Source organism: Paenibacillus sp. N3/727 (assembly GCF_022637315.1).
Classification (GTDB): Bacteria; Bacillota; Bacilli; order Paenibacillales; family Paenibacillaceae; genus Paenibacillus_AQ; species Paenibacillus_AQ uliginis.
Genome location: NZ_CP093336.1, coordinates 3,413,272 through 3,470,942 on the forward strand (window position 1 = coordinate 3,413,272; position 57,671 = coordinate 3,470,942).

42 protein-coding genes and 3 pseudogenes (1 of these 45 running past the window's edge) are annotated in these 57,671 nt (G+C 44.7%); 5 read left to right on the forward strand and 40 right to left on the reverse strand.

Annotation, left to right across the window (positions count from 1 at the left end; all coding sequences use genetic code 11):
* From MNQ98_RS15595 to MNQ98_RS15630, 8 genes are all read right to left on the reverse strand, one after another.
* A protein-coding gene (locus MNQ98_RS15595) for a type I polyketide synthase (protein WP_241929081.1) crosses the window boundary here: on the reverse strand, positions 1-3,674 show its 5' portion. The gene continues 361 nt to the left of window position 1, outside the view; only the first 3,674 of its 4,035 coding nucleotides appear in the window; it begins with the start codon at positions 3,672-3,674; its stop codon lies off the left edge, out of view.
* A 21-nt stretch (positions 3,675-3,695) separates the two neighbouring features.
* A complete protein-coding gene (fabD, locus tag MNQ98_RS15600) occupies positions 3,696-4,979 on the reverse strand; it encodes an ACP S-malonyltransferase (protein WP_241929082.1) in 1,284 nt (427 codons plus the stop codon).
* Between the two features lie 13 nt (positions 4,980-4,992).
* Positions 4,993-8,817 (reverse strand): non-ribosomal peptide synthetase, encoded by a 3,825-nt coding sequence (locus MNQ98_RS15605; protein WP_241929083.1) that lies wholly within the window; start codon positions 8,815-8,817, stop codon positions 4,993-4,995.
* Positions 8,818-8,864: 47 nt separating this feature from the next.
* Positions 8,865-11,981, reverse strand: a complete 3,117-nt coding sequence (locus tag MNQ98_RS15610; protein WP_241929084.1) for a cyclic peptide export ABC transporter — start codon at positions 11,979-11,981, stop codon at positions 8,865-8,867.
* Entirely contained in the window at positions 11,974-13,218 is a 1,245-nt protein-coding gene (locus tag MNQ98_RS15615) for a macrolide family glycosyltransferase (RefSeq protein ID WP_241929085.1), read from the reverse strand. The genes MNQ98_RS15610 and MNQ98_RS15615 overlap by 8 nt, the downstream gene beginning before the upstream one ends.
* Before the next feature lie 75 nt (positions 13,219-13,293).
* Complete coding sequence (locus MNQ98_RS15620) at positions 13,294-17,820, reverse strand: non-ribosomal peptide synthetase (protein WP_241929086.1); 4,527 nt, start codon at positions 17,818-17,820, stop codon at positions 13,294-13,296.
* A 961-nt stretch (positions 17,821-18,781) separates the two neighbouring features.
* Complete coding sequence (locus tag MNQ98_RS15625; RefSeq protein WP_241929087.1) at positions 18,782-19,465, reverse strand: 4'-phosphopantetheinyl transferase family protein; 684 nt, start codon at positions 19,463-19,465, stop codon at positions 18,782-18,784.
* A gap of 211 nt (positions 19,466-19,676) precedes the next feature.
* The gene (locus MNQ98_RS15630) at positions 19,677-19,844 is read right to left on the reverse strand and encodes a hypothetical protein (RefSeq protein WP_241929088.1); all 168 of its coding nucleotides are present in this window, start codon (positions 19,842-19,844) and stop codon (positions 19,677-19,679) included.
* A gap of 268 nt (positions 19,845-20,112) precedes the next feature.
* Here MNQ98_RS15630 and MNQ98_RS15635 point away from each other — a divergent pair, with 268 nt between their 5' ends.
* Positions 20,113-20,304: a hypothetical protein gene (locus MNQ98_RS15635; RefSeq protein ID WP_241929089.1), complete on the forward strand. Its 192-nt coding sequence runs from the start codon at positions 20,113-20,115 to the stop codon at positions 20,302-20,304.
* 55 nt (positions 20,305-20,359) lie between these two features.
* Here the strand turns inward: MNQ98_RS15635 and MNQ98_RS15640 are convergent, their stop codons facing one another.
* From MNQ98_RS15640 to MNQ98_RS15720, 18 genes and pseudogenes are all read right to left on the reverse strand, one after another.
* A complete protein-coding gene (locus MNQ98_RS15640; protein WP_241929090.1) occupies positions 20,360-22,636 on the reverse strand; it encodes a beta-glucosidase in 2,277 nt (758 codons plus the stop codon).
* Between the two features lie 20 nt (positions 22,637-22,656).
* Entirely contained in the window at positions 22,657-23,898 is a 1,242-nt protein-coding gene (locus MNQ98_RS15645; RefSeq protein WP_241929091.1) for a PTS sugar transporter subunit IIC, read from the reverse strand.
* 199 nt (positions 23,899-24,097) lie between these two features.
* Positions 24,098-26,596 (reverse strand): GH39 family glycosyl hydrolase, encoded by a 2,499-nt coding sequence (locus tag MNQ98_RS15650; RefSeq protein WP_241929092.1) that lies wholly within the window; start codon positions 26,594-26,596, stop codon positions 24,098-24,100.
* 569 nt (positions 26,597-27,165) lie between these two features.
* Positions 27,166-27,291 (reverse strand): YfzA family protein, encoded by a 126-nt coding sequence (locus tag MNQ98_RS29740; protein ID WP_481856771.1) that lies wholly within the window; start codon positions 27,289-27,291, stop codon positions 27,166-27,168.
* A gap of 50 nt (positions 27,292-27,341) precedes the next feature.
* Positions 27,342-28,214 carry a CPBP family intramembrane glutamic endopeptidase gene (locus MNQ98_RS15655; RefSeq protein ID WP_241929093.1) on the reverse strand — a complete coding sequence of 291 codons (873 nt, stop codon included), beginning with the start codon at positions 28,212-28,214 and terminating at the stop codon, positions 27,342-27,344.
* Between the two features lie 38 nt (positions 28,215-28,252).
* A complete protein-coding gene (locus MNQ98_RS15660; RefSeq protein WP_241929094.1) occupies positions 28,253-28,546 on the reverse strand; it encodes a YfzA family protein in 294 nt (97 codons plus the stop codon).
* A gap of 13 nt (positions 28,547-28,559) precedes the next feature.
* A complete protein-coding gene (locus MNQ98_RS15665; RefSeq protein WP_241929095.1) occupies positions 28,560-29,183 on the reverse strand; it encodes an ABC-2 transporter permease in 624 nt (207 codons plus the stop codon).
* Entirely contained in the window at positions 29,176-30,042 is an 867-nt protein-coding gene (locus tag MNQ98_RS15670; protein WP_241929096.1) for an ABC transporter ATP-binding protein, read from the reverse strand. The genes MNQ98_RS15665 and MNQ98_RS15670 overlap by 8 nt, the downstream gene beginning before the upstream one ends.
* Positions 30,039-30,422, reverse strand: coding sequence for a GntR family transcriptional regulator (locus tag MNQ98_RS15675; protein ID WP_241929097.1), 384 nt, complete (start codon positions 30,420-30,422; stop codon positions 30,039-30,041). The genes MNQ98_RS15670 and MNQ98_RS15675 overlap by 4 nt, the downstream gene beginning before the upstream one ends.
* A 779-nt stretch (positions 30,423-31,201) precedes the next feature.
* Positions 31,202-31,792 (reverse strand): sugar O-acetyltransferase, encoded by a 591-nt coding sequence (locus MNQ98_RS15680; protein ID WP_241929098.1) that lies wholly within the window; start codon positions 31,790-31,792, stop codon positions 31,202-31,204.
* A gap of 301 nt (positions 31,793-32,093) precedes the next feature.
* Positions 32,094-32,390: a hypothetical protein gene (locus tag MNQ98_RS15685; RefSeq protein ID WP_241929099.1), complete on the reverse strand. Its 297-nt coding sequence runs from the start codon at positions 32,388-32,390 to the stop codon at positions 32,094-32,096.
* Between the two features lie 191 nt (positions 32,391-32,581).
* Complete coding sequence (locus tag MNQ98_RS15690; RefSeq protein ID WP_241929100.1) at positions 32,582-33,547, reverse strand: ABC transporter ATP-binding protein; 966 nt, start codon at positions 33,545-33,547, stop codon at positions 32,582-32,584.
* Positions 33,544-34,524, reverse strand: coding sequence for an ABC transporter ATP-binding protein (locus MNQ98_RS15695; protein ID WP_241929101.1), 981 nt, complete (start codon positions 34,522-34,524; stop codon positions 33,544-33,546). The genes MNQ98_RS15690 and MNQ98_RS15695 overlap by 4 nt, the downstream gene beginning before the upstream one ends.
* A 7-nt stretch (positions 34,525-34,531) precedes the next feature.
* Positions 34,532-35,464, reverse strand: a complete 933-nt coding sequence (gene opp4C / locus MNQ98_RS15700) for an oligopeptide ABC transporter permease (RefSeq protein ID WP_481856642.1) — start codon at positions 35,462-35,464, stop codon at positions 34,532-34,534.
* 17 nt (positions 35,465-35,481) lie between these two features.
* Complete coding sequence (locus MNQ98_RS15705) at positions 35,482-36,435, reverse strand: ABC transporter permease (protein ID WP_208919777.1); 954 nt, start codon at positions 36,433-36,435, stop codon at positions 35,482-35,484.
* Positions 36,436-36,530: 95 nt separating this feature from the next.
* Complete coding sequence (locus tag MNQ98_RS15710) at positions 36,531-38,279, reverse strand: ABC transporter substrate-binding protein (protein ID WP_241929102.1); 1,749 nt, start codon at positions 38,277-38,279, stop codon at positions 36,531-36,533.
* Positions 38,280-38,861: 582 nt separating this feature from the next.
* Positions 38,862-39,087 (reverse strand): annotated as a pseudogene (locus tag MNQ98_RS15715) (ABC transporter); the annotation flags it as partial.
* A gap of 106 nt (positions 39,088-39,193) precedes the next feature.
* Positions 39,194-40,216, reverse strand: coding sequence for an AraC family transcriptional regulator (locus MNQ98_RS15720; protein WP_241929103.1), 1,023 nt, complete (start codon positions 40,214-40,216; stop codon positions 39,194-39,196).
* A gap of 137 nt (positions 40,217-40,353) precedes the next feature.
* Here MNQ98_RS15720 and MNQ98_RS15725 point away from each other — a divergent pair, with 137 nt between their 5' ends.
* Positions 40,354-40,935 (forward strand): NAD(P)H-dependent oxidoreductase, encoded by a 582-nt coding sequence (locus tag MNQ98_RS15725; RefSeq protein WP_241929104.1) that lies wholly within the window; start codon positions 40,354-40,356, stop codon positions 40,933-40,935.
* A gap of 21 nt (positions 40,936-40,956) precedes the next feature.
* Positions 40,957-41,130: pseudogene (locus MNQ98_RS15730) on the forward strand (short-chain dehydrogenase); the annotation flags it as partial.
* A 280-nt stretch (positions 41,131-41,410) separates the two neighbouring features.
* Here MNQ98_RS15730 and MNQ98_RS15735 read toward each other — a convergent pair.
* Positions 41,411-41,614 carry a GNAT family protein gene (locus MNQ98_RS15735; RefSeq protein ID WP_347272263.1) on the reverse strand — a complete coding sequence of 68 codons (204 nt, stop codon included), beginning with the start codon at positions 41,612-41,614 and terminating at the stop codon, positions 41,411-41,413.
* Between the two features lie 446 nt (positions 41,615-42,060).
* Here MNQ98_RS15735 and MNQ98_RS15740 point away from each other — a divergent pair, with 446 nt between their 5' ends.
* Positions 42,061-42,444: a DUF418 domain-containing protein gene (locus MNQ98_RS15740; protein WP_241929105.1), complete on the forward strand. Its 384-nt coding sequence runs from the start codon at positions 42,061-42,063 to the stop codon at positions 42,442-42,444.
* A 2-nt stretch (positions 42,445-42,446) separates the two neighbouring features.
* Here the strand turns inward: MNQ98_RS15740 and MNQ98_RS15745 are convergent, their stop codons facing one another.
* The 5 genes and pseudogenes from MNQ98_RS15745 to MNQ98_RS15765 form a co-directional block, all read right to left on the reverse strand.
* Entirely contained in the window at positions 42,447-42,632 is a 186-nt protein-coding gene (locus MNQ98_RS15745) for a hypothetical protein (protein ID WP_241929106.1), read from the reverse strand.
* A gap of 310 nt (positions 42,633-42,942) precedes the next feature.
* Positions 42,943-44,388: a TolC family protein gene (locus tag MNQ98_RS15750; RefSeq protein ID WP_241929107.1), complete on the reverse strand. Its 1,446-nt coding sequence runs from the start codon at positions 44,386-44,388 to the stop codon at positions 42,943-42,945.
* Positions 44,389-44,481: 93 nt separating this feature from the next.
* Positions 44,482-47,610: an efflux RND transporter permease subunit gene (locus tag MNQ98_RS15755; protein WP_241929108.1), complete on the reverse strand. Its 3,129-nt coding sequence runs from the start codon at positions 47,608-47,610 to the stop codon at positions 44,482-44,484.
* Positions 47,607-48,953 carry an efflux RND transporter periplasmic adaptor subunit gene (locus tag MNQ98_RS15760; protein ID WP_241929109.1) on the reverse strand — a complete coding sequence of 449 codons (1,347 nt, stop codon included), beginning with the start codon at positions 48,951-48,953 and terminating at the stop codon, positions 47,607-47,609. The genes MNQ98_RS15755 and MNQ98_RS15760 overlap by 4 nt, the downstream gene beginning before the upstream one ends.
* A 316-nt stretch (positions 48,954-49,269) precedes the next feature.
* Positions 49,270-49,392: pseudogene (locus tag MNQ98_RS15765) on the reverse strand (agmatine deiminase family protein); the annotation flags it as partial.
* Between the two features lie 343 nt (positions 49,393-49,735).
* On the opposite strand from MNQ98_RS15765, the gene MNQ98_RS15770 reads away from it, so the two are divergent.
* The gene (locus MNQ98_RS15770) at positions 49,736-50,458 is read left to right on the forward strand and encodes an SDR family NAD(P)-dependent oxidoreductase (RefSeq protein ID WP_241929110.1); all 723 of its coding nucleotides are present in this window, start codon (positions 49,736-49,738) and stop codon (positions 50,456-50,458) included.
* A gap of 151 nt (positions 50,459-50,609) precedes the next feature.
* Here MNQ98_RS15770 and MNQ98_RS15775 read toward each other — a convergent pair whose 3' ends face one another.
* The 8 genes from MNQ98_RS15775 to MNQ98_RS15805 all read right to left on the reverse strand — a co-directional run bounded on the left by MNQ98_RS15775 (position 50,610) and on the right by MNQ98_RS15805 (position 57,394).
* A complete protein-coding gene (locus MNQ98_RS15775; RefSeq protein WP_241929111.1) occupies positions 50,610-51,365 on the reverse strand; it encodes a class I SAM-dependent DNA methyltransferase in 756 nt (251 codons plus the stop codon).
* A gap of 80 nt (positions 51,366-51,445) precedes the next feature.
* Entirely contained in the window at positions 51,446-52,228 is a 783-nt protein-coding gene (locus tag MNQ98_RS15780; protein ID WP_347272213.1) for an MFS transporter, read from the reverse strand.
* Positions 52,228-52,503, reverse strand: coding sequence for an MFS transporter (locus MNQ98_RS29910; protein ID WP_481856643.1), 276 nt, complete (start codon positions 52,501-52,503; stop codon positions 52,228-52,230). The genes MNQ98_RS15780 and MNQ98_RS29910 overlap by 1 nt, the downstream gene beginning before the upstream one ends.
* Before the next feature lie 260 nt (positions 52,504-52,763).
* Entirely contained in the window at positions 52,764-53,081 is a 318-nt protein-coding gene (trxA, locus tag MNQ98_RS15785; protein WP_241929112.1) for a thioredoxin, read from the reverse strand.
* 163 nt (positions 53,082-53,244) lie between these two features.
* Positions 53,245-54,171 (reverse strand): NAD(P)/FAD-dependent oxidoreductase, encoded by a 927-nt coding sequence (locus tag MNQ98_RS15790; protein ID WP_241929113.1) that lies wholly within the window; start codon positions 54,169-54,171, stop codon positions 53,245-53,247.
* Positions 54,172-54,298: 127 nt separating this feature from the next.
* The gene (locus MNQ98_RS15795) at positions 54,299-54,685 is read right to left on the reverse strand and encodes an Rrf2 family transcriptional regulator (RefSeq protein WP_241929114.1); all 387 of its coding nucleotides are present in this window, start codon (positions 54,683-54,685) and stop codon (positions 54,299-54,301) included.
* Positions 54,686-55,124: 439 nt separating this feature from the next.
* Positions 55,125-56,984 (reverse strand): M56 family metallopeptidase, encoded by a 1,860-nt coding sequence (locus MNQ98_RS15800; protein ID WP_241929115.1) that lies wholly within the window; start codon positions 56,982-56,984, stop codon positions 55,125-55,127.
* Positions 56,984-57,394 (reverse strand): BlaI/MecI/CopY family transcriptional regulator, encoded by a 411-nt coding sequence (locus tag MNQ98_RS15805; RefSeq protein WP_241929116.1) that lies wholly within the window; start codon positions 57,392-57,394, stop codon positions 56,984-56,986. Before MNQ98_RS15805 ends, MNQ98_RS15800 begins: the two co-directional genes overlap by 1 nt.
* Positions 57,395-57,671: the final 277 nt, after the last annotated feature.

A 57,671-nucleotide genomic window follows, 5' to 3' on the forward strand; every position in this document is an offset into this window, starting at 1 on the left:
TCTTCTTCGATCTCGCTATGCGTGGTAGGCCATATATTTGAAGCTGCAAAAGTTCCCTGCGCAGTACCTACTGAGTGTCTATGATCTGCCTTCGCATGAGTCTTATCAGTTGGCATGGATCGAGTTAAAGCCTGTTGAACCTGCTCGGATTGACGGAATGGCAGCAGCTCCCCTAATGCAAACAGGTGGCTGCCACGATTCCATCTCCCGACAACGGCCTGTCTTACGTGAGCAGCTTCAGAAGCCTGGAGAAGCTCTTGGAACGCTCGTATTCCATCCTCCTGAGACATGAGACAGAACATCTCCTTCGATTCGTCTACCTCATCTGCCTCATCCTTCTCGGTCTGCTTCCAAGCCGGCCAATTGATTGTCAAGGTTCGTAAGTCAAGGCGGTTTCGATAAGCTGAATATCCATCCAAATACGCATTGCCTGTCGTGTACGGACCTGAGCCAATCCCGCCTACCAACGTAATCGCTGACGAGAAGAGGACTAAGAAGTCCGGCTTATCCTGCCTCGTTAAATGATCCAGCAGCCACGTACCTGTCGTCTTGGACGCAATGACGGATCGCAACTCTTCTGCCGACAATCGGCTCATCAGATTTCCTTCGGAAACTCCGGCAGCATGCACGATCCCTGCAATTCGGCCATGGCGCTCCCTCAGAGACTTGATAGCTTTATCCAGCTGCTCATTATTGGACACATCCGCCTGGATGACTTCAATCTGCGCCCCAGCATCCTCCATCTCACGAATAGCACGTATCGCACGAACAATCCTCATATCCTGAGCCGCATGGTCTAGATCAGGCCAGAGATCTCTTGGCGGCAGTGCTGTTCTACCCATTAATGCGAGGTGGATGTTACCTTTTGACTCTTTTACAAAGTGCGAAGCGATCAGCAGTCCGATGCTGCCAAGGCCTCCTGTAATGAGGTATGTTCCGTTTATATCTTGGGAACCGATTGATATCGTCCCTGTATGATTGGATACGGCTTCTGGCAACTTCAGCACATCGATGCGCTCTACATATCGCTTGCCTTGGCGATAAGCCGTCCAATACTCATTCGACTCGCCTTCAAGCTCAGAGCAGACGCTCTCTACCAGATCTGACTGCTCATCTACATCAATCCAGCGGATTCTAAGATTCGGATTCTCCCAGCCGGCAGCTTTGCTCAGCCCAATCATGGCAAATTGCTCAGGACGTACTCTTGGCTGCTCAGCCGTAACTTCATCCGCGTAGGAAGTAACCAGCGTCACAGCTATTGATTCATGACCATCCCGACGTGCTAGCGCATGAATCAGGCGATAGAGCCGATAAATCGATTGCTCTAATCGCTGCTCATGCTGCTCCGAGGTCTCATCTTCATTACCAAAGGCAGCAAACCGTAGATCAACGATACGTAAAGATCGGTCACCTAATGAGTTGAATGAATCGAATGCATCAAGCAGCAAACGCTCATAATCCTCCATCTTGTCACGAACGATATAATTCGACTCATCGACTACCTTAAAGCTGTCACCTATAGCAGCCTCAATAACCTTCGATCCAACTGCTTTCCATCGCCATACGAAAGGACTGCTATCCTGATGCTCTTCTGTTAAGATAAGAATCGTCTCACTGCTGCGGCTTTTTCGACCAATCTGTGGTAACGGCTCAGGGAGCCATCTCCGTTGATGATAGAAAGCACTTTGATCTTGATCATGGCTTTCATTCCTTGCTGCTTCGTAAGCATCATTGCGCTTGACCGAGGTATGACGAGCTTTACCTTTTGATGCATGATCGGTCAGATTCACCCAGCACCGATACCGATCAAACGGATAAGTCGGAAAGCTTAGACGTCTTCTACGCTCCTGCCGATACATGCGATCCCATGGAATGCTTGCCCCTTGCACATAGAGCCTGCCTAGCTCTGCATAAAGCTTGCGATCATCTTTGTCAGAGGACAAAAGGGTAGGTATCACACCTTCAACCGCAGCACGTATTGCTTCAAGCTGTGATGAATAGCGATCAATCGAATCCGCATATAAAGAGCTATTCGTTTCGACTTGTGATTGATCTTGATCCCTCTTGAATCCAGTGGTCTTTAAGCTTCTTAGTTCACAGACCACTTCATCTACACTGTTGGCTGCAATCGCGATCCGATAGCGGTAATGCCCTCTACCCGTGCCTAATGTATAGCACAGATCCCCAAAATCAATGAATGGATGTTGGATCAGATAATTAAGGCTTGCATCCACGTAAGTCTCTAATGCAGACACTGTCTGCGCAGACAAGACGAACAGTCGATACTCGTCATGCAGAGGCTTCATCCATGATCGTTCCTCTGGAGCCTCCTCCACGATGACATGGCAGTTCGTACCGCTGATGCCGAAGGAGCTCACACCACATCTACGAGGATGCGGTCCGCTCTCCCATTTCATTAGCTTATCGTTCACATATACAGGAGATTCCGCAAAATCAATCACCCGATTCGGTCGATCAAAATGTAGCGTCGGATAGATGCATTTGTTTTTTAACGATAGAACGGCTTTGAGCAGGCCTGCGATACCCGCTGTATTATCCAAATGACCAATGCTGCTTTTGAGCGCCCCGATTGCACAAAATTGCCGCTTGTCCGTAAAGCGTCGGAACGCCCGCTTAAGCCCCTCAACTTCGATTGGATCTCCAAGCTTTGTACCGGTGCCATGGGTCTCGATATATCCAATTGTCTCAGGATCGATCCCCGCTTGCTTCCATGCATCTACAATCACTGCCTCCTGTGCCTCTGCATTAGGAGCTGTAATGCCTACGGAACCGCCATCCTGATTCAGCGCACTCGACTTAATCACGGCATAAATGTGATCACGCGATTCAATGGCCTGCTCAAGCGGCTTCAGCATCATCGCAACAACGCCTTCGCCAGTCCCTGTCCCGTCGGCACGATCATCAAAGGTTCTCGCCCGCGAAGTGGAGGATTCAATGCCAACCTCATATTCCCGGATCGGGATCAGGTGAAGCTGAATTCCGCCAACGATCGCGGAGTCACACTCTCCATTGCGTATCGCCTGGCATGCCAGGTGAACGGCCACGAGCGAGGAGGAACATGTCGAATCAACGATGAAACTCGGCCCTCGAAGATCCATCAAATACGACAAGCGGCTAGCGATGATCGGGCGTACATTTCCCGCCATGGACATGGAGACAGCCTCCGGCTCTACCTGACGAATCAGCTTCAAGTAGTCTGCATCAGAGCCATAGCCAACATAGACGCCTGTCTGGCTTCCTCCAAGCTTGCCGCCGCCATAGCCCGCATCCTCGATTGCATGCCAGGCCGTCTCTAGAAATAATCGTTGGTTGGGGTCCAGTAAGCTCGCTTCTCGCGGCGAGAGCTTAAAGAAGGAATAATCAAATTTATCTATTTCATCGAGATAAGCTGCTTCGCCATAGGCTAAATCCTCCGGCTCAAGCCCCATCTGCTTGAAATACGAATCTGTATCCTGCTTACGCAGTGAAGGGATCGGCCTAACACAATCCCGCCCTGTCTTAAGATTGTGATCAAATTGCTCAACCGAATTTGCAAGCGGCAGCTTCACCGCAACGCCGACAATCGCGATATCCTGACTCGATGTTCGATCAAAGGCAACATCCTCAAGCTCAGCTATAGACTTGCGATTTAATTTGATTGACTGAAAATCCACCCTGATCACCTCCATACATCATCAAGCGATCACCCATGAATCAGGCGAGAATTCTGGAAATAGCGCTGTTGTACCTGTCTTCTTCAGAATGTCTGCAAAACGCTCATGCTGCTCTTGTTCCGGTACCATTTTGGTATCCAGCATCTGCTTCAACAGCTTGAGCGCCTCGTGCATCTGTGCTTGAGTAGGCGGGTCCCCGTTCTCATCCAGCTGCTCCTGCAATCGTTGCACTTGCCGATAAGGGAGGACAAAACCTTGTTCATACGCCTCCAGGTCCCAATTGCGATTGCGCGTGCATACTGCAGCCGCAAGGCATTTTGTAACCACGTTATTGGAAGCTTTCTGGCGGGCCTGCTCCAGCTTGTCGACTTCCAGTTCTTTCTGAAGCAAATCAAGCTCTGCTGCTTTTTCATAGGGATAGCAGACAATGGACTTTGCATCTGTTCGCATCAACTGTGTTAGCACCTGCTTTGAACCAAGCTCAGCCGCAATATTGACCCCCTGCTCCACTAATAGCTTCATCGCCCAATCCCACCGTACGGGAGAGGTAAGCTGTTCAGTCAGACAGCCGACAACTTGATCCGGGGATTCATACGGTTTGCCTGTAACGTTCGATATCACCGGCCATTGAAACGGGCTATAGGTGTAGGAATCCAGCTCATCTTTAAACTGGTTTGCAGCTCCTTTCATAAGCGGACTATGGAAAGGCGCGCTTACTTGTAAAAACGCAATACGTGCGCCAAGTCCTTCGAGCTCACGGGCCGCCTCCTCAACCGCAATTCGATGTCCAGAGATGACAAGCTGTCCGGAAGAATTGTAATTGGAGATAACCACCTCTTGATGCTCTGAGATGGATGCGCGCTGGCAAGCCTCTTCTACTCGGCTTGAATCGCTGCCCATAATCGCACACATCGCGCCGATCCCCTCGGAAGCCGCCTCCTGCATGAGCTGACCTCGACGTTTTACAAGCCTTAGTGCATCTTGGAATGTCATCACGCCTGCGCAGGTCAGCGCCGAGAACTCACCTAAGCTGTGTCCGGCCGAATAGGCAGGCTCCACACCAATTTCCTCCATGTATACACGGAACGCTGCGATGCTAACGGTAAGCAGCGCAGGCTGCGCATTTTCCGTTCGTGTCAGCTCCTCAGAGCTTCCACTTGCGATAAGCGCTTGAAGATCAAAGCCCAATACATCATTGGCTTCAGCGAATACCGCTCTCGCTGTTGCTGATCGTCCAAGCAAGTCCTGGCCCATCCCGATATATTGCGAGCCTTGACCTGGAAATAGAAGCGCTAGCTTTCTCATCAACAACTCCTCCTCACGACATCACGCGGCTTGCACTTAGCTGGCGCAGCAGATCGACATACCCGTTAGCGAGCATCTGGACCGCTTCCTTTTTCATCCGCTTGTCGTTGAATTTGATCGAAATAGACAGCTGATGTTCATCAGCCTGATCCTCAATCCCCCAAGCCATATCGTATATGTCAAGCCATGCTGCATCGATATCAAAATCTTGAAGACGATAGATGAGAGGGAGTACCTCATCCATCCCCTTCTTTACTTGTGCGGATTGAATGCGTTCAATATGGTAAGCATTCGTTCCGATCACTCGGGCTTGATGCACATGCTGAAACAGCTCTTCAAATCCACTGATCTTCGTAAAATCGATGGATAAGGGAACAACCTGTTCACCTTCCGAACGTAAGCTGTGGATTGCAGCGCCAGGCTTCTCATTCCATTCACTGAACAAATAAAGCGCCATACCTGTTAACACAGCAAGCGATTCAACTTTAGTATCATAAGCAAGTCCATCTATGGCCTCTCTTAATTGGGATTGAAGATGGAACCGGACAATTCCTATCCCGCAACCATTCAAATGACGATGGAAAAAGGATGCTGGAAGCTGCTGATAAACGCTCCATGTAGCCTGCTCTTCTTGCTTGGTTACACCGTGTTTCTCGTCCACCCATTTTGCCAACTTCGAAATTGTCGTATAGGAGAAGAGATCCACGATCTGAATTCCAAAGCCATATTCCTTCTCCAGCTTGGCATGCAGCTGCATAAGCAGGATCGAATTGCCGCCAAGATCAAAGAAATGATCATGAAGCCCGATATGCTCCACCTTCAGCACTTCCTGCCATACGCGCCTTATGCTGCTTTCCGTCTCGCTATCATCGTTCGCTTCAAATAAGGCTCCATCATCGGCAGCAGCCAGTCTATCCGTGACCTGCAGCAGCGCTTTGCGATCCAGCTTGCCGTTAGGGGTCTTCGGAACTTTGTCGATACGGTAGAAGAAGTTCGGAATCATGTAGGCTGGCAATACAGCCGATAGCTCATCCCGCAGCTCATTAGCGGTTACGTCACGATTGATCATGACATAAGAGGCAAGTGTCATCATGCCGTGTTCATCTTGATGCGCAAGCACGACCGCTTCATCAATCGCATCAAGACCAAGCAAGTGATGCTCTATATCCCCCGGCTCTACTCGATAGCCTCGAATCTTCACCTGCTGGTCATTTCTTCCGACATACAGCAAGCTTCCGTCTGAAAGCCATAATCCGATGTCGCCTGTTCGATACATACGCGCATTGGCGTCATACGGATCGGAGGAAAAATGCCGTTCCGTGAGCTCAGGTCGATTCAGATAACCTCTCGCTACACCCGCTCCTGCAATGCAAATCTCCCCGGGCACTCCTACTGGCAGCGGATATCCATAAGCGTCAAGGACATACACGCGGTAATTCAATATGGGCTTGCCAATTGGGATGCTCGTTCGAAAGGCATGCTCCGGCAAGCAGCGATGATACGTTGCGCACACCGTCGCTTCTGTCGGCCCGTACGTGTTATAGACCTCCGCCTTCTTGAAGAGCTCTGACATATACTCAAGCTTCAGAACGTCGCCACCGCTTATAAAGATTCGAACACTGTCCATCCCAGATTGCTTGTTAAGCTCATTCATAAGCAGTGGAGAGCACGACACAATCGTGACCTGATGACGGTCAATCAGCTGAACAAGCTTCGGCATGTCGATAACATCGGTCTTACGTGCAATTACAACCCGCCCGCCAGCGAGCAGCACCGGATATACTTCTTCTACAAACTGGTCAAAGGAGCAGGAGGCTTGCTGCAAAAAGGTATCTCCTCCGGTTAAGCGAAACTCATGCTGGAAGGCATCAACGTAAGCCAACAGGTTGCGATGCTCTACAACTACCCCCTTAGGAATACCTGTCGACCCGGAAGTATACAGGATATATGCTGCATCGCTAGGGTTATTAACAGAAGTTACAGGATCAGCTTCGACTGCATCCAGCGCTGACAGTACCTTCTCCATACACACGCAAGTGCCATCAAATTCAATCGAAGCTGGGATCACTAGGTCGCCTGTCACCAATATTCTTGCCTTGCTATCAAGGAGAATCTGATTAATGCGACCTGGAGCATAATCATAGTCGATCGGCACATAAGCTGCTCCCGACTTAAGCACAGCCAGCATCGCAATAAGGAGCTGTTCGGATCGATTGAGCCATATCGCGACAGGCTCATCGGTACGAACACCGAGCGCTCTGATCTGATGCGCAAGCCGATTGGCCGCTCTGTTGATCTCTTGATACGTATAGCTGCGTTCTCCGCATATTACGGCTGTGCGGTCCGGTGATTGCATAACCCGTCTCTCGAATCGAAGCTGGACAAGATCCTCGAGACCAGGCTCTAGCTGCTCCGATTTAAGACACGCAGACGACTGTTGGTTAAACGAGAAGAGAAGCTCTTCCATTTCCTCCGCTGTCAGAAGTCCAAGCTCATTTATCCTCGGCTCAGCCTTGCTGCATATTTGCAGGATGATCTGTTTATAGTGGTTAGCGAGCCTCATGATCATTGGCTTAGAGAAGGAGCTCGGATCATAAGCAAACTCTAGCTCCAGCTCTCCTGACTCCTTTGGCTGAACTCCGATCGTCAGCCCATAATGCGTGGATTCCTCCATCTCATAATGCTCAATTCGCAAGGCTCCTGCTTGTCCAACGCTCGTATCTAATGGGTAATTTTCCACAACCATAATCGAGTTGAATAGTGGCTCAAAAGAATCAGCACCGCAATAAGCGTTTATATCAACTAGAGGGGTCAGCTCGTAATCTACGCGGCGCTTGAGGCTCTCATTGACAGATCTGACGAGCTTCAGGACAGTCTCATCCGCTGTCCAGCATATCCGCAGTGGAACCGTATTGATAAATAAGCCGATCATCTCCTCCATTCCAGGAAGCTCTGGCGTTCTACCTGATACGGTTGTGCCAAACAAGACATCCTCAGTCCCGCAGTATCGTCCAAGAAGTAAGCCCCATGTAGCATAGAGATACGCAGCCAGTGTTACTTCATGACGCTGGGTATAACGAGAAATAGTCCCAACCTCTTGAAACGAGAGTGTTAGAGTATGAGAAGTCTTCGCTTCTCCTGAAGCACCCTCACCATACAGCTCTCTCTGTTCATTCAACGGGGTACGTTCCTGCCACCCCTGAAACTCCTGCTCCCAATACTGCCGCTGCAAAGCCTTGTCTTGACGCTGCAGCAACTGCACAAACTGCTTAAACGGAGTCTTTGCAGCTGTTCTTGAAGGCACCTCCGCTCCTTCAATAATGGCTTGATACGCTTGCATAAACTCCTTAAGCAGTACCCCATTGCTCCAACCATCGAACAAAATATGATGCCATGTGATGATCATCTCGCAAAACTCATTGTTTATAAGACATAGCGTAATTCGCATCGGTTCCACTTCGAGGTCAAGCTCTTCCGAACGATCACGTGCTTTAAACTCGGCAATCAACACTTCCGCCTGCTTAGCCGAATAGCTGGAATAATCCAGTACAGCAATCGGAATATCCATGTCTCTCAGCACAATCTGGACAGGCTTCTCAAGCTTCTCCCAGCGGTATACGGTTCGTAGCACATCATTCGCACGCGCAACACTCTGCCATGCCTGTCGAATAGCTTCAACCGAGGAGCGGCCGAACAAGCGTGCTGAAAACTGCTGCGTGTAATACCCCTTGTCCTTGTCGCTTCTGTAATGAAACAGCAAGCCCTCCTGCATCGGTGTTAATGCCACGATATCTTCCACATTGGTCTTGTCCAATTTGGTTGAACGACTTTCTCTCATTTCGCTTCATCCCCTCATGCTGGAAGTAGACCGTTACAGCCTTATTTTCAATAAACGAGAGCAGTATTCTCATTAATCTCATCATTCCGTTCTACCTGCACAACCTGACCCAGCTCCATCTTGATGACCTGATCCGCCATGTGGAAGTAGCGGTCATCATGAGTAATCGCGATAATGCATTTCCCTCTTTGCTTAAGCTCAGGCAGCAAGGTGTGATAGAAGAACGCCCGATATTCCGGATCTTGGTCTGCCGCCCATTCATCGAACAAGCAGATTGGCCGATCCTCCAAATAGCTAATGAGCAGAGCGAGCCGCTTGCGTTGTCCTGTCGACAGCTTCGTCGTATTGAGCGAACCATCATGAATCTCGACTTTGTCCTGTAAATGGAGCACTTTCAGATAGTGCTCAATCTCCGACTGCTTCGAGGAATAAGGAACACCATACAGCTTCTCGAACAAATAGAAGTCACTAAATATAGCTGAGAATTGCTGGCTCAGCTCCTGTGTAGGCACGGACTGCCCATTAACGGTAATCCCGCCCTGTGCCGGTTCATATAAACCCGTTATCAGCTTTGCCAAGGTTGATTTTCCGCTGCCGTTTCCTCCGGTTATAAAGGTAATCTGTCCGGTACGGAAGGAACAGTCGATTGGCCCAACAGCAAAGCTTTCGCCTTCACGATTTCCATAGTGGTATTCCGCGGATTGTAGCTTAAGCTCTATTGGCTGCGTCGGTTCTAAACTGAAAGCTGCTTGCTGCTGTGCCTCCTGAATTGAATCCAGCTCTCGTGACAGTTCATTAATTCGGTTCCAGCTGATTCGAACACGGAATATATTTGGAATGGTTCCCAAGATGCCATGAACAGGACCTGTCATATAAAGAAGAACGAATACATAGTTGCGCAGCGTACTCACTTTCAGCTCGCTGAAGAGCAGCGGGAACAAGAAGACAACTGCACCGATGACGAAGGTAAACAACAGCTCGCCGATCACATTCACATTCGCGAATTTCAGATCGCCGCCAATTCGCTTCTCTCGGTAAGAATGGCAGTTATCCTGCATGTCCTTCTTGAATTCAGCTCGCTTGTCTTGATTAAGGCTTAGCTCCTTGAATCCGCTCGTCAAGTCATGAATAAAGCGGAAAAACACGTTTTGGATATCACGCATTTGCTCCCACAGCTGATTCGCCTTCAGCCCTGTAAAGTAATGGATCCCGGCTGCAACCACGATAAAGCCAATTGCCATGATCACTCCCAACGGGCTAATCATGCCCATATAGACAAAGCAACTGATTAAGGTAACAAGACTGGTTGCACCGGTAATGACGATGTTAGAAAATCCGCTAATCGCTTCCGTATCGTTATTCAGGGAAGCTGGAATTTTGCCGTCTTCTACGCCTTCTATCTTTTCATAAGACGTATTCAGTATCTTGCCAAGCAGCTCCATTCGCTTCTCATATACCATGTCATTGGCAATACGTACGAGTCTTGTTCGTACGAGCTTTTGTCCAAACACATAGATAGCAATCCCGAGAACAAAGTAGAGCAGCATACCACTCTGGAATTTATCGAGATCTCGATTCAGCGTCTCATTGACAATAAAAATGATGAGAGCATTGCCAAAGCCGCTTGCTACGCTAAGCAGTGTAATGGCAAAGAAAGAACGATCGTCAGACTTCGGAAATACGGTCGTAAAAAGGAAGTACACTCCGAACAAGCAAATCGTCGCAAACAAGGAATAAACGGCATATATCAGTGTGTTAGGCGCCCATACTTGAACGAATGCCCAGTTTACGCCCCAGAAGAGCGTATCCGGAATTTGATATAGGCAATAAGCAAGACCTACCATGAATAGGGCAAAGATCACAAATCCAGTTACCGTCGTAGCATGACGGCCTACATAGTTGCGACTCCCCCGAATTGCCTGCCACACAGCCTTCCCTGTCAGCCAAAAGACTAATAGCAGTACCGGCACCGTCAAGAGAAGCACCACGGATGAAATCGCATCGATGTTTTTATACATATCGCTTGCAGGCTCGAGGACTTCTTTGCCGACAAGCATATTCATGATGCCTTGAGCGGTTGCTCCTGAATATGGAGAGTTCATGTTGGCAAGAACCGCTACCCCATAGCCATCAGCCGGACGAAGAACGAAATATGTAGAGTAATTGGGATTGCCTCCAGCGTGAGCCAGCATCCCTGTTCCATCCTGATAAACGCTCCAGCCTGCCGCATATGAGGAGCCGTCTCCTGATGGTGCAACAGAGCGATCTGGCTCATGGGAGCGAGTCAGCCATCTCTCGAAATCCTTTCCTCCTTGTACCGTACCCATTTGGATTTTGAGCCATTGTGCCACGTCGATAGCACTCGAAATGATATAGCCCGCAGGCGTGTTTCCTCTATACATTGGAGCATCGTAGGCTGCTGGTCTTAACACGCTGAGCTTATAACCTACCGCCATATCACCACGGGCAGCATCCTCACGGAACATGTACGTTTGCTTCAAATTCAGCGGATCAAGCACATGCTGCTGGACATACTGCTCATACGTCATACCTGAGACTTGCTGAATGATAAGAGCGAGCACATCATAGTTGATGGTCGCGTACTCGTATTTCTCGCCTGGCTCATGATCGAGCTTCTGTCCGATTTGGGTACGAACCGTTCTCTCCAGCGCCTGGTCATCATCGGCTGCCGGAATATCCCCGATGCTGTGGAACGGAATCCCGCTAGTATGATGAAGCAAGTGCTTAATGCGAATATCCGCAGGCTTGCCCTTATAAGTGGTCTCGAACCAGGGGAGGTACTTCGTGACGGAATCCTCTAAATTCACAAGCCCTTGATCCTCCAGCTGAATCAAGGCCAAAGCCGTAAAGGCCTTGCTCGTCGAGCCAAGCTCGAATAAAGTCTCTGACTTCACAGGCACATCGTTCTCGGCGTCAGCATAGCCGAATCCTTTTTGATAGACCGTCTCATCCCCTTTTACGATGACCACGGACATTCCCGGAATTTTTGATTTGTCCATCATATCCTCGATATAGGCATCTATATCGCTATCTGTGGCAGAACCGATTGTAGAAGCCGCTGCTGATAAGCTCTCATTTGTTGCACTCACAAAAAAAGTAACGATGAAACTGATTGACAACAGCACCCGTGTTAGTTTACTCATGGCACACCTTCTGCTTCGCAAATTGAATGACTTTATTTACTGCATAATCCAAGCCGCCTGCCGACTTAAAGGATTGCTTTATGAGCTCGCAATTCTCTCGATAGAGAGGATTATCCAGCACTTGCAAAGTCGTCTCTCGCAATTTCTCTTTGGTAGGATGAAGATCGCGCAAATAGATTCCCGTACCTGAACGCTCTACCATCAAGGCCCCCATAAACTCATCAAACACCTGCGGCAGAACAATCATAGGCACAGCGCTGCACAACGATTCATAAATGCTATTCGCGCCGCCATGCGTGATGAAAGCATCAGCCCGGCTTAATAGTTTCAATTGAGGCACAAAGGTTCGAACAATGAAGTTGTTAGGAACTGGACCTAACGATGAGAAATCCGTTTGAATGCCAAGCGACATGACTACCTGATACTTGGAACTGCCTAGTGCGTCAAAGCAAGTCTGATAGAGCTCAGACAGGTTATGAAGTATTGTCCCAAAGGCAATGTAGATTAAGGGCCTGTCGTCCAGCTTCTCAAATGGAAAGTCTACGGGCTCCTCCCTTGGATAAATCTCATAGCCAGAAAATACGTGCGTATCGTCAAACACCTCTTCATAAATTTGAAATTCTCGAGAGGTTAACACCAAATTAAGCGGCTCCTTGCTGCAAAAAATATCATTAATCACATTCATCGAAGGCTTTCCATATTTGAGCCCAATGACGCGTGACAGCTTATCCATCAGCTTCCGGTAAACATCATGCTGCCCCTTATGCTTGAGATAGAGCGGATCTTCCGAAGCAAGCAGCACATAATCCATGAAAAACGCAGGGTCCTTTTGGGCCATCTCATCAATAAACGGAAAGTTGGCAAACACGGAAATCCCTGGTATTCGAAGCTCTACCGCCAGCTCTTTTCCCCATAAGCAAAAGCTGTCATGGATGATATAGTCCGGCTGTAATTCACAGACCTCGTCACGCAAAGCCTCAACTATGGTCCGGCACTTGTCCATGATAAAGTCCGCGAATACAAGTAGGGTCTCTATGCCTGTTCCGTTATGCCTTCCAAAGCTTAATAGGCCGTGGTAGCTACGAAAGGTTGCCCCTGTTTGTTCAATTTTTTCACGAAAGGGCTCACTGCAATAGTAGATGACCTCTTCACCTCTCTCGGTAAGCTTGTGGATTAATCCAAGCGTTGGATTCACATGCCCGTGCAGATCAACACCGAAAAACACCACTCTAGACATATCTAATGACCCCCTTGAGATCTCAGATTATGAAATTCTTATACCGTCGTTTATTCATCCCTTAGAGAGATGTTGTTAGAAAAATAAGCTATCGAGATCCTCCTGAGACAACTTTGTGGTTTCAAAGTCTGATGGGGTGTATTCCCTCACTTGATTGCCTGCACAATGGTTCAAGATCACCATTAGTGCTTCTCTATAGGTGTCCATCAATCTAGCAATCGTTTCGTCATTGAAACGATTGTTGCTATAGGTGATGCTGAACCGCAAGGATTGATTGACGACCATCGCTTGAATGTCGAGCAAGCAAGTTAGCTCATGGTGTCTGCTTGTATCGAGGCCGCTACTCTCTTGGGCTAATGCGAACCAAGGGTTATCCCAGACACCGTCAAAGTCACCCAAGTAATTAAATCGAATTAATGTTCTAGCATCATAATTCAAGGATAGCTTTGCATTCGAATGCAGGATGCCAAATCCGATGCCTTGCGCAGGGACCGAACGAATCTGCTCTTTTACCCCTTTGATTAGAGCGGCAAGTACCGAAGCATCCGCTCCGAGAGCTGGATGTGTCAACTTCACGGGATACATGCTCGTAAACCAGCCAATCGTACGAGATAAGTCAAGCTCCTCAAGTGGCTCACGTCCGTGTGATTCCAGTTCAATAACCATTTCCTCCAACTGGAATCTTTCACATATCGCATGGGTTAATGCTGCAATAAGCAAATCTAATGGCTTCGTGCCATACGCCTGGTGACATTCATATATCAGACTGCCCGTCTCCTCTGGTGTAAACACATGCTCCTGTGTATTGGAGCTGCTCATCAAGGCTGCGTCATCGCTGTGATCTGTCGGTATTGGACGGATTGCAGCAACGCTATCCTCCCAATACTGCTGCTCCTGTTCCGTAACGGAATATCTCGACAATGCATCAGACCACATCTTAAGTGATGCTGTTTTAGAAGGCAGCAGATATTCTTCCCCTCGAACATAACTGCTCAAAGATTCAGCCATATCTTCAAGCAAGATGCGCCACGATACACCGTCTATAACGAGATGATGTGCCGTGATAAGAAGTCTCTTTCCGTTGCGGCCAAGATCGAATAGACAGCATCCGATTAAGATCGTATCGCGAAGGTGGAACTGGGACTTAAAGGTCTCGCTTATTTCAGCCATACGTACAATTTGCGTATGATCATCGACCTCTGCTAAGGAAATGGATTGGAACAGCATCATACGATCTGCTAGGTTATGATAAACAAGCTCTTGTGTATTTATATTGACTTGCAATCGCAAACCATCATGGTGCTCGACTAGTCGCAATAGGATCGTTCTCACGATGTCGGCATCAACATCAGCCTTTAATTCAAGCAATACGGATTGATGATAGTATTCTGGCTGCTCAAGCTGCTGCTCAAAAAACCAAGAGATGATCGCCCACGGTGCTACCTTCCCTTCACTGCGCTCCTGCGAATAGGTGTTTACATGCTTGACGGGTTCCAGCCTTAACGCCATCTGTTCGATGATCGGGTTCTCTAATATGTCTCTGACCTTGAGCGAATAACCGAATCGATTCATTCGTGAAGAGACTTGAATCGCTTTAATCGAATCTCCGCCTAAATCATAAAAGTGATCGTAAATGCCTACTCGTTCGAGCTGCAATACACCAATAATAACCTCGATCAAATCTGATTCATTACGACTCCGTGCTGCTGCATGCCCGTTTTCCTGCATTAAAGTAAAATCCGGCTCAGGAAGAAGCGCCCGATTCACTTTGCCGTTAATCGTAAGCGGAATATCATCCAGCTCCACGAATGCCGCAGGCACCATATAAGCCGGGAGTGTAAGGGATAAATGCTGTTTGAGATCTCTCACTTCAATGTTTGCGTGCTTTACAATATACGCGCATAAATACTTTCCGAGTCGATCATTCTCTCGATCAATAACGACTGTGTCTGAGATTGCTTCATGCTGGGTGATGGCTTTCTCGATCTCCCCAGTCTCAATGCGATAGCCTCGTATTTTCACTTGATGATCCACACGACCGATGTATTCAATCTTGCCATCTGCAAGTCGCTTCACTAAATCACCCGTACGATACATCCGAGTACCAGGCACGAACGGATTATATAAAAATCTTTCCTGTGTCAGCTCTTTACGATGCAAATATCCTTTAGCGACACCATCTCCGGTAATGTACAGTTCCCCAATCGCTCCTGGCATAACGGGATTCTGATCTTGATCCAGAATATACAACATGACATTATCCGCAGGGATGCCGATCGGTACAGATACACGCTTGTCTTCGAGTGGATTGTACAGATGAATCATGCAGCCCACGACCGTTTCGGTTGGGCCATACTCATTGTAGATCTCGATTGCTCCTCCGAAAGAATCGGTAATCTCTTTTGCCAGACTCGTCTTCAGATCTTCACCGCCAACGATAAAGCGTCCTACGGATGATCGTGAATTGTCCCGCTCTTTCAGCAATGCAAGATGAGCAGGAGTCAGCTTTACGATGGTAGAAGCATTGTCTCGCATAATTCGATATAAAATAAATTCATCGCCGTTGTCTCGATAAACGATAATACGTCCGCCGCATATGAGCGGAGTGAATATGGAGGTTACGGTAAGATCGAAGGCGAGAGATGAATATAGTGGAAACGTCGGAATGGAATCGCGAACGTACACCTTTTTGGCCCACCAGATATAATTCGTTAGACCTCTATGCTCAATCATCGCGCCCTTTGGACGGCCTGTTGAGCCTGAAGTATAGATTATATAAGCCAGATCGCGAGGCTCATGAACATGATTAACGTTGGATGAATCGAGTCCATCCAGAGAAAGATCAGAATAGGCTATGATCTCGCCCGGATATTCCATGAGACCGGCGTCCGATAAATTGGTCATGACAAGCTGAGCACCAGAGTCCTCCAGCATATATCGAATCCGCTCTTCCGGATAAGCCGGATCAATCGGCAGATAGGTACCGCCTGCCTTCATCACTCCAAGAATAGCGACAACCGCCTCGATCGAATGCTGCATCCAAAGTCCAACGATCGATTCACGAGTAGTGCCCTTTTGGATCAAAAAATGTGCTAATCGATTCGCCTGCTCATTTAACTGTCGATACGTCCATTGTTCCTGCTCATATACAATGGCTGTAGATTCCGAATTGAGTCTTGCCTGCTCCTCAAAGAGCTGCAGGACGGTTTGATCCTTCGGATAAGACACGTTCGTTTGGTTAAAGTCATACAGCTCGCGGTGCTGTTCCGCAGCTGTTAACAGAGTTATACTTTTAATTGCTGCCTGAGGCTTGTCCAGCATCTGCTCGATAACAAGAAGCATTCTTCGAGACAGCTCCTCAATCTGCTCAGCTTGATAAGTATCTAATCGATAATCATAATCCAGTGTTAAGCCGCCATCGGCGGACCAATGCTTAATGACAATCTGAAGCTCGTATAGCTGATGACCACTGTAAAACTCCACATTCTCAATCGGAATACCATTCAAACTTGTTTGAAGCTTCGTATTGTAATAATTGATGCTGGTATGAAACAGCTGATCGTAGCCTTTTTTCTTCAGCTCCAGCTCTTGTGCAAGTAGGTCATACGGATAGCGTTGATGGAAGTAGCATTCCATCAGCCCTTTTTGAACTGCTCTAAGCGTATCCCGGGTGGTCGCCTCTGTATCCAACTCGTAACGGAATGGCATCGTACTGGTGAACATCCCATACATCGATTTCTCTTTTTTGCCGGAGCGATTCAATACAGGAGTCCCTACAACCAAATCCCGCTGCTGAGTCGTCTTGTACGTGTAGATCAAATAAGCAAGCACAAAGAACGTATTCAATGATATTCCCGCTTCATTTGCCCATGATTGAATACGTTGTGAAAGTGCTACATTGAGCTGTAAGGTATACCTTCTTCCCTCCGTACTGCTAACAGATGCCTGGGTAACACCTTCGGGAATCATTTTAAATTTATCATGCCAATATTGCTTGCTTTTACTGAACCTTGGTGAGGTCAAATAAGTCTTTTCTTCTTGAACGTATTCGAAATACGATGGCGGTTCCGGAGCAGTATTGATGGACTCTCCATGCAGCAGCTTCGTATAGAATTCCGCAATCTGTGAGGTTGTCAACTGATTCGACCAGCCGTCAGAGATGATATGATGGCTTTTCACCAAATAACCGTTATCTTCGGCCGATAAGCGAAACATCGCAAAGTAGTACAGCCTGGAGCCCACTAACGGGATTGGCTTTCTTGCCTCGACATCCACCCACGACCAAAAGGCCGCTTCCGGATCGGATTCACCCGAAAAATCAAAAAAATCGAGTGACTGCTCCTCATAGTCTCTGACCCTTTGTAGCGCATCTCCATCACATTCCGCAAGCTGAATCCGAAGCCCTTCATGACGGCGAATAAAAGCGTGAATGGCTTGCTCCAGCAGACCAAAATCAACGGTACCTTTAATTCGAACAGGGCCGCCAATGTTTGCAATGGAAGTTCCAGGAAGTATCCGCTCCATATACCATATGCGCTTCTGAGGATGGATCAAAGGACAAGTGACATCGCTCAACTCTTGTACCGATGTCATTACGCTCATGTGAAATTCCTCCCATATACCAAGATAGATAGATCTCGCAATGATTCTATATAGATTGATTGAATGAATATGAATCTCAATATATAGACCATTATCAATTGCAGGATCCATAGAAAAAATAGATGGAGAAGACACATATCGTCTACTATGTATATTGATGTTCGAATTAGCTAGCAAGAAGGAGTTTATTCTAGGTTGGAAATGATGTTGAGTAGATTCTAGAAGGGGGTGATTCCCTATAAAAGAGATAAATGGGATAATGGAAACATTATAGTTTATTAGCCTTAATCTACCAAAAAATATCATAATAAGTCAATGTGACCTATGGATTAGTTTGTAAATCACTTCTGTCGATATAAGTTGATAAATGTTGAAATATTATGATTAATGTCATAGTAAATCAACATTAGCTTTCGTTTATTAATATTATTTAGAAATATATTCTATATCTCAAAATATTTTACAATGATCTCTATGCGTGTTGTCGGATATTCTGACCCATCTCAGATCGCGAAGCAAAAAATCGAGCATCTACCAGGTAAACGTTCTGATATACACTCGATTTTTATATAAAGTCGTGTATTGAGCAACATCTATTTAATAGCGTTAAGGTTAATTTATTGCCACATTCAAAACTCTGTCATCGACTAAACTCCATATTTGATAAAAGTCTTGAACTGTTTGCCTGTCATTAACATGGTTCACGGATTCGTCACAAGTACCGTGCTATAATCCGCTAGTCTATCAAACATTTTAATTTGTCCGATTCTAACCTTAGTTCTAAAGGTATATACGGTAATCATCATCTCGTGCATTTGCGAAGTCTTTTAATGATTTCATTAATATAGCTTCCCTGTAAACCGCTTGATCAATAACATAGAAGCCCTTAACAACAAGAAAAGTGGGGCTTATATCTTTATTAGACTCATACTCGTTAACATGAAAGTGTTGATGAATCGTGTCAGGCCAGATTATCAATCAAATCTTTATAATCGTGAATTTGTATAGATTCCGGCTGATGATTGCCAAGTGAGCAGACAGACAGCTTATACTCAGGGTCGATCTCAAACTGTGTAAACCGACATGACTCCCAATTCGGATCTAGCATGTATTTGTCATTATCCTTTATGCGAATACTGAAAGAATCTAGTGGAGTCGACAACCCTGTGCCCAACGCTTTGATATAGCTTTCCTTGAGTGTCCACAAATCATAGAAATATTCCTTTCGTTCCGACTCCGGCTTGGACATGAGATCCTTATTCTCGAGAGGGGAGAAGAACCGTCTGGCTATCTCAAGATCAATCTCCTGGATCTGTTCAATGTCGATGCCCACGGCGTTCTGATCCCAGATCATGACAACCCAACACCCTGAATGAGAAATATTAAAATGAAACTCTTCATGTCCGAACAGTAGCGGTTTTCCATAATTGTTTTTAACAAAATGAACGTCCCGGTTCGGCATGCCGAGATCCCGGCAAATCATTGCCCTGGCTAGGAGTTCACCGAATAAGGAGCGGTTTGCATCTTCTTTTCGGATGAATCGGTCGATTTGGATACGCCTTTCTGTTGAAATAAATGAAGCACTCCGTTCGTATTCCTGCATTCCGATCGTCTCAGGAAGTTTTACTGCTGCAGCTTTAGGCATTTTATCATCCACACCCTTCGATTTTACTCTGTTTTACAGACCTGACGGTATACTCAAAAACAAATTCCATCGGCGCAACGCCTCGCCGCGTATAAGTTTACATAACATTAATTACGTAACACTCACTTACCAGGGTACAACTCATGGATTTTGAAGACCAGGTCTTCTGAGTTGGTATGGAAAGCTTGGTTCGAATCCGTCTAGGCCGATTTCAGAAAATACGATGCATGAAACCACCATCCCTAATGATCCGGATTAAATCCCCGTTGAATTTCGCGCCCCAGCCTTCCTCGGTACACCCCAGAACCCGGCTTGCGCCAGCTACCAATTTGGGTGATCCTGTCCGGATTCTGACCAGCGATATATGTAAATTTGTCATTGTATGGAATGTCCTTCAAATAAAACTTTGGACACCCAAAAAGTAAACCACCGTGCGGCACTTTATTGTACTTGTGCTATAGGAGGATACGAACGTCTCTGTCATGATTTCACCCCCTCCTTCGTTCTTCACGCTCATTATCGATGAATGTTCTATTGGCCGCCTTATGAAGCCTCTCCATTCTCGAAACCGCAATATAATAAATCCCCATGATAACAACGAGATCAGTATCTGCATTGTATCATGAGGGTCATAAAACTGGTGATCGATGAAAAATGCTACGCCTAGCTCTTTGGCGCTCGGGCCATTCTCATCTGCAAGAAATATACGTTCCACGGCTGCTTATGTGATCCAATATATTGTTCTTGGTCGAAGAACTTTAATGCTTCATTATAGTTGTTTTCATTGGGCTGAAGTGCCGGTGCTGCAGGTGGAGTTTCCCGCTTCGGCAGCAGATTAACCGAGTACCCCGCCCATCACGACACCCCTCACAGCATAGCCGGATTAACTTTTTCTCATTTTGCAAAGCGTCTCTGATGGACTCGACTTATAAGTTCTTCAATGATGTCATCTGGTGACCGGTCAACCATCCAGCTTTGACCAAACATCTGAAAAATTTTAATGACTGGGAAGTCTTCCCAAAATCCGATGAACTCTTCATTGAGATAAACCTTGTCTATGACGTGCCGGTTCATCTCATCCAAGCATTCTTCCAATACTGATTTAGCGGTTTGGTCGCTGATCCAATCGCTGAGTAAGCTGAACTTGTGAAATGATATTTCTTCCTTCCCAAAATCACAGTACAGGCGCTCCGTGATTCTGATATCACGAGAAGAACTACCAAGCACAATTTGGAAGTAACCACCCTCCGCTACCCAGCGGTTATATTTTGTATTGTAATAGGCAAAGTCTCTCTCTTCAAGTTCAAAAACAACCTCCTTCTTTTCCCCAGGAGCTAACTCGATTTTGGCAAATGCCTTCAATTCTTTCTCTGGGCGCGTCCATTTGCATTCTTCGTCGTGCACGTAAAGTTGAATTACCTCCTTCCCGCTCCTATTTCCGATATTCTCCAACCAGAAAGAGATCGTAACGCCTGTCTCCATCTGAGCCACTTTCATATCCTTATATGCAAATGAAGTGTAGGATAAGCCATGGCCAAATGGAAACTGTGGAGCAAGTTCTTTTCGATCGTAGTATCTATAGCCGACGAACAGCCCTTCACGATAATACAGCTTGCCATTCTCCCCACGAATACGCATATGTGAAGGATTGTCTGAAAGTTTTACTGGAAAGGTCTCGGACAGTTTGCCGGATGGGTTCGTCTGTCCAAACAAGATTTCAGCAATCGCTTTGCCCATGCCTTGTCCGGAAAGCCAAGAGTGAATAACGCCAGGAACATGCTGAACCCAGGGACGCATCGCCAAGGCTGAACCGCTGCTTGTCACCACAATACATTTAGGTTGAACGGCTGCAATCGCTTGAATTAGCAGGATCTGTTGCTTAGGCAAATCAATTCCCTTTAAGTCACGCATTTCAGATTCGGCGTATTCTGGCTGGCCAACGAATATGACTGCAACATCTGATCTTGCGGCCAATGACGCACTCTCCTTGATCATCTCCTCATTGATGGAGTCATCTTCCAGATAGCCTTCAGCATAGCTCAGCTCAACGGAAGCTCCCGCCAACTCCTTCATTTCTTCCAAAGGGATATCGATGCATGTAGACGTGACTTTAGCGCTGCCGGCTCCTTGGATTCTTGGCTTGCTGGCAAATCGACCAATAACCGCAATGGACTTGGTGGATGTAAGCTGTATCGGAAGAATACCGTTCTCATTCTTCAGAAGCACGATGCTCTCCGCTGCAGCTTTTCGTGCCAGAGTATGATAATCCATACGAGAAGTCGGAGCAGATCCTTCACTTCCGGTTACACGTTCAACAAGCTTTAGAATACGGCCAACGCTTTTATCAAGCTGCTCTTCAGTAAGAACCCCACTCTCAACTGCTTCGATAATAGCATTCGTATTATAGTAGGCAGGTCCCGGCATTTCGAGATCAAGTCCAGCTTTAAGCCCACGAATCCGGTCATTGACGGCCGTCCAGTCTGATAGCACTACCCCTTCGTATCCCCACTCTTTTCTCAAAATATCGTTTAATAAATGTTCGTTTTCACTTGTATACGTTCCATTAAGCAAGTTGTAGGAGCACATGATTGTCCAGGGATCCGCTTTTTTAATAATCCGTTCGAAGGCGCTTAAATATATTTCTCGCAAAGTCCGCTCATCCACCTCCGAACTAGTCACCATTTTTTCAAATTCCTGATTGTTGCAAGCAAAGTGTTTAAGCGAAGCTCCAACTCCTTTGCTTTGAAGGCCCTTGATAAAGGCAGCGCCGAGTTCACCTGTCAGGCAGGGATCTTCCGAGTAATATTCAAAATTCCTTCCTCCAAGCGGAGTCCGCTTCATGTTGATTCCTGGGCCGAGCAGTAACTCTACCCCCATTTCAATTGATTCATTTCCGAGTGCGACCCCGACTTCGTGCAGCAGTTCAGTGTTCCAGGAAGAACCGATAGCTGATCCTGTGGGATAACAAGTGGCGGGAATATTTTCCGTCGTGATCCCCATTTCTTCGTCACTGTTCGTTTTGCGAATACCATTCGTTCCGTCATACATATGAACAGGCGGAATGTTGAGTCTCTCGATCCCCTTGGTCATCCACATATTTAATCCCGCGCATAGGGATGCTTTTTCAGCAAGTGTCATTTCCTTTATCAAATCGTTAATAGATGCATTCATTTGGTATCCACCCTTTCATGTCAAGCTTCTTCATGTAACTCCTGCTCTTTCTTCAGCTCCTGCGCATCATACAGTTTAAAAAACGGAAACCATACGACAAACACAATCAACAAGACGACGGCGAGCAGAACCAGTCCGTTAAATCCGGACATAATGTAAGTCGATACACCGATCGGTGTATACCACAGCTGAAAGATTTTACTTGGAATTTGAGCTAACCCCATATCAAGAGCCAAATAAACGACAATGGGTGTTATTAGACCGTTAATCCACATGGGCACCATCAAAAGCGGATTGAACGCGATTGGCGCCCCGTATACAACAGGCTCGTTAATATTGAACAAGGAAGGAATTAAGGTTGCTTTACCAATGGCTTTCAGCTTTTTTGACCTAGCAAGCAGGAACAGGATGACAAGTGGTAAGGTAGCACCCATCCCTCCGATTCCAAGCCACCCGGAGAAGAAAGTCTCAAATGTATTAATGTTAACCGGATCTAGGCCTTGCGCCACCAGCGCGGCGTTTTCCTCGATCGCTGGAATCCATATGGCATACCATATTGGCATCAGAACCCATGGGCTGACCCCAAAGGAATACAACACAACCCCAATAAAATTGAAAAGAATAAAACCCAACAGGCTTTGCCCCATGGCATTAATAGGTTCGAACACGCTCACGATGAGTCCAAAGATGTCAAAATGAAGCTGATATACAAGAACCCAACCTGTGCCCAGTATTAAGGCAATCGGTACCAGGAAGTCAAACCAATCCATAATAAACTCTGGCATGGAAGAACCTTTTTTAAAGAAAGAAATCTTTGTGCAGACATTCATTATAACCGCGACGAAGACGCCTACAATCAGTGCCGTAACCATACCCGAAGGACCGAAACGCTCAAGAATGAACTGGATGGTACCGTCCTCGTTTATTGTTGGATTAAGCAGCATGATGAATAAAGATATTCCGGTCATTCCCGCGAGCAGCTTGATTTTGTGACGCTCCTTTTTTTCCATGACGGTATAAGGCGTTAGAAATACAATAAACAAACCGAGAAGACCGAAGCTGAAGGTTGTGATTGGTGATAAATCCGGCATTCCAGGAATAAAATCTTGCAAAATAGAAATCAACGTAATAATGGAGCCAATAAAAATCATTGGTATCGCAACCATAATGGCTTCTTGAATCGATGCTATCCAAATGTTATTTGTAATCGCCTCCAATCTTGGTGCAAAAGATTCCGTCATCCATTTCATGAAACGCTTCATCTGTTTATTCCCTCCTGTAATTCTCTTGTGGACACAACTATAGTATAAATTTCATTGTTAACGCTTACTTGTTGTAAATTGCCGCTCATATGGTCGTTTTTTGTTCACTTCACGTCTTTTATTCCTGCTCATCTGTGCCACTTAAGATAGATAACAAAAAACACCCCTCATTATAGAGTGGTGTTCTTGAAGATTGTCTTTAAAATTGTTTCTCCAATGTGAGTAATAATATACCATGTGGAGAAAGATTAATTTCTTTCTGCCAGCCTTTATCCTGTAATATCTCTGTCCGGATAACCGGGCCGCTTCTTCCGTGAAGATACGCAAGCTCCTCCTCCGTCAAAAATACCGGAGCCCCCATGCGAACCCACTCGTCAAAAACGGAGCCATGATCTCGATCCAATTGATAACTTGTGCATTTATAGGTTCCTGAAAGATGAGAAATGTTTATTTGAAAAACTTTGTTGCCTTTCTCTTCGAACACTTCGTAACGGTTAAGATTGGACAACTCCGACCAGTCTCCGCTTGAAAACAGATGATCCACATGGACGTAATGATATAGCAGAAGTTGCATGCTCCCGTCACTTTTTTGAGTGCCTACATAACCGTCCCCTTTAACGATTAACTCTTCACCCAGTCTCTGAAGAAACTCAAAAGCGTAATAGCTCGGCTTCTTAAGTCCATCTCTATTCATCAAACCAAAACCTCCATAAAACGGAGAGGAAGGAACAATACTTTCCTCAAACACATCAGTAAAGCACCAAAAAGCCATTGCCTTCACATCTCCCAGCGTATTCATCGCATGATAAATGACGAATGGAGCCATGAACATGGTATCGTGCAGCAGATGCCGGTCATAGAGCGAAAAGTTCCATTCGGTAATATGCAGCTCCAAATCACGGAAAGAGGTGAGCTCCATTTTTTGCTGCAACCGATGTATGCTTTCTTTATAAAAAGAAGGTGGCATCATCTTCGTTAAAATATGGTTCTCAGCTTTAAGCTGAGGATATTCCGAATATATATGAAAAGAAAAGAAATCTAGCGGTACTTGATGCTTCTGGCAGTATTCCATAAACTCTTCAGCCCATGTGTCGTTCCAAAGTGAACCATAACCTAAAGCAGGGCCTCCTACTTTTAGTTCTGGAAGAATTGACTTGATCACTCGGACTGTAGATTCATAAAAAGAAAAGTACTCCTCTTTTTTCCCTGCCCAGCAAACTCCAGATAAGTCCGGCTCGTTCCACACTTCGAAGTACCATTGCTTTACTTCCTCAACCCCGTACCGATTTATGCAATGCCGAACGAACTCACGAACAAGCGCCTTCCATTTTTCCTTATCGGCTGGAGGGGAAATACTCCCTTTCCACCAGAATACGGTTTCGTTGGAACGGCTGAGCAGGGTCGGCATAAAACCGAGCTCCACAAACGGCCTGATCCCCAGCCCAAGAAGAAAGTCATAAAGCTTGTCAACATAAGCCCAGTTATAGACTGGGGTGCCGTCATCTTCTTCGTTATATACCATCATCTCATCATTAAAAATGCCGTGGAAACGAATATATTTAAATGGGATTCGTCCTACAAGTTCAGAAAGCTGACGACGCCAGTCATCACGCAGCCCTTCAACTGCCCTGCCTGCGGTTGTGGTAATATTCCAGTGCTTATCGTACCCTCTTGACGACATGCCTGTCTGAATCCGTATCTGCTCGTGGTCCGTAACAATAGGTGTTAAAGGGTTCACTGCCTCCTGATCTTGATTCGTTTTCAGATCCAGGTAACGATATAACGACCCCATCGCATTGATCGTATCTAACTCATAATAGTCTCCACTTGAGGACTCGTCGTAAGTGAGCGGTTTCCGATTAGGCTTATCCTGATTAGGTGCCATAGTGGCTTCTCGATACGAGCTTGGTGTACAGCCGTACTTTTCCTTGAAATACTTATTGAATAACTTTACGTTAGCAAAACCGCAATCCATCGCAATTTCAGTAATGCTCTTTTCACTTCCCGAGAGCTCCGACTGAGCCTTCTCCAAACGGATCAGCGTTAAATATTTTTGGAAAGGAATACCGATTTTATCTGTGAAAAAGTGAGAAAAATAATGTAAGCTTAAGTGCTCTTGTTCCGCCATTGTCTGCAGCGTAATCTTCTCTTTGTAGTTTTGATCGATATAGGTAAGAACCCGATTCAGCCTTTTATAGTCATAGCTCTTGCTGCTTTCTTCAGCTTCCGAGTTTATTCCCTCCGAAAAATATCGCAGTAAATGTCCGCATAACATTTGAAGCCTCCCTAGCGTGTAGCTTCGATAACCTGGTGTTTTCTTGTTCATCTCCCATACCATCTTTGCCAGATCGTGCTTGATGGTGTCAAATCGGAAGCCGTTCGGTTCAGCCTCAGTCGTTGAATTACAAGAAATGAAAACGTTATTGTACAGCCACTCCGGACCAAACTGAAGTGTTAATAATATATTGTCATGGCTATTCCGCTCAAATTTATGGACCGACATACTGTTCACCACAATGACATCGTCCTGATTCAGAGTATACTGCTTCTGGTCAAGGTACATGATAACAGATCCTTGGAGAACGTAGAGAATTTCCACCTCTTTATGCCAGTGAAATTGAATATGCTTAACGCTGTTGACAAACAGCTTGAATGGCATATCATCTTGATGCTCGATAAATTCGTAAAGGTAACGCATACGATGTCCTCATTTCTTTTAACTGAAAAACGATATATCTTTTATTTAAGTATTGAACTGATTTTGCTCAGATATTACAAGTATAATCTTTAGTTATAGTAGCTTATCATAATAGCATATATATTTTATGACTTTTACATACATGAGGAAATAAGGTTGGTTTTGGAGAAAACCGTTAGTATAATAGGCTGCCGGTGTTGAATAACATTAGACAATCATCTAATCGGCTAAGGATGCAAGTTCTTGTCCTCTGACATTTGATGAATGATCGACTAGAACTTATATCGTTAAATCAAAAAAAGCCGCGATTTACGCAGCATTTTATGCATTGAAGCTCGTGACTCCTCTTGTCCGGCCTTGTGGAGGAACTGGGGGCGATTTGATTCCTGTCTCACAATGAGACGAATCAACTAGAGCCTTTTTCTTATTTAATTCTTTTCCACTTTGAGTCTATCCGTAATTATTCATCGGACAATTTTATGTCGCAATTCCACAAATAAGTTTTCATCCATAATTCACCTGGCATTTAGTTTATCATTATAATAGCTCGTTCCTCTTCAAAAATGGATTCATTTTCTAGAAAAGATGTCTTTTATTGCACCTATTAGGGCAGATGGGAGTAATGCAACCCCAAAAAATCCAGTAAATACATTAATTTGTGTGTATCTATCATTTGACTGGCTCTCCTTTTTTATTTATCACTTTGGCCATACAACTGTGTGGCTTCCCGCGAATCCCGACAAAGTTAGCTGAATCGAGCAGTTTTATGTCGCCCTTCACTTTTCCGTTTATAACGCTTCGCACCTAGTATAACGAGTGATACAATGATACCCCCAATAATAATCATACCGATTGTGAATAACCCGACGAATCCGGGCACTGGTTCGTAGTAGGTTATGATCTGTCCTCCATATCCATGTTCAAATATGACAAACCTCGAGATTTCTAAGTATGCGATGTGAAAACCAATCGACGCCCAGAGACTCCCGGTCCATAGACGGAGCAGCTGCAAACATATTCCAAAGGTTAGAATTAATATGATATAAGGCAAGTTAATGATGTTTCCGGGAGCAAGACCAAAGAGCACTTGAAGCTGGGTAACTGTAATAGGGACAAGTATAAATAAAATAATTTGAAATAATACAGCTAGCCAAGCCGCGAATCGATGACGTAAGACATCATACAGCATGCCTCGCAATCCTAATTCCTCTGGTAAAGCTTCATATAGAAAAGCAATGATAACATTGATAAGCAGCGCAGCAAGCCACTGGCCGGGAGTATGCCATTGTTCAATGACGATCCACCCTTGAGAACTGGCTATTATGAAACCTAATGAAGCCAGTGCAATTGCCAAGAGAACCCCAGTAATAAAGTGATGAAGTCTTTTCCAGGAATATACTGGTGTTTTAGGTTTAACACCAGTTAGCTTATAGACGTGCGGATACAAATACAAAATAACCGGAACAACCAGCCCACTCATTACTAAACCCTTAACGAATGATTGAGAATTTCTTGATAAGCCGAACAACTGTTCAGCAATATCACCGGAAAGAGCACCTAGGAACAGACCCACGACTAATGTTGACCATCCGGCGAGTACCAAAAGTATCCACTTCATATATTAATCTCTCCATGACGATTTTTTTGATTTCTCGCTTAATTTTTGGAAAAAATGCTAGAAAAGATGTATGATACTGCTGCTATAAGTACAGCAACGGTGCTAACCACGGTGACCAAGTTAAAAAATGGGTAGCTATAAGGAGTAATCCATTCCGTGAAAAGATCCCCTTGCAAAATCCATTGAAAAAACCTGTTTCCTAAATTGCCCGAATCATTCATCTTCGGTACCCATGATGTGCCATCAACGGCGATAAAGTATATATGCATAAGGAGTAAAGCGCCAAGGGTAATCATCCAACTTTTTATTTGTTTTTTTTGTGTGTCTGTCATTTGAATAGCCCTCCTACAAGTCCTTTCTAGTAAACAGATATACAGTTAAGTAATAGGAAGCTACGAGTAACAGTAAAATCCCGATTGAAATAAGAAATACAATTTGACCACTGATAGAGCTTTCCTCGCTCATCATCATCAACATAGCTCCAGGATTCATCAGAACAATCAGGCTTATCAAAAACACAACATTGATAATTTCAGCTCCTTTTTTACTAAGTGTATAAAAAAGCGGCAAATAAATAGAAAGTAGAACAAGTATCATTCCTGTTGGAACAAGCAGGCCCATGATCGAAAAGTCTGGTTTGTTAAGCTGTGGGAATGCTAGTTCAACGAGCAAGTGAATCCCATAGGAAGCAAGGACTCCAAAAAGCGAACCAATAATGGTTGTTATGTATTTGGCAAGAACAATATGCTTTCGGCTAATCGGCAGTGTAATTAGAAAATTATGGTTATGATTTCTGACATCTATCATCGTACTCATATTAACTGCGGCGAGAGCTACAGTGAAACCCACAGTAAAAATAGACATATCATGTTTTGGTATAAAAAAAATACTGAATAAAGCCAGACATAAGATAAGCATTCCAAGTGAGCTCTTCAAAGCGATGAAGTCTTTACGAAGTAAGTTAAGCATGAATGCGTCCTCCCTTGGTGGTGAAAAATATGATTTCTTCTAAGGAGGGTTTTTCGAACACGGCATAATTTCCAAACAACTGTTCGACCTCCTGCTTATTGTCTATTAAGCCCTCAAAACCAACAGAAGTCTCACGAATCCCGACAAATTTGTTTCGAATATCTGAATCGAGCAGTTGTGAGTCACCTTTTACAATGGCGTATCTCTCCAGCACTTCATCTTTCGCCTCATTGAAAATGAGCTTTCCACGATTTATGAAAGCTATGTAGTCAGCAATACGATCTAAATCTGTTGTAATATGGGACGAGAAAATAATCGAATTTCTCTCGTCCTGCATCATATCCGCAAGCAGGTCGAGTAATTCCCTTCTAAACACTGGATCAAGTCCAGAGGTAGGCTCATCCATGATGAGGAGCTCAGCCTCATGCGATAACGCAACAGCAAGGGATAACTTGACTTTCATCCCCTTGGATAAATCTTTAACCTTCTTCTTGGGAGACAACTCGAATTGTTCAAGATAGCTTTTAAACTTCTTTTCGTTCCATTTCTTATAAAAAGGTGCGATCATCTTTCCCGTGTCGCGAATCGTAAGATGCTCATAATAGAAGCAATCATCTGATACAATACCGATGCGCTGTTTAATGTCAATCTCTTGTTTCGGCATATCACAGCCTAGTATTTTGATGCTCCCGGAGTCGGGATGGATCATGCCGAGCATCATCTTAATCAAGGTGCTTTTACCAACGCCATTCGGACCTATAAGTCCGGTTATGTAGCCTTGTTTCACATCCAAAGATACATGATCGACTGTAAATTCTGGGAAAACTTTGGTTAAATTTCGTAATTCAATCGCATTCATGGTGTCTCTTCCTCCTCGAATAATAAAGCCAGATGATTGATTAAATCTTGCTGACTCATGCTTAATTCGTTGCTTTCTCGAATGATTTCTATCATTTTCTCTTCTAGTCGTTTCATGCGCTGCTCCCGAATGAAATCTTTATTTGCTCCTGATACAAAACAACCCTTACCTACGACCGAGTCGATTAGCCCTTCATTCTCCAGCTCTACATAGGCACGCTTGGTCGTAATAACGCTGACTTGCAATTCCTTGGCAAGCTGCCTAATGGAGAGGAGGCTGTCTCCTGCACGTAATTCACCACTCAGGATGCTCTGTCTAATCTGGTTCATAATCTGAATGTAAATCGGATCGCTCGATGCGTTGGATATTATTATTTTCATGTTCCGCCACCTCGCTGCCGTCAATGGAGTATCTACCGTGTATATATAATATACACACTACCCATTTGTGCGTCAATGTTTAGTGTCTTTTTTATGGGTATATCCACAGATCGAATGTCGATTCAAAATCCAACAAAAACGGCTGCTTTTGATAAGCAGCCGTTTTTGTTGGCGTCAATTTCTCATATATTTATCTGCGGATTTTCTTGACTTCTTCGATGGTTCAGCAGATATCTCCACAATCCGTCCCCAGTAACAATTATTGCTTGCAAGGCAGTTTTACCATGATCTTTTGAATTTATTCTTAACATATTGTTCCTCTTAGACGGAGGAGTCTGTTTGCGTAGAAAAGGCTGCCGATCATCCTCAGCCGGCTGCGGTCGTATCTTTATTCAGCTATCTTATCTACGGGTAAATAAACAAGAGGGTTAATATGATGCTATTACAAAATCAACCTTGCACCATTTAATGCATTAACATTGAGAGATATTATCTCAATGACTTTCTTGTATTTTCTCTATAATTTCACTAACACAATGTTCTATATCCTTATTTGAGCAATCAAGAATTTTATCACTATACTCAATGTATAGAGGAACTCTTTCCTCGTAAACGTCCTTAAGACTATTTATAATATTTACAGTTCGTATTGGTATAACTGTAATGCCGCAGCTATCCTTTGCGCGTAATTTCTGAATAGCTAATTTAGTGCGTTGTGAATTTTTATATGAAAAGAACTGTAGGAAAATTATTTTCTCCTACAGTTCTTTTCAGTCTTACTACAACGATGTACTTTCAAACTGTCTTTTATCTTCTTCAGTTATTGCTCTAATTACCCGGCATGGATTCCCGGCTGCAATGACATTGGCAGGTATATCTTTAGTGACCACACTGCCAGAGCCAATGATACTATTGTCACCGATCGTGACCCCCGGATTAATAATGGCTCCTCCACCAATCCAAACCCTGTTCCCGATATGAATAGGATACGCAAACTCCACTTCAGCGGCTCTCATTTCAGGGTCAATAGCATGTCCTGCTGTAAAAATACTTACATTAGGGCCAATAAAGACGTGATCGCCGATCGTGACTCTGTTGCAATCCAGTACTGTGAAATTATAATTGGAATAAAATTGTTCACCAATTGAAATGTTGTATCCATAGTCACATCGGAATGGCGGCTCAATGAAAAAATTTGTTCCCGTTTGACCCAGTAATTGCTTTAACAGACTGTCCCGTTTCTCAATTTCACTTGGCCTCAACGCATTATAATCAAACAATATTTCCTTCGCGCGCTGTCTTTCCCCCAGCAGTTCCTCTCCAAAAGCCTTGTATGCCAGGCCAGCTAACATTTTTTCTTTTTCTGTCATGTTAAACGACTCCTCTGCTTGTTTTTTTTACCCAATGCCAATAATAAAATACGACAACGAAGACTACATATAAATAACCATCTAATTGTAAACCTTTCAGATCTATCTTCCAAGGCGGATGGAACAATGCAAGAACACATTCGTAAGTCATATGATTATGCTGGAAATAGCTAAAAAAATTGCGTGTAAATCAAGGGACAGCTTGTGTCAGTAGCACAGGATTCAACCTGCCAACCTGTACAAGCGTTACCACGAAAACAGTTCAACTGAGTGTACGAAGGGTATGCAAATCCGTCATGCTTTATGATTGCTCATAGAAACTCTCGCTATAACCGATAAAAGGGAGCTCCGCAGCGTACAGCGTGTGAGCTCCCTTTTCTAATTGATTTGGAATATCTTGTGTAACTTCTGTTGTTCCTGCGATGTTGTCCTGTGCAATTAGAGATGCTCCATTCGGTATTTCTTGTGGAATTGAGTTGGTCATCCGAATTCTATACACGGCAGTACTTATACTACCTAAAACAGCGAATCCCAAGGCGAAACCAAATTCGCTGCTAGTCTGAGACAGCCCGCCTGCTGACGCCCGCCAACGTTTCAAGCTCTCTTTTGGCTTGTGTGAGTTAAACAGAACTGTCAAAACCCGCCCTCAAGAAAGATTTCCATTGGTGTTTTCCCGGCTTTATAAGCCATTCACATTTCTGATCAGGGGTGGTTTTTAAAAATTCAATTTCCTAACTTATTCAGCAAGACCAATTGTGTTATTCGACATTCTATATAGTTTTAGGCCTGTTACACCAGGTGGCAGGCAACATAATGATCGTTGCCCATATGACGGAATTCGGGCACCTGCTCCTTACACTGTGCTACGGCATATGGACAGCGAGTATGAAATTTACATCCTGAAGGCGGATTCGCCGGACTCGGAATATCGCCTTTGAGCACGATTCTCTCCCGCCTCAGCCTTGGTATCGGAATAGGTATTGCCGAGAGCAGCGCTTTTGTGTAGGGATGAAGTGGCTGGCTAAACAATTCGTCCCGCGAAGCCATTTCCATCATAGAACCGAGATACATCACTCCGATACGATTACACAAATGCTCGACAACGCTTAAATCATGGGAAATAAACAAATAGGTCAATCCTCGGGTATGCTGAAGCCTCTTGAACAAATTAATAATCTGGGACTGAATCGAGACATCGAGCGCGGAAACCGGCTCGTCGGCGATAATAAAATCAGGGTTGAGCACCAAAGCCCGGGCGATACCGATCCGCTGCCGTTGTCCTCCGGAGAACTCGTGAGGGAACCGGTTATAATGATAGGAAGAAAGACCGCACGCCTCCATCACATCAAGTACCCGGTCGCGAATCTCCTCCTGCGGCGCAAAACGGTGCTCCAGTAAAGATTCTCCTATCGCATCTCCAATACGAATGCGAGGATTAAGCGAACTGTAAGGGTCCTGAAAAATAAGCTGCATCTTGGGCCTTAGCTTACGGACTTCCGGTTTGGGCAGCTCATGAAAGGGAATTCCCTTAAAGAGCACTTCCCCGCTGGTTTTCTCATGCAGCCGTAAAATCGTGCGCCCAACAGTGCTTTTTCCACTGCCGGATTCGCCAACAAGACCGAATGTTTCTCCCGATTGTATCGTCAAGCTGATATCATCGACCGCTTTGACGTATCCGACGGTACGGTTTAGCAGTCCCGCGGTGATCGGAAAATATTTTTTCAAATGACGTACCTCAAGCAATGCTTCACTCATGCTTCCGCCTCCTCTTCATACAACCAACAGGCTGCTCGATGACCGGATTCTACTTCCTTTAGCTGTGGCTGCCGGGTTCGGCAGATAGGGATGCATTTTTCGCAGCGATCGTGGAAATAGCAGGATTCGGACAGTTCAAGCGGACTCGGGACTTGCCCCGGAATCGAGTATAACTCTTCTGTCCGCTGACCGATAACCGGCTTGGATTTAAGAAGTCCCCGTGTATAAGGATGTTTCGGCCGCTCAAAAAGCTCCTCGACGTCCCCTTCCTCGACGATTTTTCCGGCGTACATGACGATGACATAGTCCGCCATTTCCGCCACCACACCAAGGTCGTGGGTGATCAGCATGATCGACATGTTGGATTGCTCCTTGCTTTGCCGGAGCGTTTCCAGTACCTGAGCCTGGATTGTTACGTCCAGAGCGGTCGTCGGTTCGTCAGCAATAAGTAGCTTGGGCCCACACGAGATCGCAATGGCAATCATGATTCGTTGTAGCATTCCTCCTGACAATTGATGTGGATAAGAAGCTGCGATTTGTTCAGCTCGAGGAATGCCTACCAACTCGATTAGTTCCAGTGCCCGGATATAGGCTTGTTTTTTGTTCAGCTTTTGATGGAGCATAAGCGGCTCCATGATTTGCCTGCCGATGGTGATGACCGGATTAAGGGAGGACATCGGTTCCTGAAAGATAATCGAGATGTCGTTGCCGCGGATGCGCCGCATCTCTTCTTTGCTGATCTTCAGAAGATCCTTATCCCCGAACCGGATTTGACCGCTTACGACTTTCCCGTGAGGTCCTTCGACCAACCCCATGATCGACATCGCCGTTATGCTCTTACCGCATCCGGATTCGCCCACGATGCACACCGTCTCCCCTTCATGGATACGAAAGGTGATATCGTCTACCGCTTTTACCGTGCCTGTCCCCGATTCAAAATAAGTACTTAAGTTGTTGACCTCGATTAATGGATTCATCTTCCGTTCACCTGCTTGTATTCTGTTTTGGATCGAGAACGTCGCGCAACCCGTCGCCGAAAATATTGATGGCAATGACTGTCAAAAAGATGGCCAGTCCTGGAGGGATCCACAGCCAAGGACGCTTCTCGAAATCGATCACATTGTTGGCTGCATCGATCATATTTCCCCAGGTCGGAGTTGGAGGCATGACCCCCAGCCCAAAGAAGCTGAGCGCGGATTCCGACAAGATCGCCCCTCCAATGCTTAACGTGGCAATAACAATTAGAAGCGGGAATACATTGGGCAGCAAATGACGAAACAACTTCCGTCTATCGCTAAGGCCAAGCACGTCTGCAGCGTGTATATACTCCCTCTCCCTTAACGTTAGTATCTGGCTTCGGACAAGACGTGCAACGCCTGGCCAGCCGATTACACTAAGCATTAACATGACGAGATAGAGTCGGTAATCGGTCGGAACTTTCCAATCTGACATGAGCGCTCCCATAATGAAGAGGATGGGGAGTCCAGGGATCGTAAACAGCAAATCGGCGATTCGCATGATCATCTGATCCATGACCCCGCGGTAATAGCCCGAGATGACGCCGAGAACCGTTCCGATGGTCATCGACAGGGCCATGGATGCAAGACCTACCGTCAGCGAGATTCTGCCGGCTTGCAAAAGTCGGGTGAGCACGTCCCTGCCGAGTAAATCGGTTCCCAACCAATGCTTGGCGCTCGGGGGCTGGTGCATCATGGCAGGATTGATCTTGCCATCCGCATAAGGAGAGAACAATGGTCCGATAAAACAAATCAAAAACATAAACACCATAAAAGCGAAGCCGGCTACAGCCAGCTTGTTTTTGCCCAACTGGCGAGCCGATTGCCGCCATATCGAATCCGAAGCATCCGAAAGGCGGCTGGCTTTCCCCGCCTGGCCTGCCGTCGTAGGAATGGACACGTGAGTTCCTCCTTTCTTTAAAGCCTGACCCGAGGGTCGGAAGTATGATAGAGTATATCGGATATCAGCGTACCGACGACCGTCAATATGGCTAAAAACATCGTAAAGCCCATTAAGAGCGGGTAGTCTCGAACGGTAAACGATTGCATGTACAACTGCCCGATTCCCGGCCAGTTGAAAATTTTCTCAATAATAATGGAGCCCCCAAAAAGACCTGGCAATTCGAAGCCGATCAATGTAATCGCAGGAAGCATCGCGTTTTTCAAAGCGTGGCGGTAAAGGACCGTTCTTTCCTTCAATCCTTTAGCACGTGCGGTCCGCACGTAATCCTGCCGGATGACTTCCAGCATGTTGCTGCGGAAATAACGAGTCAACGAACCTACGCCAAGCAGTATCATGACAGCGACCGGAAGTAGCATATGATGCAGCACCTCGACGATATAATCCCAGCCTTCGGCTCGGCTGCCTGTCGTAATCATTCCTCCGGGCGGGAGAATTTTCAAATCAACGGCAAACACCTTGATCAGGAACAAACCGATAAAGAACGAAGGAATGGACATCGCGGCGAATATTCCGACCATGATAAACGTATCCAACAGCGAATACTGCTTGTAGGCTGTAAGGACACCGACGATAACGGCAAAAAACCAGGTGAAGAATGTCGAGACTACCGCAAGCAAAAAGGAGTTCCATATATAATCCTGAAACAGATCGAGGACCGGACGCTGCTGAGCCAAGGAATAACCAAAATCTCCTTTGAAAATATTGGCCATCCAATTCACGTATCGTTCGAATATCGGCTTGTTCAGCCCGTGAATTTCTCTCAGCTCTGCCTTGCGCTCCTCACTTAAGCTCAAATTATTGTCGACGTAATCGCCGGGCGTTAACGAATACAGAAAAAAAATCAACAGAGACGCGCCAATCAAAATCAAGAGCATATACAAACATCTTCGGAGCAAATAGGTTCTCATGTTCTCTCCTTAATCAGGCATCTCCGACCTGAAGAGCTCAGGCTGGAGATACCTTAGTTAATAGAGCGGGCCAAAGGCTCTCCGTCCTAAACAGCCTATTGAAGTTCCCAATCCGGCAAGCTATAAGCGATTCCGGCCAACGGGTTTAATTCGAAACCGTTAATACGGCCATTGATGGCGATAACCGCTTTAGTATAGTTGGTAAACATGATCGGCAGTTCATCGTTTAAAATCTTGAACATTTCATGGTAAATCTCTTTGCGCTCCTCAACGTTGCTTGTAGCCAATCCTTGTGCATAAAGCTCGTCGATTCGAGGATTGTCGTAGCCTTTCGTCTCCCCTTTAATAAATCGGCTTACCCCTTGCGAAGGGTCGCTGATAATGGTTGTAGAGAATGAGGCCATGTCGTAATCGCCACTGTCGACCTTGGTTACGAGTGTGTTGAAATCCGGGAATTGCTCAGGGATAAAATCGACGCCGATTTCTTTATAGTTCTCCTTAGCGACCGCTATAAAAATATCGGTGTTCGGGCTCTTCGATCCAAGGTAGTTGATTTGCAGCTTTTTTCCTCCCTTCTGGCGAATGCCGTCCGCTCCGATTGTCCAGCCGGCTTCGTCCAACAGTTGTTTTGCCTTTTCCGGATCGTACGGATACGGATTGATGTCTTCTTCCGTATAGGACCACAGAATTGGGGAGGAAGGAATGTTGGCGATCGTAGCTGCGCCTTGCCTGGAATCAACATAAATCAGTTGGCGGTCGAGACCGTAAGTTAAGGCTTGGCGGACGCGTTTGTCTTTTAGATGATCCTTCTCCAAATTGAATTGATTGTATCCGTAATTGCTCGCGGTACTTGGCACCAGGTTCAAGAACCCGAGATTTTTTAGTTTTTCGATATTATCCGTGGTTGCCGAGAAGCTGCCGTAGTCCACTTCCCCCGTTTCGATAAACTGCCATGTGTCCCCCTCGGTCGTCTTGTAAATGAAATATTCCGTCTTCGGTTTTCCGAAAACGTAGTGTTCGTTGGCAACAAAACGTATTTCTTGGCCTGGAATGAACTTTTCAAGCTTGTAGGGCCCGTTCGTGATCGGGTTGGCGTGCAGGTTTTTAATATAATCCAGATTGCCGAACTTATAATCCTTACCGTAATAGGCTTTGGATAATATCTGGCCGCCCAGCACAGTCAGTGCGGTCGCATTCGTCTCTTCCAGCGTCACGGAAATCGTTCGCTCATCGATAACTCGAATACCTTCGATGGAATCCGCTTTTCCTTCCTTGTATGCTTGCCCGCCTTTGATATTGGTTTCCACGACGCTGTTAATACCGTCGTATGCCGGATCATGAAGTAAGGTCCATGTAAATTTGACATCCTCTGTCGTCATAGGCGATCCGTCGCTATATTTCAGACCTTCGCGAAGATAAAACGTATAGGCCAGCTTATCTTCGGAAATTTCCCATTTCTCGGCCAGGCCGGGGACGGGTAAGCCGTTTGTATCGACTCGGACAAGCGGGGTGTATAGTACGGAATTCACGTTGCCGTCATACCCAACCTGTGTGAAATAGGGTGTGAATGCGCCGCTCGGGTTCGTCAGGGTGACGATGATCGCATCGTTACGCTGCTTTGCTCTATCCGGGATTTTGGACAAATCCGTCGCAGCTAAAGGCTCTTGAAGTAAATGAACTTCCGTCCCCTGCTCCGTTGACGATTCATTGGTGGCGTTGGACTGGGGAGAAGGAGACGAAGCCTCCGGCTGATTGTTGGTAGAACTTGACGAACAACCCGCCAGAATAATCGAAAACGTCAAGAACCACAACCATAATAAGCCTGAATACCATTGCTTTTTCATAATAACCACCTTAAATTTTTTTTTATAAAACCTAACTTCAAAGTGACGCATAATTCAAATAGGTTAAGTAGGAATTGTTGCTTAACTGGTACACCATTTTACCCTTCGTTATATATTCTGAATATACCCCCCTATTGTGTGCGAAAACAAAAAAAACGCAGGAAATAGCTAAAGCAGCTATCCTACGTCTCCAATGGTATGGTCGACTCTTTTTTTCATTTTTCGAACTGGTAATATGATTAATCCTATCAGAATAGTAGTATTTATTGAAGCATACCATCAGACTACACAGAGTGTCAATATTATGTCAAATGAAATAATGACAAATGGTATCATGATTCCGGATTGGCTCGTCCCGGTTCAATTGAGTAAATTAAAACAATATTAGACAGTCATCTAATCGCCTATGGATATAAGTTCTTGTCCATTTCGGCTCCGTTTCAGAATAGCAAAAAAACTCAACTGCAATTCATAATTGCAAATGAGTTCTCTTCACTGACTGACATCTAGCTCTGTATTAAAATATTGCTTGTTTTAATAATTCTAATTTAATTATTTTGCTCAAGGAATTGGTAAATCGCCACAGAATGGGTATGGATCACTTTTTTTTAATCTTATTAATTAGGGTGACAATTTTTTTGTAACCAAACGCTTCATAGACATACGTCAGTTTTTTGTGTTTTCCATTGATGAAATATTTATCAATGATGGTTTCTCTCGTTTCTGTGATATTGGCAAAATCACAGATGGTGATCCGATTATTAATGCTGATCGATTCGATATTGCCACTAATACTGTCCCAGAATGGGGCGCAAAGTCTCGATACCCGCATCCTCTCGTTCTGGTTTTACTCTGAAGAGCTTAACTTATAGTGGTTCTAACATTAAGATGAGATAATGGTCGATATCTTCCTCTTATTTGGGAGATATCCTGTTATACGCTTTGGTTCGATACTGTCCCGGAGATAAACCCGTCCACTTCTTAAAAGCGCTTTGAAATGCGCTAGGCTCCGAAAAATACAGCAAATAGGCAATATCGCCGATGGAATACTCTCTTTTTTGCAAATAAATCATGGCCAATTCCTTGCGTACCTTTACAGATAGCTCATTATAGGAAGTTTGCTCGGCCTTCAACTTATGTTGAAGTGTTCTTGTGCTAATTTTGAAATATTCCGCAGTTTGCTGTAAGGTCGGAAAAAAGGAAGGAACACATTCTTTCATCCACTGAACTACCCGGTCTGAAAACGTACTTGCCTGGGTCAGCTCATCCTTGGTTTCCTGTGCCATATTCTCGAATACTCCCAGCAGTCTTGCATCAGAGTACAGAATCGGATATTTCAGCACTTCCTTACTCATTCGCAGAACATTATCTTTCCCGCCAAAGCGGGGAACTTTCCCGAAAACCGCCATATATGGCCGTGTATCCGCCGGTGCGCCATGTGTAAATCTAATTTCATGCAACGAGATGTGTTGGTTGCTAAGCTTGTTGATCTTATGATACAGCGAACTTGCCATCTCCTCTACGACATGACGCGATGTTTGACCGGGATGCTGCAAAAAAAACCGGATAAGGACATCGTCCCCCTCCACTTCCCAATCCAGGTTGAATATGTTGCACAGAATCACATTGTATCTCTGATAAGCGGTAAGCGCATCGACAATGGCTTTAGAATGAAGCATCACATAACCGAGAATGCCCATATCGGCAAGCTCTATGATCTGTCCTTGGTGCAAGCCAAAATGATTGTCCTGCGTGTAATTCGCGGCGGTAATCATCAATCGCTCCAATTCCTCTTCGGTAATACGAGCCTCCGTATTCTGTAATAAACTACGGTCAAACGAAGCATACTCGAAATATTTCTCTATTTCATATCCTTTATGAACAATAGTCTTCATAATCGGATATACCATTGTGATGGGAACTCCCGGGTTCTTCAATATCCATTTCCCCTTTGCGTGAATAAGCAGGATACTTGCGCTTTTGATTATTCATTTTTCTTTCTATTCGTTCTATGCTAATTACAGTTTTATACTAACTATTATATCGCAAACAATTGCAACAGGAGGAACTAGAGATGAAATCAAATATTCTCGTTATTAACGGACATCCCGACCCAGAGAGCTTCTGTTCGGCCTTGTCCAAAGCGTATATGAAGGGGGCTTCGGCCAACAAAGCCCAGGTTCGCTCTATTGATTTGAGCAAGATCCAATTTGACCCGAACCTAAAGTTTGGCTACCGTAAAAGAACAGAATTAGAGGAAGATCTGAGAGATGCGCAAGAACTAATCCGCTGGGCGGATCACCTTGTATTTGTTTATCCTACATGGTGGGGTGTAATGCCGGCCATCCTGAAAGGATTTATCGATCGGGTTTTTCTCCCCGGCTTTGCTTACAAATACCGGGAAAATTCTTCTGCAGTGGACAAGCTTTTATCCGGTAAGTCCTCGCGTTTGATCGTCACTGCCGATACTCCGTTCTGGTACAATAAGTTGGCATATAAGAATGCAGAATACAATGTGATGAAACGCAACATATTGAAATTTTGTGGAGTATCTCCTGTACGTGTTACTGAGATTGGTCCGATCCGAGGATCTTCGGATAAAGCGCGAGCTGAGTGGCTAGCCAAAGTGAATCAGCTTGGGGCGCAATTAGATTGAGCACCTTCTGATTGGTCCCTACTCATTGCTGAAGTCCCTTATGAAGAAGGGGCAGAAAAGGCAATTACGTTGTATGAAGGTACACGTATTCCTGTACAAGACATTGTAGCCATTGTCCAATGCGTTATTAATTTATCGCCTGTTTCATGTGTAAAGGAAATAAATATTCCTACCATAACAGACTTAAATGCATGATTGTATAGCAAATGAAATGAATAGAGTTTTTCGGTATATTATAAAAATGAATCATTCGGTACTAAATACAGCTCGCATTTTGATCAATCTTTTTTCAAAATGCGAGCTATTTGATATGCCTAGAATCAATGTTTGCAGATATCTTTCAATCAATCTCTGGCTTCTCACCGATCTCACCATTTGGACTCTAAGTAAAGCTGATCCTTGTTTTAGACTTCCATATTATTTGACGTGCCGCTGTGCTCCGGAAACCTTGTACACTCTTGTGTACAAGGTTTCTTTAAAAAGAGCAAACTCCTCTCCCGTGAGAGTTTGAGGATAACTCATAATTTTCATAAAAACCTATTCTCCGTTGTGCCAAGTCCATAACAGGAGGTTCCACTTCCAATAAAATTGGCTTTACGGACTCTTCGATATACTGAGTCATTAATTTTCCTCCAAGACCGCTTCCTCTTATAGCTGAATCGACTGCAATATGTTCCACAAACCGGAACAAAGGAAATTCCCATTGGATGAGGATAAAGTAGAAAACGGAGTTTTATCCCAGTCTGAATATTGGTTTTAATATCCTCCTGTTTATTGTTGGCGTGCTTTTACTGTTAATGGACTGGAGCGCCGACATTTTTCATTACTATGCGGTATTCAAGCTTATAGCAGCGCTCTTGATCACTGCGTCAGAATACTCAGTTTATTCTCCATTGTCCTGTTAGTATCACCGTCGTCTTTGGTCTTGTTCGATTACAGTAAAGAATGGGTCTTAAATTTTATAGAGTATACGGGATTTTGGACAATAGAAGGGTTCATTCGCAATTTGTTATTTAACAGATTCCATCCCATCTTTCCTTGGCTGATTTTTTCCTCAGCGGCATGTGGATTGACAGAAAACATTGGCTGAATAAGGAAAACCGATCGAAGGTACTTTTATATCCATTGTCAGGAACGGTTGTTTTTGAATCCCTTTCCTTCTTCCTGGTCAAATGGACCTCCCCTGTACTGGGAAATAAAGTAGCATATTATTTGTTTGGAACGAAACCGATGCCGCCCACAATGCTGTATGTTCTTACCGGAATTTGTTCGGCTATGGCAGTGATTGCGGTTTGTCTTTATGTAGTCGATAAATTTGAGCAATCTGTTCTGACGCAAGCGGTGATCAATACCGGGCAGTTATCGTTATCTCATTATATTGGACATATGGTGATCGGATTGGGGCCGCTTCATATAACGGGCCATTTAGAAAATGGCTCCCTTGTTTTTGCAATGGCTTACGGCTGCTTAGATTTTATAATGGCCATTATCTTTTCGCATATATTATGAATTCAAAGTTCCCTTGAAAATGCTCCATCATGCCGCCAAATATAATACTCTTGATTCCCAATAAAACCGCAAACAAAATCTAAGAGTTCTGCCATAAAATCTTGTTGCCATTCGTTTTCTAAATTCTGATGTGTTGCTAAAAGGCGGTTATAAACCATTTTTTCATTTATGCCGCTATCATGCAACATAACAAGATAATCGTCCATGCTTTAATAAATGATAATAATTTTCATCATTCAATAGCAGCGGCAACTTTTCAATTTCATTAAAAATCTGTTCATAATCACTCATATGCTCATCTTCCTAACACTAGTAAATTTATGAGATTACAGGCGAGCAGAAGTGCCGGAGAGTTTAAGCAAGGAAGCGCATTTTGTACACTCCCATTATACAAAATTTCCCCTTCACCAGAGCAACGTTATTTAGAATAAAGTTGCTCTTCACTGACTACTACTTTGGATACCATAAGTTCATAATTAATTTGTTTATAGGTTTCATTTATTGTTCAGCAACCGCCGCTTCCGTACCGCCTGCGAGAATGAAGCCACTTTCCATAGCCTTTACCTTGCTTATGATGGTGAAATATTGCAGCCGCAACAATATGACTTTCGTGTCGGCCTGCTTCCGCTGGTAGCTGGATTGATTCAGATCATGGAGTGGCACGATCCCCAATTGAAAACGGCGCTGCAATGCATCATAATCGGCGGCTGCATCGTTCGCCTCCAATTGCGCAGTCTTATATTGTTGATAGGCATTATCTGCCTCGACGTAAGTGCCGTTAACATGTTTGGTCAACTGCGCATTGGCCTGTTCCGCCTGCTTGGTCGCAAGCTGCACATTTGCACTCAAATAGCTTTTTCCATGAGAATTGGATGTATTCGTGTTACTATGCTCCCAAGAAGCCTGTTTTAACTCATTCCACTTCCGCTTCATTTCGTATGATCGCGCCAATATTTCCTCGGTATTTTTGCGGTTGGGTAACGTAACTTCATCCAGCGCAACATCCTCCAAAATAATATCTGGATCGTAGCGGATACCTAAATCAAAGCAGAGCTGGAACAAGGCCAGGCGATAGTTGGTACGCTGAACCTCCAATTCTCTCGTCTGCTTTGACATTTCCAGCTGCAGCCCCCGGCTATCGTCCGCCGCAGCTACCCCCTGCTCTTGCAGCGCTTGCAGACGGTTTTGCTCTTTATTCAACAGTTGCAGCGCTTCGTCATGCAGCTTCATCTGTTCCTTCAAGGACAACAAGTACACGTATTGGCCGGTCATCTGCAACTTGATTCCTTCCTTGGCCTCTTCGAGATCAAGCTCCGTATTCCATTCTTCCCGCTCCAGCTGCTTGACGGCGATTCCCAATTCATCCCGTTGGGATTTCAGTAGATTGTTCATCCCGTTTATTATTTCTTTTACGCCACTCATCAAACCATTTATAACACTATTCGTCTCTATGGTCGGACCGACCCAAAACAGTTCCTCCGGAGCAGCGTCTGGCGGAATTTGATAATTCACATTGTCCAATATCTTCTCTGGCGTATCCGGCAGCGTATAAGAATCTATCGTCTGACTCGTACTGGTCCTGTTAGCCTGAGTTTTAAGATCAGATCGCTTGGACTCTAGCGCATGAAGCTTTATTCGCAGCAATGCCAAATTAAATGAATCATTTACGGCCCGCGACTGCACATCAGACAAATTCAGGCGCGTGATCGCAGCTAACTGCCGTGACGCCACGAACGAAGCAGGTAAACTTTTGCCCGTAGTTGCCTGATCCCCTGATGACATCACAGGCTGAGCCGAACTGCCTTCCGTCATTACTTCGCCTTGTACCGTGTTGTTGCTGGATGATATCGTGCCCTGAATCGTGCCGCTGTCAGCCCATGCCGTTGCAGTCGAAGTTGCAAGCAGAGCGAGCACTAATGACGCCATAACTGCATTTTTGTACATTTAACCGTCCTCCCTCGACGTAACAAACTTAATATATGAAAATAAGGCGAGGGCAGACGGATTGTGACGCCGCCCCCCCGCCCTGCAAACTTGTTAAACTGATAAATTTTGCTGACTGCTGTTTTCTTTCCTGAATTGCCGTTCCTGTTTACGCTGCTGCCGCTTCAATTTATAGCGCGCCATGGCCAGATACAAGGATGGAACGACGAACAAGGTCAGTATGGTAGAGAAAATAAGACCAAAGATAATCGTATTCGCCATCGGACGGAACAAAATATCGCCAATCAGTGCGATCGGAATCATGCCTACAATTGCAGTCAAAGAAGTGAGCAGAATAGGGCGGAAACGTGCCGCGGTAGCTTGAATGACCGCCTCTTCCAACTCGACCCCTTCATGCCGTGCGTCTTCAATGAACTCTATCAGTACAATTCCGTTACGCACTACGATACCTGCCAAAGCAATAATCCCCATCACACTCATAAAGCCAATCGGTATTCCCGTAATAAAGATACCGATAATTCCGCCTGCCGCCGCCAAAAAAACGGTAGTCATTATGATGATCGGAATGGAGATCGAGTAAAATTGCATCGTAATCAACATCAGAATGAGGAATACAACGACGATAAACAATCCGCCTAACTCTGTAAATATTTTATCCTGTTCTGATGTTTCCCCGCCAATAGCCCAACTGTAACCTTCCGGGAAAGAAATCTCATTCAGTTTTCCGGTAATTTCCTCCATTACCTCTGTCGCCGTACGTCCTTTCACGTCGGCATCAACCGTAATCGTACGCGCCAAATTATAATGTTTAATTGACTGCGCCGAGAAGGCCGGCTTGAGCGTAGCCAACTGTGACAACGGAATTTGTTCTCCTGCTGAGTTCGTCACATTCAGGTGATGGAAGAGCTCGTTCGGATCCCCAACTTCTTTTTCTACGAACAACCTGATACTTATTAGATTTTTCCCTGTATTGTACTGACTGGTCGTAATACCGTCGCTTGCAAGCAACAACGTACGTGTCAAGTTTGCATACGACACCATATATTTATCCATTGCCTGCTTGTTGATATCGAACTCCAGTCCGTACTGTTGGATGCCCATATCGTCTTTCACGTTGAAGGTTCCGCCCGTGTTCACGATCAGACCTTTCACTTGCTGCGCCAGTTTCTGCAGTTGTTCCATGTTCTCTCCCGCGATACGAATGGAAACCGGCTTGCCTACAGCGATACCTGACGAAGGTGCTTTGGCCGCTATCGATGCCCCAGGATACTCTTTTTTCAACTTTTCATTCCATTCCCGAATCGTTGTGTCAAGAAGATCAGCTCCTTCTTTTTTCAACCTCACCATTACATGTCCTGTTGTCGCGGAGAAGAGTCCGGTAGTATCCCCTTCTATATCAAAAAACAACTGTGGCGCTTCGCCACCGGCACTGAATGAAGATGCATCCACTTCTTTCTGTTTTCCTACCCAACCCCCTATTTCGTTGACAAGCCGATCTGTTTCTTGCAACGAAGTTCCTGTCGGCGTTCTGACACTAATTGCAAACTCCGGCCGCTCAGATTCCGGGAACAGCTCGACAGGAACGAACAAGGCTAAAGAATAGGCGGCTGTCCCGATCAATAAGCCGGATAGACCTATGAGTAACGGACGTTTTATTACTCTAGTCATCAATTTTCCGGAATACAAACGCCCTAACGCTTCGATTTGATTACTTAATAAACCAGGCTTGGAACGCGTCGAGGTCGCTCGGGCTTGTCTTTTGTTCTCATACCATTCGCGGAAAATTGGAATGATCGTCAATGACATCACCATCGATGCTAGCATCGTCAATGAAATGACGATAGGAATAGGTTTAATAAATGCGCCGATGTCTCCCTTCAAAAATATCAATGGAGCAAAGGCGGAAATAGTCGCCAATGTGGCCGTCAAAATGGAAATCGCAACTTCCTTCGTCCCTTTAATCGCCGCTGTACGCGGATCTTCCCCCAGATCCGTCAATCGCCGCTCAATATTGTCATTGACGACGACCGCATCATCAACCAATATTCCGAGTACAATAATAAGTCCAATAACGGAAATTTCATTAAGCGTAACATTCAGAAGTGGTAAAAAGAGCAAACCGATAGCAACCGAAATCGGAATAGCCATCGCTACAAAGGAGGCTGTAAGTAAATTCATTCCGAGCATGCATACGATAATAACCGCAGCGATAGCGATAAGCACTTCCTTCTTTAGATTGGCGAATATTTCATCTACCCGATCTTTTTGTGCAAATAGACTAATAAACTTGGCATGGGATGGAAGACTCTTCTTCAACTGTTCGAGCTTTTCATGGACGCGCTTGTTCATCGTCGGCACGTCGCTGCCCGTTTCAGCACCGATACTAATCGTCACAACAGGCTTGCCGTTATAATAGGCAAAATACTCTGACTTGGCGTGAGTGAACTCTACCGTCGCGATATCATTCAAATAGACAGGAGCCCCGGACTGCGACCTCGTCACAAGCAGATTGTTCAAAATGTCAAGATGATCGACATCCTTGACAATCAGCTGATAGCTCCTGTTATTGAAGCTGATGGCCCCCGTAGGAACCCGCTGCTTCTCTCCCTCCACCGCGACTAATACTTGTTCCCAACTAATGTGATACTGCTGCAGTTTACTGCTATCGACGCTAACATGAATTTCTTGCTTCGGAATTCCTTTCAGTTCTACTTTGGCAACGCCAGGAAGCGCCCGCAGCTGATCTCTCCAATTCGTCATCAGTTCATTGAGTTTGTACAGGTCTTCCTTGCTCTCGGCGGTAACGGCATACGAACCGATGAAGGAACTCGCCAGGTCGTCATTAACTTCCGGAATTTTTGAGCCTTCCGGCAATTCCCCCCTCACATCTTGCACGTTTTTACGCAGTTTATCCCATACTTCTTTCGTATTCGCATCATCATGCGCTTTAATGACGATTAAAGAATAGCCTTCGGATGAAGTGGAATTAATCTCCTTAACCCCTTGAATTTCCTTCACTTTCTGCTCAAGGATTTTCGTTACCGTCTGCTCTATTTTTTGAGCGGAAGCTCCAGGGTAAATCGTCGTAATCGTCGCGTATTTGATAACGATATCCGGCATTTCCTGCTGAGGGAGTCTAACAAAGCTGAACGCCCCGACTACCATGGCCATAATAAAAAATAACAATGTAATTTTTCGTTTCTTAACCAAGTATTCGATCATTGGGCAGCTCCTTCAGCGGCTTCAATTTTATCGCCGTCAAACAGCATGTCGGCGCCTTTCGTAACAATTTGCTCGCCTACTTTCAGTCCGCCGCTTATTTCCATCTGATTGTTCACTACGCTTCCGCCTAATTGAACAATGGTTTTTACCGCCTTCCCCTTCTCCAACTTAAAAACATAAGGTTTATTGCCATCACTGATTACGGCTTCCACTGGAACCAGAATGGCGTCCCGGCCCGATTGATGCAATCCGACTTTGACTACTTGCCCGGGGGACCAGCCCAGCTTCGCATTTTTAATGACAATTTCCCCATTAATCGTTCCGGTTGTCGCATTCGTCAGCGGATAAATTTTCTTGACAATTCCTTTCGTTACCTGACCATACAGACTGACATCGACTGCGGTGCCCTTCTCCCACTGCTTCGCCTCACTATCCGGCAAAGGCAGCAGCACCTTCAATTCATCCACTTTACCTAACGTGTACACAGGCTGACCTTCCGCAGACAATTCTCCATTATTGAATGCCTTCGCCAATATGACCCCGTCAAATCGCGATATTAGTGTAGTCTTGGACAAGGCCAATTCAGCTTGCTGCTTCGTAGCAAGCGCAGCATTATAAGCAGCAGACGCCTGCTTCTTGGCCGCAATGCTCGCCAATTTGCCTGAAGTCGCTTCATCCAACACTCCGGATGCAGCCTGAATCTGCTCTTTCGTTGCGCCTTCTTGCATTTCGGATAGAGAGGATTCCGCATCTCTGACTGCATTCTGAGCATTCGTCAGCGTTAATTGAGCGTTCTCGTTGTCACTTCGGGACACCAATCCTTGATCGTACAGACTTTGTAAGCGTTCAGCATCGATTTGAGCTTTCTCGTTTGCGGCCTGGGCCAAAGCCAGCGTGTTCTCCATTCTCTCTCGCTGCTGCTTCCGTGCGCCTTTCTTTATTTCCAGCAAATTCGCTTCAGCGCTTTTTACTTGCGCAGTGGACACACGGATGGATGCTTTGGCGCTTTCCAGAGCGGCCTTGGCCTGCGCGACACCCTGAATTGCCTCATCTAATTGAAGACGATATTGACGAGTATCCAGCTTGGCAAGCACATCCCCATTCTTAACGACGTCTCCGATCTGAACATTGGTTTCCAAGATTCGTCCAGGAACCTCGAAGGCCGCAGACATCTCGTTCACCGGCTCCAATGTGCCTGACAGCGTATAATTCGTCGTCAGCGGCTGCTTGCTTATCGTGTCAACACCTACCACTCTTCTTTGCGTGGCCTGTTCTTCTACGTTGCCCTGTGTCTTTGTATTCGAGCATGCTACAGCTGCCACACTACATAAAATTAATAGCATCGTTGCTATCCCCCGTCTACGCACGACTCCACCCTCTCCTCTATACATTTTATTTATTTACCATCCAATTCAACTTTCGTGCATCTAAATACCAAGTAAATTCTTAGTACTAAACCTCACCTGAACTGTATGTAACGAAAGTTGAAATATATATGTGTTCATATTAATCTCTAGGCCAGACCTAGAGTCAAACGAAATGATCTAGCCTTGAAATGGAGTTATTCCTATTTAGCCGAGCACAGTTAAACGTATACTAGCAAAAAAGACAATCCCCCCATGTCCGTCAACTAGGCGAACATGGGGGGATACCTTTTATTTATTCCACTCTCGTTAATACTTGAATCATTCCGCCATCCTTATAAAGCTCTCTTACATCAATACCAACCACTTTACGTTCAGAATATAATTTTTGAATAATATCGTTAGCTATTCTATCATTACCGCTTCGAATAAGTCAGGATTCCTGTTTTCATTCACTACAGCGCTTCTGGCAGGTACCATTACCGTCTAGTTCGATAGCTACGCCCTCATTTATAGAAAAGTCGAATCGTACGGATAAGGCCTAGAATAATTCCCATGAAAGAGAAAGGTTTGAATGTCACGGAGATTTACTGAGGAAGTTGAGGAAAAAACGATTATAGTCCTGGAGGCAATTAGGTATTACATAAAATTGGTAACCCATCTTAGGCGAACCTGTTGTACTAATTACAGCCTAGTTAGTTGTTACTTATCTTAATAATAATTATAATTAAGAAGTATAGCTATTTATAAGGAGTGATTGAATGAGTAAGAACTTTATTATATTTGGAGCAAGCCATGGGCTAGGCGATGCATTTGTAAAAGGCTTACCCACCAAGGGAGATACAGTATGGATGGTATCACGCACACGACCAAGCAGTTTAGATATAAATGATGGCGTAAATCGTAAATGGCTCACCATTGATTTATCTAGTCAACAACAAATTCCTTCTTTACAAGAAACTTTAAAAAACATTGCTATTGATGTATTAATTTATAATGTCGGAGTATGGGAAAAGCGTGGTTTTGAAGATGACTATACGTTTGATAAGGATGAAGTTGGAGATATTTCGAACATAATTAATATTAATTTAACTTCCACTATTACATATATTCAGGCGCTTTTACCTAATTTAAGACAGGCGAATAACGGAAAAATTATTTTAATTGGTTCAACAGCAGGTTTAGATCATACGAATAATGCACAAGTTTCGTTTGTCACATCTAAATTTGGATTGCGTGGTATTACAAATGCTTTGCGTGAGCACGTGAGGAAAGATAAGATCTCTGTAACGTGTATTAATCCAGGAGAGCTTGCTGCTGAAGTCCCTTATGAAGAAGGTGTAGAAAAGGCAATTACGTTGTATGAAGGTACTCGTATTCCTGTTCAAGACATTGTAGCCATTGTCCAATGCGTTATTAATTTATCGCCTGTTTCATGTGTAAAGGAAATAAATATTCCTGCCATAACAGACTTAAATGCATGATTGTATAGCAAATGAATAGAGTTTTTCGGTATATTATAAAAATGAATCATTCGGTACTAAATACAGCTCGCATTTTGATCAATTTTTTTTCAAAATGCGAGCTATTTGATATGCCTAGAATCAATGATTGTAGATATCTTTCAATCAATCTTTAGTTCTTTTGTTCCTCCTTCCTACAAACGGTAATAATGGATGAGGATAAAGTAGATAACGGAGTTTTATCCCAGTCTGAATATTGGTTTTCAATACAGAATCCGTGGCTTGTTAACATAGACTTAAGAGTATTATTATCAGTAAAACGACATGCAATTCGGGAAGTAGATTTCTTATATCCCCAATCACGGAAAGTAACCCAGTGCATGATATGATTTCTTTCATCATAAGATTGCGTTCCAGATACCTTCACGAGAATTCCATCCATATCGATAAATTGTCCCCAAGTTGTTTCTTCTTCGCTTGATAAGTCAGTTCCCATAGGGTTACGTGTTTCAAAAGCAAATACCCCATTAGGTTTTAAATGCATATAAACGGTTTTGAGCAAGCCGATTTGATCTTCATCACTCAGAAATGCTTGAAATGCATTTCCTGTTAAATAAATCATCGAAAAACGCTTCTCCGATTTAAATGTCCGAGCATCCCCTTCAAGAAAAATTGCAGACAAACCTTTTGCTTTAATCCGCGCATATTCAAGCATTGTTGAAGAAATATCAACACCAGTAATATTTATACCAGACTGTGATAAAGGTATTGTTGTTAATCCTGTACCACATGCAAGCTCTAGAACTTCTCCTGGGTTCGATTTAGCAAGTTCAAGATAAAAATTGTATTTTTCAATCTCACCACCGAATTCTAGATCATAGTTTACGGGGTCTCGATATTCTTCGAGATTATTGTGCTCGCTTAGCATAGTATCACCCACCATTAACAAATATTCTCAAGTAATATGACTCTCATGATAGCATCTATAACGGATTTTTTAAAGTGTATTCATAATGGTGCTATAGATTTCTCCTGATCTGTAACAAGATTATCAACCACTGGTGATACACGTTTAACAAAAAATGTAGCCAGGAATCCCAGCAGTAAGCAGCGTGCCAAGATTGAGAAAGTGAGGATATAATTACCCGTTTGGAGCAGCTGAATGACTAGGATTGGACCAATCGTAGCACCTAAATTCACTACAACCGTATAAATAGAAATCGCGGCACCTCTTGAGCCTCCCCCTAGTTCACCGACCAGTGAAACCAATGAAGGGATGGCGATTGCAATGCCGGATACAAATACGACGCTCATCACAATTATAAACACCATGTTTGTTCCAAGTCCTATCAAAATCAATCTGCTCGCAGCTAGGATTATTGCGCTTCTAAGTACGGATATCATGCCAAATCTCCTAACCAGACTACTCGCAAAAAGAGACATTAACATCCCTACGATCCCTACTGAACGCACATATAATATCTGTTGATTCGAGAAGCCGAAAAGAGAACTGCTTAAAAAGTCTCCCAATGCAGTGTACATGCCTACAAAAGAAAGCAGCATGACCAATGCGATTACATAGGCAAACCATAGCGATTTTTGTCCCAGCGTCTTTCTCATTTGTTTGAATGCTGCCGTAACACGAATTCCATTCGCCGGGAGGTTTGGTATAAAGAATATCATCAGTAGTATTAGTATAAGATAAATCGCTGCCAAAATGATGAACACATATTGCCAACCTAGATGAGACGTGACGAAGCTACTGTACACTTGCCCAATAATTCCAGCCATCAGAAACTTGTACTCATGCAGCTAACTGCAAATACCCTTTTATTTTGCGGGAACAATTCCATCACATAGGGAAGGACTACGGGAGAGAAAGTAGCTGCAGTCAAGCCTTGTATTCCTCTGAAAAGAATAACTGAGGATAAACTGCTTTGAAACCCTAGAAAGATAGTAACAATCGTTAACGCAGCTAATCCCCAAAGCATGATTTTTTTTCGGCCAAAGCGATCTGATAATGGTCCAAACAGTAAGCATCCAATAGCAAAACAAAGCGTAAACATGCTGATTATCCATACAGTTTCCCCTTCTGAAACCGAAAAACCCTATGAAAGCACGGGGATTAAGGGGATTGTAACATAGAAGCTTGACATAATTACCAATCCCGCAAAAAACAATAACAATATAATGAAAGAATTAGTAGGTTGTGCTGTTTTGTCTGACTTCTTCATTCATTTTATCTCCTCTTAAAATTTTACTACTCAACTTAACGAAAGCCGCGGATTGGGCCGGCGGCTTTCGTTGGGAGTTTTACGTTGTTTAATTATTTTTTGTCTGAAATGAACTGTTTTAATGTATCAATATGAACAGCTCCAACAATTTTATCGATCGGTTCACCATTTTTAAATAGAATCGTAGTTGGAAGGCTCATAATTCCATAATGAGCGGCAGTACTTGGTTGTTCGTCTACATTGATTTTTAGTACCCTCACTTCTTTGCTATACTCCTGATCGAACCTCTCGAGTATAGGTGCAAAAGCGCGGCAAGGTCCGCACCAAGGCGCCCAAAAATTAACTAATGTAAAACCTTCATTTTTCAAATCACTTTCAAATGTTGTATCCGTAGAGTGACAAATAGTCATGTATATCTTCCTCCATTTTATAATTTTTCACACATTTTCTACCAAGGATGAATCGACTGGCTCTCATCACCTCCTTAAACAACACGTTTGAAATCGTAAAGCTTTGCTACGTACATCCCCAATCCAACTCCATGAAGATATTAAAGACTTTTTATATCCGTAATTAACCCGTAGGTGAACTACCGCGATTTGTAAAGTCCTCCTCCGTCAAATCCATATTTACGCTCATAGCCGTTTGGCTGCCGTCCGCTGCAGCAAAAACCACTTGGGAAGGAGCCACGTACGAAGTATCTCCAGCGATATATAAACCAGGTATTGCGGACCTCCCCTTTCCGTCCGTTTTAATCCCGCCCGCAGCCGTCATTTCACAGCCTAATCGTTCTGCGAACGGAACGCTTTGCACAAACTTAGGAGTCACGAAGCCGCTAGCCCTCGGAATTTGAGTTCCGTCTGCAAAGCGAACATGTTCAAGCTGTCCATTCTGGCCAATGAAAGCTGCAATAGGTTGCTCCATTACTACAATATCCTTTGATTGAAGCTGCTTTTTGTGCTCATCTGACAGAGACGCCTTGCCGTTCGTACAGACAACCAAATCCTTGCTCCAATTGAGAAGCAGTTTGGCCGCATGAAATAGGTTTGGATATTCGGAAACAACAACAAGCGGTTGATCTTGAAGCTCCCAGCCGTCGCAATAGGGACAATTGAACAAGCTTTTCCCGTAAAGCGGATAAAAGCCTTCAATATCTGGATATATCTCCTTTACGCCTGTTGCCAAGATCAGTTTTCGCGCCTTAAGGTGAAGGCCAGCAGAATCAACTAACTCAAATCCGAATTGGGTAGTGTCAACGGAAACAACTTCGTTTTGAAGATGATCGACTAACGGATAACTTTTAACTTCCTCAAGAGCAATTCTGCGGAACTCGGCCGGCGTTACGCCGTCTCTCGTAATAAAGCCGTGAGACGCATGTGTAACAGCATTTCTGGGTCGATTGTTGTCAATGATAGCCACGCTTCTCCTTGCCCTTCCAAGGATGAGGGCTGCATTCAACCCGGCCGGTCCTCCACCAATAATGGCGCATTCGTAAATCATGATGCTCAGCTCCCTTATATAGACTTTAAAGACTCATTATGTCTATTATTAGATAAAAAATATTTTTATATGTATCAAACTGCTCTCCTCCTTTCAATATAAAATGGCTCAGCCTTAAACCTGCGTTTTACTTTTGGACCAGATCCGTCAACTTCGTGTTTTTAAGATGGCTTTCCATTTTTTCTTCCGCTTCCTTCATTACAGCTTGAATCGAGCATTCGTCGCCGTGGACAAAATCACATTCAAATAAGGATGCAGTGCCCTCAATAGCGTGGATAATATCCAAAAATGTAATATCGTCTTTCTTGCGAGATAAGCGATATCCTCCGTTGACTCCAGAAACAGACTCAATCATCCCTGCTTTCACGAGCCTTGTTAAAATTTTGGATAAATAGGTTGGTGAAACACCTTGTAATTCTGCTAACTGTTGAACACCAATCGGCTTAACTGGAGAAGCGTCAAGGAGCGCGAGCATGGTGTGCAAAGCATAATTCGTTGCTTTTGTAAATCTCAAGGTACCACCTCATTCAAAGACTTATTGTGTCTATAATATCCTCGAAATCACTAATGTGTCAAGTTGAACCTTTTCATTTTTCGCAATATATGCGGTTCGATGCTCACACTCATTGCCATCGCGTGTAGTGAGCCGCCGGTCCGTTCGGTTGCTGTCAACCGCTTGAAGAAGCGCAAATTGACTGCGTCATGGCGGACATGGACCGATAACGGGGAACGGTGGGATAACCGCCGTTTTTCGCCCCCCCCTCGATTGGCGTTAGACTTCTCGGGCTGTTGACGTGCCTGACACACAAGCGCTCACGACAATGACGGTGATTTTTCGCACCGACAAAGTACGTGAGCGCTGACCATTTCGTTCCGCATTTTGGTTATATCTATAACGTCTAATTCCACCCCCCGTTTGCCGCTTTAAGCCCAGACGTCAAGGACAGCACGTTTTAGTTGGCCAATGTAGGTCTTATTACCGTTTCTTCTACCAAGGTGCCCTTTTTGGTCGTGTGGTGATTGACGAAGCGGTAATTATTAGATTGATTATCCCACTTCACTTCTCTAAGTGTAGCCCCTTTGAAATTAGCGTCTTGATTCAAGACCGTTTTTGGCACTTGCGATTCAATTTCGTTCGCGTCGTCAAATTCCATGACTATCTGGCTTACACGTAAATCAGTTTTGTTTTGCGAAAAGTCGTTACTTAGTTGAACGGTAAAGTTCTTTCCAGTCAACGCATACGTTACAAGATCGCTTAATTTAGCATTCTTGTCATCATAGTGTCGATACATGATCACTTCTTTGTCAAATGCGTAGGTTATGTTTGGATACAGCTTTTTCAGCTCTTGAAGGGCCTTATCCTGATCCTTTTTACTGATTTTATCGAGTGGGAGCTTCTCGCTAACAGTTATATACTTAACGTCTTTAGTATCAAATAAGATTCCAAATTTTCCATCTACCGATTCAACTTCCGCAAACTCCGTGTCGACGGCATCATAACTGAACTCGCCAACATCCTGTAACTTGACCTCTTTCCCTACTACTTGCTTTAACACTTTTTGCAGCTTAGCGGCTACCGTTTGGTCGAGCTGAATCTTCTTCTTCTCTGGTTGCTGCTGATCTTGCGTAGCCTCTGCAGCTTTTGAATCCTGCTCTGCTTGCACGGAAGCCTTTTGCGGTATGCTCGCGGCGTTGCTTTCCTTAGCGTTTACCAACGTCACACTGCCAAGCGCGAGAATCATTCCCAACCCCAAAATGGACAGACCATAGGATTTTTTGTTGAATTGTTTAATCATTATAAGTCTCCTTTTCATTTCTTTATGTGTCGCGGACAAGCCGGCAAGCCCCGGTTGATGATGGCTGCCTGAAAAATGCTCCAGCACATGAATAATTGTTTGTCCGTATGCCCTATTTTTCTGCGGGCCCATCCGGTCCAAGACATATGCATCGCAGGCCATCTCCTGGTCCTGTCTTACTTTATGTACGGCAAGCCATATCATTGGATTAAACCAGTGGAGAATAAGGATGATGTGTATCATCCAATTCACGGCCACATCCCGCCGCTGAATATGTGCGAACTCATGCGCCAGAATATATTGAAGCTGCTCCTTCCTCAACGTGACGAGCAGTCTTGGCGAAATGACGACCGCAGGTTTACGAAAACCGACTACGGCAGGTCCGGGAATCCGTTCCGATGCTACAAACCGTACTTTACTATTTATTCCCAATAGCTGCTTCATCTCTTGAAACACTGCCGATAAAAATGGCGTTTCGATGGATCGGCCTGCACGCAGGGCTTGTTTCAATCGAAGGTGGTCGTATACCGTTTTCGCAGCAAGAAACAATACCCCCGAAAGCCATACCAGCATCAGTCCATTGGTAAATCCCAGTTGCTTGATCTGATTCCACCAGAAGCCACGCTCCTGCACGGTTCCCGATTCATGGGATGAAGCAGGCACTTCCGAAATTCCGCTTGTTTCCGGTTTTAAATAGCGCTCACCATGAACCGCCGTCTCGCTCGCTCTCCCCACTTCCTTCCAAACCGAAGGATCTTGGGTCTTCTGATGAATTCCGGGGGCTATGGCCTCCAGAGACAAAACATTGTACAGACTAAGCGAAGATTCCGGCGCCCAAGGAAGCAGCAGACGAATCGCCACAGGCAGCCAAATCAAATATTTCCATCTAGCTTCTAGCTTGTTTTTTAATAGAAACTGCAGGATCAGGACAAGTAGGACTAGTATGCCGGCCATAAATGATCCGCGGATCACCCAGCTAAAAATTGACAATAAACTTGAATGCAATGTCGGACTCATCAGCTATCTCTCTTTTTCGGATCGCCATCGCCGCGGTTTTCGTCAAATAAAGCCTTCAAATCCTCGATTTCCTGCGCATTTAGCTTTTTATCCTCTAAAAAATTGGCTAGCATTGGCTTTAATGCACCGCCATACAGCTTTTTCATAAAGGATGTGGTTTCAGACCGTAGATATTCCTGCTCGCTGATGATGGGGTAAAATAGCTGGGTCCGCTTCGAACCCTTTTCCAGCTTCGCCCCCACTGCTTCCTTCTGCACCAATCGATTCAGGAGTGTCCGCGTCGTGTTCGGGCTCCAGCCCATTTTCTCTGCCATCTGCCTTACGACTCCGCTAGAAGGGCAATCCGGATTTACCCATAACACGCGCATAATTTCCAGCTCTGCATCCGTAACCGCTGGTATTTGGTTCATGCATGTAACCTCCAAGGTCAATTTATCAGACTACGTATGTAGTTATAAATCCATCCTACATTTGTAGTTTGGTAATGTCAACATATTGTTACATGCAAAAATCCTTAATGTTGCATGGATACTTTTGATATTACGTTCATTTTGTATAGCTCCTCCCATATGATTATTATCCAAACTACACCCGTAGTCTACTTCTCATATACTACAGTTGTAGTTATGTGATGTCAATACCTTTGTTACAAAATCGCTTCATCGTTTTGGCTAAGAGCAAACAACA

Bases quoted from the DNA above. Each gene is read 5' to 3' on its own strand.
- MNQ98_RS15630 (WP_241929088.1), bottom strand. From the start codon at position 19,844: ATGACAAATTTACATATATCGCTGGTCAGAATCCGGACAGGATCACCC.
- MNQ98_RS15680 (WP_241929098.1), bottom strand. From the start codon at position 31,792: ATGACAGAAAAAGAAAAAATGTTAGCTGGCCTGGCATACAAGGCTTTT.
- MNQ98_RS15620 (WP_241929086.1), bottom strand. From the start codon at position 17,820: ATGAGCGTAATGACATCGGTACAAGAGTTGAGCGATGTCACTTGTCCT.
- MNQ98_RS15690 (WP_241929100.1), bottom strand. From the start codon at position 33,547: ATGAGTGAAGCATTGCTTGAGGTACGTCATTTGAAAAAATATTTTCCG.
- MNQ98_RS15650 (WP_241929092.1), bottom strand. From the start codon at position 26,596: ATGCGTTACCTTTACGAATTTATCGAGCATCAAGATGATATGCCATTC.
- MNQ98_RS15800 (WP_241929115.1), bottom strand. From the start codon at position 56,984: ATGAGTCCGACATTGCATTCAAGTTTATTGTCAATTTTTAGCTGGGTG.
- MNQ98_RS29910 (WP_481856643.1), bottom strand. From the start codon at position 52,503: ATGTTTACGCTTTGTTTTGCTATTGGATGCTTACTGTTTGGACCATTA.
- MNQ98_RS15750 (WP_241929107.1), bottom strand. From the start codon at position 44,388: ATGTACAAAAATGCAGTTATGGCGTCATTAGTGCTCGCTCTGCTTGCA.
- fabD (WP_241929082.1), bottom strand. From the start codon at position 4,979: ATGAGAAAGCTAGCGCTTCTATTTCCAGGTCAAGGCTCGCAATATATC.
- MNQ98_RS15610 (WP_241929084.1), bottom strand. From the start codon at position 11,981: ATGAGTAAACTAACACGGGTGCTGTTGTCAATCAGTTTCATCGTTACT.
- MNQ98_RS15625 (WP_241929087.1), bottom strand. From the start codon at position 19,465: ATGCCTAAAGCTGCAGCAGTAAAACTTCCTGAGACGATCGGAATGCAG.
- MNQ98_RS15665 (WP_241929095.1), bottom strand. From the start codon at position 29,183: ATGCTTAACTTACTTCGTAAAGACTTCATCGCTTTGAAGAGCTCACTT.
- MNQ98_RS15605 (WP_241929083.1), bottom strand. From the start codon at position 8,817: ATGAGAGAAAGTCGTTCAACCAAATTGGACAAGACCAATGTGGAAGAT.
- MNQ98_RS15775 (WP_241929111.1), bottom strand. From the start codon at position 51,365: ATGCTAAGCGAGCACAATAATCTCGAAGAATATCGAGACCCCGTAAAC.
- MNQ98_RS15645 (WP_241929091.1), bottom strand. From the start codon at position 23,898: ATGAAGCGTTTCATGAAATGGATGACGGAATCTTTTGCACCAAGATTG.
- MNQ98_RS15725 (WP_241929104.1), top strand. From the start codon at position 40,354: ATGAAATCAAATATTCTCGTTATTAACGGACATCCCGACCCAGAGAGC.
- MNQ98_RS15760 (WP_241929109.1), bottom strand. From the start codon at position 48,953: ATGCTATTAATTTTATGTAGTGTGGCAGCTGTAGCATGCTCGAATACA.
- MNQ98_RS15640 (WP_241929090.1), bottom strand. From the start codon at position 22,636: ATGAATGCATCTATTAACGATTTGATAAAGGAAATGACACTTGCTGAA.
- MNQ98_RS15695 (WP_241929101.1), bottom strand. From the start codon at position 34,524: ATGAATCCATTAATCGAGGTCAACAACTTAAGTACTTATTTTGAATCG.
- MNQ98_RS15705 (WP_208919777.1), bottom strand. From the start codon at position 36,435: ATGAGAACCTATTTGCTCCGAAGATGTTTGTATATGCTCTTGATTTTG.
- MNQ98_RS15660 (WP_241929094.1), bottom strand. From the start codon at position 28,546: ATGACAGACACACAAAAAAAACAAATAAAAAGTTGGATGATTACCCTT.
- MNQ98_RS15745 (WP_241929106.1), bottom strand. From the start codon at position 42,632: ATGTTGCATGATAGCGGCATAAATGAAAAAATGGTTTATAACCGCCTT.
- MNQ98_RS15635 (WP_241929089.1), top strand. From the start codon at position 20,113: ATGAAAAATGCTACGCCTAGCTCTTTGGCGCTCGGGCCATTCTCATCT.
- MNQ98_RS15780 (WP_347272213.1), bottom strand. From the start codon at position 52,228: ATGGCTGGAATTATTGGGCAAGTGTACAGTAGCTTCGTCACGTCTCAT.
- trxA (WP_241929112.1), bottom strand. From the start codon at position 53,081: ATGACTATTTGTCACTCTACGGATACAACATTTGAAAGTGATTTGAAA.
- MNQ98_RS15615 (WP_241929085.1), bottom strand. From the start codon at position 13,218: ATGTCTAGAGTGGTGTTTTTCGGTGTTGATCTGCACGGGCATGTGAAT.
- MNQ98_RS15655 (WP_241929093.1), bottom strand. From the start codon at position 28,214: ATGAAGTGGATACTTTTGGTACTCGCCGGATGGTCAACATTAGTCGTG.
- MNQ98_RS15710 (WP_241929102.1), bottom strand. From the start codon at position 38,279: ATGAAAAAGCAATGGTATTCAGGCTTATTATGGTTGTGGTTCTTGACG.
- MNQ98_RS15790 (WP_241929113.1), bottom strand. From the start codon at position 54,171: ATGATTTACGAATGCGCCATTATTGGTGGAGGACCGGCCGGGTTGAAT.
- MNQ98_RS15670 (WP_241929096.1), bottom strand. From the start codon at position 30,042: ATGAATGCGATTGAATTACGAAATTTAACCAAAGTTTTCCCAGAATTT.
- MNQ98_RS15770 (WP_241929110.1), top strand. From the start codon at position 49,736: ATGAGTAAGAACTTTATTATATTTGGAGCAAGCCATGGGCTAGGCGAT.
- MNQ98_RS15755 (WP_241929108.1), bottom strand. From the start codon at position 47,610: ATGATCGAATACTTGGTTAAGAAACGAAAAATTACATTGTTATTTTTT.
- MNQ98_RS15805 (WP_241929116.1), bottom strand. From the start codon at position 57,394: ATGAACCAAATACCAGCGGTTACGGATGCAGAGCTGGAAATTATGCGC.
- MNQ98_RS15675 (WP_241929097.1), bottom strand. From the start codon at position 30,422: ATGAAAATAATAATATCCAACGCATCGAGCGATCCGATTTACATTCAG.